The organism is Terrabacter sp. Soil810 (assembly GCF_001429645.1).
Lineage (GTDB): Bacteria > Actinomycetota > Actinomycetes > Actinomycetales > Dermatophilaceae > Terrabacter.
The window spans coordinates 1,855,289-1,912,598 of the sequence record NZ_LMSW01000011.1 but is presented as its reverse complement, the minus strand read 5'-3'; the positions used below and the strand labels follow the sequence as shown (position 1 = coordinate 1,912,598).

The 57,310-nt window shown below is 71.8% G+C and carries 53 protein-coding genes (2 of these 53 cut by a window edge); 47 read left to right on the top strand and 6 right to left on the bottom strand.

Annotated elements, in window-relative coordinates; genetic code table 11:
- Window positions 1-843, bottom strand: partial view of an EamA family transporter gene (locus ASG96_RS14765; protein WP_057588320.1) — the 5' portion only. 159 nt of this gene lie to the left of the window's left edge; the window shows 843 of its 1,002 coding nt (coding positions 1-843); it begins with the start codon at window positions 841-843; its stop codon lies off the left edge, out of view.
- 73 nt (window positions 844-916) lie between these two features.
- On the opposite strand from ASG96_RS14765, the gene ASG96_RS14760 reads away from it, so the two are divergent.
- Window positions 917-1,831 (top strand): LysR family transcriptional regulator, encoded by a 915-nt coding sequence (locus ASG96_RS14760; RefSeq protein ID WP_057588319.1) that lies wholly within the window; start codon window positions 917-919, stop codon window positions 1,829-1,831.
- A 44-nt stretch (window positions 1,832-1,875) separates the two neighbouring features.
- On the opposite strand, the gene ASG96_RS14755 is transcribed toward ASG96_RS14760, so the two are convergent.
- Window positions 1,876-2,583 carry a TetR/AcrR family transcriptional regulator gene (locus tag ASG96_RS14755; RefSeq protein ID WP_082591784.1) on the bottom strand — a complete coding sequence of 236 codons (708 nt, stop codon included), beginning with the start codon at window positions 2,581-2,583 and terminating at the stop codon, window positions 1,876-1,878.
- A 112-nt stretch (window positions 2,584-2,695) separates the two neighbouring features.
- Between ASG96_RS14755 and ASG96_RS14750 the strand changes: the two genes are divergently transcribed.
- Window positions 2,696-4,222, top strand: a complete 1,527-nt coding sequence (locus ASG96_RS14750) for an MFS transporter (protein ID WP_057588318.1) — start codon at window positions 2,696-2,698, stop codon at window positions 4,220-4,222.
- A gap of 45 nt (window positions 4,223-4,267) precedes the next feature.
- Here the strand turns inward: ASG96_RS14750 and ASG96_RS14745 are convergent, their stop codons facing one another.
- Window positions 4,268-5,362, bottom strand: coding sequence for an acyltransferase (locus ASG96_RS14745; protein ID WP_056757549.1), 1,095 nt, complete (start codon window positions 5,360-5,362; stop codon window positions 4,268-4,270).
- Window positions 5,363-5,500: 138 nt separating this feature from the next.
- On the opposite strand from ASG96_RS14745, the gene aspS reads away from it, so the two are divergent.
- The 4 genes from aspS to ASG96_RS14725 all read left to right on the top strand — a co-directional run bounded on the left by aspS (window position 5,501) and on the right by ASG96_RS14725 (window position 10,086).
- The gene (gene aspS, locus ASG96_RS14740) at window positions 5,501-7,330 is read left to right on the top strand and encodes an aspartate--tRNA ligase (protein ID WP_057588317.1); all 1,830 of its coding nucleotides are present in this window, start codon (window positions 5,501-5,503) and stop codon (window positions 7,328-7,330) included.
- A gap of 125 nt (window positions 7,331-7,455) precedes the next feature.
- Complete coding sequence (locus ASG96_RS14735) at window positions 7,456-9,165, top strand: peptide-N4-asparagine amidase (RefSeq protein WP_082591783.1); 1,710 nt, start codon at window positions 7,456-7,458, stop codon at window positions 9,163-9,165.
- A gap of 24 nt (window positions 9,166-9,189) precedes the next feature.
- Complete coding sequence (locus ASG96_RS14730) at window positions 9,190-9,642, top strand: helix-turn-helix domain-containing protein (protein ID WP_056757542.1); 453 nt, start codon at window positions 9,190-9,192, stop codon at window positions 9,640-9,642.
- Between the two features lie 9 nt (window positions 9,643-9,651).
- Window positions 9,652-10,086 (top strand): VOC family protein, encoded by a 435-nt coding sequence (locus tag ASG96_RS14725; RefSeq protein ID WP_056757539.1) that lies wholly within the window; start codon window positions 9,652-9,654, stop codon window positions 10,084-10,086.
- 16 nt (window positions 10,087-10,102) lie between these two features.
- Here the strand turns inward: ASG96_RS14725 and ASG96_RS14720 are convergent, their stop codons facing one another.
- Both ASG96_RS14720 and ASG96_RS14715 read right to left on the bottom strand, forming a co-directional pair.
- Window positions 10,103-10,867, bottom strand: coding sequence for a GNAT family N-acetyltransferase (locus ASG96_RS14720; RefSeq protein ID WP_057588315.1), 765 nt, complete (start codon window positions 10,865-10,867; stop codon window positions 10,103-10,105).
- The gene (locus tag ASG96_RS14715; RefSeq protein ID WP_057588314.1) at window positions 10,864-13,056 is read right to left on the bottom strand and encodes an MMPL family transporter; all 2,193 of its coding nucleotides are present in this window, start codon (window positions 13,054-13,056) and stop codon (window positions 10,864-10,866) included. Before ASG96_RS14715 ends, ASG96_RS14720 begins: the two co-directional genes overlap by 4 nt.
- Window positions 13,057-13,076: 20 nt before the next feature.
- Here ASG96_RS14715 and ASG96_RS14710 point away from each other — a divergent pair, with 20 nt between their 5' ends.
- The 18 genes from ASG96_RS14710 to ASG96_RS14625 all read left to right on the top strand — a co-directional run bounded on the left by ASG96_RS14710 (window position 13,077) and on the right by ASG96_RS14625 (window position 32,586).
- Window positions 13,077-14,477 (top strand): replication-associated recombination protein A, encoded by a 1,401-nt coding sequence (locus ASG96_RS14710; protein ID WP_057588313.1) that lies wholly within the window; start codon window positions 13,077-13,079, stop codon window positions 14,475-14,477.
- Between the two features lie 290 nt (window positions 14,478-14,767).
- Window positions 14,768-15,778 (top strand): ABC transporter permease, encoded by a 1,011-nt coding sequence (locus ASG96_RS14705; protein WP_235509161.1) that lies wholly within the window; start codon window positions 14,768-14,770, stop codon window positions 15,776-15,778.
- A gap of 70 nt (window positions 15,779-15,848) precedes the next feature.
- Window positions 15,849-17,627: an ABC transporter substrate-binding protein gene (locus ASG96_RS14700; protein ID WP_056757524.1), complete on the top strand. Its 1,779-nt coding sequence runs from the start codon at window positions 15,849-15,851 to the stop codon at window positions 17,625-17,627.
- Between the two features lie 113 nt (window positions 17,628-17,740).
- Window positions 17,741-18,727 carry an ABC transporter permease gene (locus ASG96_RS14695; protein ID WP_056757522.1) on the top strand — a complete coding sequence of 329 codons (987 nt, stop codon included), beginning with the start codon at window positions 17,741-17,743 and terminating at the stop codon, window positions 18,725-18,727.
- Complete coding sequence (locus ASG96_RS14690) at window positions 18,724-19,794, top strand: ABC transporter ATP-binding protein (protein ID WP_056757518.1); 1,071 nt, start codon at window positions 18,724-18,726, stop codon at window positions 19,792-19,794. The genes ASG96_RS14695 and ASG96_RS14690 overlap by 4 nt, the downstream gene beginning before the upstream one ends.
- Window positions 19,791-20,843: an ABC transporter ATP-binding protein gene (locus ASG96_RS14685; protein ID WP_056757515.1), complete on the top strand. Its 1,053-nt coding sequence runs from the start codon at window positions 19,791-19,793 to the stop codon at window positions 20,841-20,843. The genes ASG96_RS14690 and ASG96_RS14685 overlap by 4 nt, the downstream gene beginning before the upstream one ends.
- Window positions 20,844-21,183: 340 nt before the next feature.
- On the top strand, window positions 21,184-23,856 hold the full coding sequence (alaS, locus tag ASG96_RS14680) for an alanine--tRNA ligase (RefSeq protein WP_057588312.1): 2,673 nt from the start codon (window positions 21,184-21,186) through the stop codon (window positions 23,854-23,856).
- 1 nt (window position 23,857) lies between these two features.
- Window positions 23,858-24,364, top strand: coding sequence for a Holliday junction resolvase RuvX (gene ruvX, locus ASG96_RS14675; protein ID WP_056757508.1), 507 nt, complete (start codon window positions 23,858-23,860; stop codon window positions 24,362-24,364).
- The gene (gene mltG, locus ASG96_RS14670; protein WP_056757505.1) at window positions 24,361-25,584 is read left to right on the top strand and encodes an endolytic transglycosylase MltG; all 1,224 of its coding nucleotides are present in this window, start codon (window positions 24,361-24,363) and stop codon (window positions 25,582-25,584) included. Before ruvX ends, mltG begins: the two co-directional genes overlap by 4 nt.
- Entirely contained in the window at window positions 25,578-26,441 is an 864-nt protein-coding gene (locus ASG96_RS14665) for a shikimate dehydrogenase (RefSeq protein WP_057588311.1), read from the top strand. Before mltG ends, ASG96_RS14665 begins: the two co-directional genes overlap by 7 nt.
- Window positions 26,442-26,449: 8 nt before the next feature.
- Entirely contained in the window at window positions 26,450-27,151 is a 702-nt protein-coding gene (locus ASG96_RS14660) for an A24 family peptidase (RefSeq protein ID WP_235509160.1), read from the top strand.
- A gap of 106 nt (window positions 27,152-27,257) precedes the next feature.
- On the top strand, window positions 27,258-28,478 hold the full coding sequence (gene aroC, locus ASG96_RS14655; protein ID WP_056757496.1) for a chorismate synthase: 1,221 nt from the start codon (window positions 27,258-27,260) through the stop codon (window positions 28,476-28,478).
- Complete coding sequence (locus ASG96_RS14650; protein ID WP_056757494.1) at window positions 28,472-29,002, top strand: shikimate kinase; 531 nt, start codon at window positions 28,472-28,474, stop codon at window positions 29,000-29,002. The genes aroC and ASG96_RS14650 overlap by 7 nt, the downstream gene beginning before the upstream one ends.
- Entirely contained in the window at window positions 28,999-30,126 is a 1,128-nt protein-coding gene (aroB, locus tag ASG96_RS14645) for a 3-dehydroquinate synthase (RefSeq protein ID WP_056757491.1), read from the top strand. The genes ASG96_RS14650 and aroB overlap by 4 nt, the downstream gene beginning before the upstream one ends.
- A gap of 10 nt (window positions 30,127-30,136) precedes the next feature.
- Window positions 30,137-30,574 carry a type II 3-dehydroquinate dehydratase gene (gene aroQ, locus ASG96_RS14640; RefSeq protein WP_056757488.1) on the top strand — a complete coding sequence of 146 codons (438 nt, stop codon included), beginning with the start codon at window positions 30,137-30,139 and terminating at the stop codon, window positions 30,572-30,574.
- 218 nt (window positions 30,575-30,792) lie between these two features.
- Window positions 30,793-31,182, top strand: coding sequence for a hypothetical protein (locus ASG96_RS14635; protein ID WP_057588309.1), 390 nt, complete (start codon window positions 30,793-30,795; stop codon window positions 31,180-31,182).
- A 146-nt stretch (window positions 31,183-31,328) separates the two neighbouring features.
- Window positions 31,329-32,255, top strand: coding sequence for an intradiol ring-cleavage dioxygenase (locus ASG96_RS14630; protein WP_082591781.1), 927 nt, complete (start codon window positions 31,329-31,331; stop codon window positions 32,253-32,255).
- A gap of 37 nt (window positions 32,256-32,292) precedes the next feature.
- A complete protein-coding gene (locus tag ASG96_RS14625; RefSeq protein ID WP_057588308.1) occupies window positions 32,293-32,586 on the top strand; it encodes a hypothetical protein in 294 nt (97 codons plus the stop codon).
- 7 nt (window positions 32,587-32,593) lie between these two features.
- On the opposite strand, the gene ASG96_RS14620 is transcribed toward ASG96_RS14625, so the two are convergent.
- Window positions 32,594-34,642 (bottom strand): AAA family ATPase, encoded by a 2,049-nt coding sequence (locus ASG96_RS14620; RefSeq protein ID WP_057588307.1) that lies wholly within the window; start codon window positions 34,640-34,642, stop codon window positions 32,594-32,596.
- Between the two features lie 272 nt (window positions 34,643-34,914).
- Here ASG96_RS14620 and efp point away from each other — a divergent pair, with 272 nt between their 5' ends.
- The 23 genes from efp to def form a co-directional block, all read left to right on the top strand.
- Window positions 34,915-35,478, top strand: coding sequence for an elongation factor P (gene efp, locus ASG96_RS14615; protein WP_056757475.1), 564 nt, complete (start codon window positions 34,915-34,917; stop codon window positions 35,476-35,478).
- Between the two features lie 16 nt (window positions 35,479-35,494).
- Window positions 35,495-35,908: a transcription antitermination factor NusB gene (gene nusB, locus ASG96_RS14610; protein WP_056757472.1), complete on the top strand. Its 414-nt coding sequence runs from the start codon at window positions 35,495-35,497 to the stop codon at window positions 35,906-35,908.
- 255 nt (window positions 35,909-36,163) lie between these two features.
- Window positions 36,164-36,712 (top strand): bifunctional pyr operon transcriptional regulator/uracil phosphoribosyltransferase PyrR, encoded by a 549-nt coding sequence (gene pyrR / locus ASG96_RS14605; RefSeq protein ID WP_255358568.1) that lies wholly within the window; start codon window positions 36,164-36,166, stop codon window positions 36,710-36,712.
- Window positions 36,709-37,707, top strand: a complete 999-nt coding sequence (locus ASG96_RS14600) for an aspartate carbamoyltransferase catalytic subunit (RefSeq protein WP_056757464.1) — start codon at window positions 36,709-36,711, stop codon at window positions 37,705-37,707. Before pyrR ends, ASG96_RS14600 begins: the two co-directional genes overlap by 4 nt.
- Window positions 37,704-39,041: a dihydroorotase gene (locus ASG96_RS14595; RefSeq protein ID WP_057588306.1), complete on the top strand. Its 1,338-nt coding sequence runs from the start codon at window positions 37,704-37,706 to the stop codon at window positions 39,039-39,041. Before ASG96_RS14600 ends, ASG96_RS14595 begins: the two co-directional genes overlap by 4 nt.
- On the top strand, window positions 39,038-40,249 hold the full coding sequence (carA, locus tag ASG96_RS14590) for a glutamine-hydrolyzing carbamoyl-phosphate synthase small subunit (protein WP_369813593.1): 1,212 nt from the start codon (window positions 39,038-39,040) through the stop codon (window positions 40,247-40,249). The genes ASG96_RS14595 and carA overlap by 4 nt, the downstream gene beginning before the upstream one ends.
- Window positions 40,249-43,602 carry a carbamoyl-phosphate synthase large subunit gene (gene carB / locus ASG96_RS14585; protein ID WP_056757459.1) on the top strand — a complete coding sequence of 1,118 codons (3,354 nt, stop codon included), beginning with the start codon at window positions 40,249-40,251 and terminating at the stop codon, window positions 43,600-43,602. The genes carA and carB overlap by 1 nt, the downstream gene beginning before the upstream one ends.
- Window positions 43,599-44,489 (top strand): dihydroorotate dehydrogenase electron transfer subunit, encoded by an 891-nt coding sequence (locus ASG96_RS14580; RefSeq protein ID WP_057588305.1) that lies wholly within the window; start codon window positions 43,599-43,601, stop codon window positions 44,487-44,489. The genes carB and ASG96_RS14580 overlap by 4 nt, the downstream gene beginning before the upstream one ends.
- Entirely contained in the window at window positions 44,489-45,439 is a 951-nt protein-coding gene (locus ASG96_RS14575; RefSeq protein WP_057588304.1) for a dihydroorotate dehydrogenase, read from the top strand. Before ASG96_RS14580 ends, ASG96_RS14575 begins: the two co-directional genes overlap by 1 nt.
- A 35-nt stretch (window positions 45,440-45,474) precedes the next feature.
- A complete protein-coding gene (gene pyrF, locus ASG96_RS14570) occupies window positions 45,475-46,317 on the top strand; it encodes an orotidine-5'-phosphate decarboxylase (protein WP_057588303.1) in 843 nt (280 codons plus the stop codon).
- A gap of 49 nt (window positions 46,318-46,366) precedes the next feature.
- Window positions 46,367-46,822 carry a hypothetical protein gene (locus ASG96_RS14565; protein ID WP_157610857.1) on the top strand — a complete coding sequence of 152 codons (456 nt, stop codon included), beginning with the start codon at window positions 46,367-46,369 and terminating at the stop codon, window positions 46,820-46,822.
- A 69-nt stretch (window positions 46,823-46,891) separates the two neighbouring features.
- On the top strand, window positions 46,892-47,278 hold the full coding sequence (locus ASG96_RS14560) for a hypothetical protein (protein WP_157610855.1): 387 nt from the start codon (window positions 46,892-46,894) through the stop codon (window positions 47,276-47,278).
- Window positions 47,279-47,433: 155 nt separating this feature from the next.
- Window positions 47,434-47,751 carry an integration host factor, actinobacterial type gene (gene mihF, locus ASG96_RS14555; protein ID WP_056757440.1) on the top strand — a complete coding sequence of 106 codons (318 nt, stop codon included), beginning with the start codon at window positions 47,434-47,436 and terminating at the stop codon, window positions 47,749-47,751.
- Complete coding sequence (gene gmk / locus ASG96_RS14550; protein ID WP_082591807.1) at window positions 47,751-48,371, top strand: guanylate kinase; 621 nt, start codon at window positions 47,751-47,753, stop codon at window positions 48,369-48,371. The genes mihF and gmk overlap by 1 nt, the downstream gene beginning before the upstream one ends.
- A 101-nt stretch (window positions 48,372-48,472) precedes the next feature.
- Window positions 48,473-48,736, top strand: a complete 264-nt coding sequence (rpoZ, locus tag ASG96_RS14545) for a DNA-directed RNA polymerase subunit omega (protein ID WP_020143994.1) — start codon at window positions 48,473-48,475, stop codon at window positions 48,734-48,736.
- Window positions 48,737-48,761: 25 nt separating this feature from the next.
- Window positions 48,762-50,000 (top strand): bifunctional phosphopantothenoylcysteine decarboxylase/phosphopantothenate--cysteine ligase CoaBC, encoded by a 1,239-nt coding sequence (coaBC, locus tag ASG96_RS14540; protein ID WP_057588302.1) that lies wholly within the window; start codon window positions 48,762-48,764, stop codon window positions 49,998-50,000.
- Between the two features lie 83 nt (window positions 50,001-50,083).
- Window positions 50,084-51,307, top strand: coding sequence for a methionine adenosyltransferase (gene metK / locus ASG96_RS14535; RefSeq protein ID WP_056757434.1), 1,224 nt, complete (start codon window positions 50,084-50,086; stop codon window positions 51,305-51,307).
- Window positions 51,308-51,323: 16 nt separating this feature from the next.
- On the top strand, window positions 51,324-53,360 hold the full coding sequence (locus ASG96_RS14530; protein WP_200962686.1) for a primosomal protein N': 2,037 nt from the start codon (window positions 51,324-51,326) through the stop codon (window positions 53,358-53,360).
- 44 nt (window positions 53,361-53,404) lie between these two features.
- Window positions 53,405-54,709 carry a trans-acting enoyl reductase family protein gene (locus tag ASG96_RS14525; protein WP_057588301.1) on the top strand — a complete coding sequence of 435 codons (1,305 nt, stop codon included), beginning with the start codon at window positions 53,405-53,407 and terminating at the stop codon, window positions 54,707-54,709.
- Window positions 54,710-54,722: 13 nt separating this feature from the next.
- Window positions 54,723-55,265: a dihydrofolate reductase family protein gene (locus ASG96_RS14520; protein WP_057588300.1), complete on the top strand. Its 543-nt coding sequence runs from the start codon at window positions 54,723-54,725 to the stop codon at window positions 55,263-55,265.
- Between the two features lie 81 nt (window positions 55,266-55,346).
- Entirely contained in the window at window positions 55,347-55,886 is a 540-nt protein-coding gene (locus tag ASG96_RS14515) for a helix-turn-helix domain-containing protein (protein ID WP_057588299.1), read from the top strand.
- Window positions 55,883-57,217 carry an MFS transporter gene (locus tag ASG96_RS14510; protein ID WP_057588298.1) on the top strand — a complete coding sequence of 445 codons (1,335 nt, stop codon included), beginning with the start codon at window positions 55,883-55,885 and terminating at the stop codon, window positions 57,215-57,217. Before ASG96_RS14515 ends, ASG96_RS14510 begins: the two co-directional genes overlap by 4 nt.
- A gap of 39 nt (window positions 57,218-57,256) precedes the next feature.
- Window positions 57,257-57,310, top strand: partial view of a peptide deformylase gene (def, locus tag ASG96_RS14505; protein WP_056757419.1) — the start only. The gene runs 492 nt beyond the window's last position; 54 of the gene's 546 nt are visible here — the first part of the coding sequence; the start codon lies at window positions 57,257-57,259; its stop codon lies beyond the right edge, outside the window.

The window sequence follows — 57,310 nt, the reverse complement described above, 5'->3', positions numbered from 1 at the left end:
GGCGACGCCGGCGAGCAGCACGAGCCCGCCGGCCAGCTCGAGGACGTTGGGCCGCTCGTCGAACGCGACCGCCGCGGCGGCCATGCCGAACACCGGCACGAGCATCGCGAACGGCGTCACCTTCGCGACGGGGTGACGGCTGAGCAGCGTGTTCCAGATCCCGTAGCCGACGAGGGAGGAGAGGTAGGCGGTGTAGGCGGTCGAGGCGACGGCCTGCCACTGCAGGTGACCCAGGGCCTCCCCGATGGCCGCCGGTCCCTCGAACGCGAACGAGAGTGCGAGGGCGGGCACCGGCACGACGAGGCCCGACCAGACCGTCACCCCGAGCCCGGCGCCCGGACCCGTCAGCGCCCCCGCACGGCGGGTCAGCACGTTGCCCACGGCCCAGGACACGGCGGCGAGCACGAGCACGACGAGGGGGAGCAGCGGGGCCGAGAGCCCACGACCGACCGCGATCGTCAGGAGTCCGGCTCCTCCCAGGGCGACACCGATGCGCTGGGCCGTCGACGGACGCTCGCGCAGCCAGACGGCGGCGATGACGACGGTGAGGAGCACCTGCGCCTGGAGCACGAGCGACGACAGGCCCGGCGGCATCCCGAGGTGCACCGCGAGGTACATGAGCGCGAACTGGCCGAGACTCGTGAAGAGGCCGATGAGGGCGAGGTCGCGCCACGGCAGCCCCGGCCGTCGGACGAGGAAGACCGCCGGGATGCAGACGACGACGAAGCGCACCGCGAGGAAGAGGAACGGCGGCACCGAGTCGATGCCGGTGCGGATGGCGACGAAGTTCGTGCCCCAGATGAGGGCGACGAGCACGGCGAGGGCGGTGTCACGGCGGCGCATGACCTCATCGTCGGGGCTGCAGACCGTTCACGTCCATCAAACTGTCATGAGGCCCACCATGTAGCATCGCTACATGATCGATCCGGTCGCCCTGCGCTCGCTCGTGGCTGTCGAGGCCCACGGCTCCGTCGGGGCCGCCGCGTCCGCCCTCGACTACACCCCGAGCGCGGTGTCCCAGCAGATCAAGCGCCTCGAGACCCAGACCGGGGTGCAGCTGCTCGAGCGGCAGGGTCGCGGCGTGCTGCTCACCGAGGCGGGCCGGACCCTCTCGGACGCGGCCCGGGCCCTGCTGGCCGACATGGAGCGGCTCGAGTCGCGCCTCCACGGGGCGAGCGGTCAGACGGTCGGCACGGTGCGCCTCGCGACCTTCGCCACGGCCTACCGCGGGATCGTCGTGGGCGCCATCGGCCGCCTTCGCGCGACCGCACCCGACGTCGTCCTCCGGCCCGACGAGATCGACCCCTGGGACGCGGTGGATGCGGTGGCCGCCGGCACGCACGACCTCGCCCTCGTGCACAACTGGGAGCCACTGCCGCTCGCCATCCCGGACCACCTCGAGGTGCGAGACCTCGGACGGGACCGCGCCGACGTCCTCGTTCACGAGGACCATCCGCTCGCCGCCCGTGCCAGCCTCGGGGTCGGTGACGTGCTCGACGAGGCCTGGGCCAGCGTCGCGCCCGGCTCCATCTGCCACCAGTGGCTGCAGAAGATGTATGCCGACGTCGGTCGCGCTCCCCGGATCGCCCATGTCGCCCTCGAGTTCGCCACCCACATCGCCCTCGTCGCCGAGGGGGAGGCCATCGCCCTCGTGCCACGCCTCGGCCGAGGCCCGCTCCCGGGTCGGGTCGTCGCCGTCCCCATCGTCGACCCGGTGTCCGAACGGACGGTCAGCCTCGTCTGGCGGCGCACCATGACCGACCGGCCCGCGCTCGCCGCGGCGGTCGACGCGCTCGCCACCGAGGCCGGCCGGGACCTCCGACCGGTCTGAGCCGCGTGGCGGGGACATCACCCGCCGCGTTCGGAGCTGACCGCTCAGGTCCCGGCCTGCAGGCGCAGCCCGGCGAGGATGAGGTCGAGTCCGGCGCGGAACTGCGCGGCGTCGTCGTGACCCGCGAACTCGTCGACGACGACGTGCACGAACGGGAACGTGGCGGGGTCGAGCTCACGCCACTGCGCGGCATACCTGGCGAGGTACTCGTCGCGTCGGACCGCTCCGGAGAGCACCTCTTCCGGGGGCTGCTGGCCCATGTCGGCCGCCGTGCCGACGACGAAGCCGACGACCGCGGAGACCGCGTGGAAGCTCTGCCGCGGTGTGAGGTCGAGGCGGAGCACCTGTTCGCCGAGACGCTCGTAGATCGCCAGGGCGTTCGGCTGCACCTCCGTGTTGCGCATGAAGTACGCGCCCAGCCAGGGCCGCTCGACGATGGCGTCGAAGATCCTGAGGGCCATGGTCCGGAGGTCGTCGACGGGATCGCCGGTCCCCACGTCCTGGACCGCAGCCAGCACGTCCGCGAGGACGTGGTCGGCGGCGCGGTCGAGCAGCTCGTCCTTGCTCGAGACGTACCAGTAGATGCTCGCGGCGCCCCCACCGAGCCGGCCCGCCAGGGCCCGGAACGTCAGAGCCTGCTCGCCGCTCGTGTCGAGCAGGGCGACCGCCTCCGAGAGCACGGCGTCGAGGGAGTGCGAGGCCCGGCGGCGCCCCCTCGAGGAGCTGGCGTCGCGCTGGCGCTGTGGGCTCATGGCCCCATCCCACCACACCCGGTGCCGTCGTTCTTGCATTACATCGAACACTGTTCTATATTATCGAACTGTGTTCGAGAGTCGAACGCCGTTCGATACTTCAGGAGGTGCCATGACCACGACGATTCCCGGCCCGTCTCGGACCTATGCCTCGCTCCGCGCGGCCTGGGTGCCCATGCTCGCCCTCTGCCTCGCCTTCTTCGTCGAGATGGTGGACAACACCCTCCTGACCATCGCGTTGCCCACCATCGGCCGCGACCTCGGTGGCGCCACGACGGCACTGCAGTGGGTCACCGGTGCCTACTCGCTGACGTTCGGCGGCCTGCTGCTGACCGCGGGCTCGGCCGCCGACCGGCTCGGCCGACGCCGGGTGCTCCTCTGGGGTCTCGCCGGCTTCGGCGTCATCAGCCTCGGAGTGGCCGCCGTGTCCACGACCGGCGAGCTCATCGCGCTCCGAGCGGCCCTCGGTATCGCGGCGGCGGCGATGGCCCCGATCACCAACTCGCTCGTCTTCCGGCTCTTCGACGACCAGGCTCTGCGCATGCGGGCCATGACCGTGATGATCATCGTCGGGATGTCCGGCTTCGTCCTCGGGCCCCTCCTCGGCGGCACGGCGCTCGCCCACGTCCGGTGGGAGTGGCTGCTCCTCGTCAACGCGCCCATCGCCCTGGTCGCGTGGGTCGGAGTCCGGCTCGGGGTGCCCGCCGACCGCCGCGAGGACCTCACCGACGACCGGCTCGACCTGCCCGGCGCCCTGCTGAGCATCGCGGCCATCGGCCTCGGCTGCTACGCCCTGACGAGCGGCGTCGAGCACGGCTGGGTGTCGGCCACCACGGTCGCGGCGGTCCTCGGTGCCGGCCTCGCCCTCTTCGCGTTCGTCCGGCACGAGCGCCGTTCCGCCTCGCCGATGCTCGACCTCTCGCTCTTCTCGCGGGGCACGGTGCGCGGCGCCGCCGTGGCACAGGCCGGGACCTCGATCGCGATGGCCGGGGTCATGTTCGGCCTCATCCTGCACTTCCAGTACGCCTACGGCTGGAGCCCGGTGCGCGCCGGCCTCGCCAACCTGCCGCTCATCATGACGATGATCCTCGCCACTCCGCTCTCGGAATGGCTCGCCCGGCGCTTCGGCCACCGCATCGCGTGCCTTGTCGGTGCGGCCCTTGTCGCGGGCTCGCTCCTGGGCCTCGCGTGGGGCGTCGACCGGGGCTACCCCGCCATCGCTGCCTCCATGGTCGTCATGACGGTCGGCCTGCGCACGGTCATGACGATCTGCGCGGTGGCGCTCGTCGAGGCGATGCCCGCCAACCGGACGTCGATCGGCACCGCTCTCAACGACACGGCCCAGGAGGTCGGCACGAGCGTCGGCACCGCGGTCGTCGGCACCCTCGTGGCCGTCCTCGTGACGACGGTCCTGCCGGCAGGCACCTGGAGCCCCGAGCTCGTCTCGTCCTTCTTCCACGGTGAACGGGTGACGTATGCCGTCCTGGCCGTCCTCGTGGGAGTCGTGACCACCTGGGGGGCGCTCAGCCTCACCGACTCCCGCAACGTCGACGAGCACGCAGAACCGGAAGCAGAACCGGACGCGGGGCCGGACCCGGAGCCCGCAGCCGCGGGAGACCGGGCTCGGACGACGGCGTAGGGGCCCTCCGGCGGCACCGGAGCGGAACCCTCCCGCGTGGGCCGTCTACGCCGTCGGGGCGGCCGGACGCGGGTCCCGCGCGGCCCGGTCGCGGGTCTCGGCGAAGGCCTGCTGCCGGCGCGACGGCTGGTCGAGACGCAGCCGACCGCGCAGCCGGCCCACGGGTCGCTCGACGAGCACCCACGAGAGCCACGACACGAGGACCGCGGCCGCGATGAGCACGAGGTTGCGTGGGGTCGTGTGCTCGCCGAGCAGCCTGCTGTTGATGAACGTCTGGTGCCACAGGTACAGCGCGTAGCTGATCGTCCCGAAGAAGACCATGACGCGGGAGCCCACGACGCGCGAGTGACCCGACACGGCGGCATACACGAGCCACACGCCGAGCACGGCGTAGACGGCACCGAGCGGCCGGAAGAGCGGGTGGTCGACCTCGAGCCCGTGCCCGGGGAAGGCCGACACGGCGACCAGGACGACGAAGGGCACGAGGGGGCTCGTCGACGGCAGCTCCCAGCCACGCGCGCGCACCGCGGCGATCGCGAACGCCAGTGCCACCCCGAGCAGGAGGGCGAACGCGTTCGTCTCGGTCGAGATGTCGAGGCGGATCGCGCTGCCCCTCGTCCACACGGAGTAGAAGGTCGCGAGCGCCGCCAGGCTGAGCACGACCGCGAGGGCGCGGCTGCGCAGCCACGTCATGAGGGCGATGAAGACGGCCGGCCACACGACGTAGAACTGCTCCTCGACCGAGAGCGACCACAGGTGGTTGAGCACCCCCAGGTCGGTGCCCCCGATGCGCACCCAGTTGCCGACGTAGAAGAGCGAGGCGAGGGCCGCGGTCGGGTAGGTCGAGAGCCGGTCGTCGCCCGTCGCCCAGAGCAGCAGGGGAGCGAGCACGATCAGGAGCGCGAGCGCGGGCAGCAGGCGCAGGGCCCGTCGTCCCCAGAAGCGCCACAGGCTGACCGACCCCCAGCGGTCCCACTCGCGGACGAGCAGGCTCGTGATGAGGTAGCCGGACAGCACGAAGAAGAGCGTCACGCCCGACAGGCCGCCCCAGCGCACCGGCAGCCCGGAGTGGGCCGCCACGACGAGGAGGATGGCGAGACCTCGGACGCCGTCGAGGTCTCGGTTGCGGGAGTGCTGCACGGCGAAGAGCCTAGGCGCAGGCGGTCTAGGATTGGTCCTCGGTGCCCACGGCCGACCAGCCGCGGGCGCCCCAGCGCACTCCCTGCTCAGCCCCGGCGGCCGTCGTGCCGCCCGAACCACGTCCCGGAAGGACCCTCCGTGCTCCGCACTCACGAGGCCGGCACTCTCCGTGCCGACCACGCAGGCCAGACCGTCACCCTCACCGGCTGGGTGGCGCGGCGTCGAGACCACGGCGGGGTCGCCTTTCTCGACCTGCGTGACGCCTCGGGCGTCGCCCAGGTCGTCGCGCGTGACGAGGTGCTCGCCCAGGGCGGCGCCCACGACGTGCGCAACGAGTTCTGCGTCAAGGTCACCGGCGAGGTGCGCGAGCGCCCCGAGGGCAACGCCAACCCCGACCTGCCCACCGGCGACATCGAGGTCATCGTCAGCGAGCTCCAGGTGCTCAACCCGGCTGCGCCGCTGCCGTTCCAGATCGACGAGCGCGTCACGGTCGGCGAGGAGGCCCGCCTCAAGCACCGCTACCTCGACCTGCGCCGCCCCGGCGCCAGCTCGGCCGGCGCCGCGATCCGCCTGCGCTCGAAGGTCAACGCCGCAGCGCGCGCCGTCCTCGGTGCCCGCGACTTCGTCGAGATCGAGACCCCGACCCTGACCCGGTCGACGCCCGAGGGTGCCCGTGACTTCCTCGTGCCCGCGCGCCTCGCGCCCGGCTCGTGGTACGCACTGCCGCAGAGCCCGCAGCTGTTCAAACAGCTGCTCATGGTCGCCGGTATGGAGCGCTACTACCAGATCGCGCGCTGCTACCGCGACGAGGACTTCCGCGCCGATCGCCAGCCGGAGTTCACCCAGCTCGACATCGAGATGAGCTTCGTCGAGCAGGACGACATCATCGAGCTCGGCGAGTCGATCGTGCAGGCGCTCTGGCGCCTGATCGGCGTCGAGCTCGACGCCCCGTTCCAGCGGATGACCTACACCGACGCGATGGCCCGCTACGGCTCCGACAAGCCCGACCTGCGCTTCGGCAACGAGCTCGTCGAGTGCACCGGATACTTCGCCGACACGACCTTCCGTGTCTTCCAGGCGGACTACGTCGGCGCGGTCGTCATGCCAGGCGGTGCCGGCCAGCCGCGCAAGCAGCTCGACGCCTGGCAGGAGTGGGCCAAGCAGCGCGGCGCCCGCGGTCTCGCGTACGTCCTCGTCCAGGAGGACGGCGAGCTCGGTGGCCCGGTCGCCAAGAACCTCACCGACGCCGAGCGTGGCGGCCTGGCCGCGCACGTCGGCGCGAAGCCGGGTGACTGCATCTTCTTCGCCGCCGGCGCGGCCAAGCCCTCGCGGGCCCTGCTCGGTGCCGCCCGACTCGAGATCGGACGTCGCTGCGAGCTCATCGACGAGGACGCGTGGAGCTTCCTCTGGGTCGTCGACGCCCCGCTCTTCGAGCCGGCCGCCGACGCCGTCGCCTCAGGCGACGTCGCCGTCGGTGCCGGTGCGTGGACGGCCGTCCACCACGCCTTCACCTCGCCCAAGCCCGAGTTCCTCGAGACCTTCGACATCGACCCGGGGCCGGCGCTCGCCTACGCCTACGACATCGTCTGCAACGGCAACGAGATCGGCGGCGGCTCGATCCGTATCCATCGCCGCGACGTGCAGGAGCGCGTCTTCGCGGTCATGGGCCTGTCGGAGGAGGACGCCCAGGAGAAGTTCGGCTTCCTCCTCGAGGCCTTCGCCTTCGGTGCCCCGCCGCACGGCGGCATCGCCTTCGGCTGGGACCGCATCGTCTCGCTGCTCGCGCACACCGACTCGATCCGCGACGTCATCGCCTTCCCGAAGTCCGGCGGTGGCTACGACCCGCTGACCGCGGCCCCGGCGCCGATCACGTCCGCGCAGCGCAAGGAGGCCGGCGTCGACGCGAAGCCCGCGGCCTCCGCCCCCGCAGCCCAGGGCGCCCCCGAGGTCGGCCCCAAGCAGAGCTGACCTCCAGCACCCGCTCCATGGAGGGGTTGTCGTCACCGCGGTGACGACAACCCCTTCTTGACGTATGCCGTCACCTGCCACGCGCTTTGCCCATCCTTGACCCGAGCGGTCCTACGGTCGGAACCATGCGCACACCACGTCGCCGTCCCGTCACAGCGGTGCTCCTGGGCACGGTCCTCGCCCTGACCGGCGCGAGCGCGGCCTCTGGCCTGCCCTCGACCGGTCCCGCCGCCGTCCCTTCGACCGCGCCCGCCGCTGCCCCGCCACCGGAGTTCGGCACCGACTGGGACGACCCGCGCACCCCGGAGCCACCCGTCGCCGTGCCACCCACCCGTCACTGCACCGTGCGGATCGTCGACGACGCGTTCGACGACTTCGACGTCCACACGCGGGCCTACACCCCGCCCGTCGGGTGCGCAGGTCCGTGGTCCACGGTCGTGATGCGGCTCGAGGGTTCGGTGGCCGGGCGGCAGTTCGACCGCATCGGCTACGTCGACGTCGGTGGCGTGCGCATGCTGACGCTCTCGACGCCCGAACCGAGCGTCGACGGGATCCGTTGGCACGTCGAGAAGGACGTCACCGACCTCGCGCCGCTGCTCGCGGACCCGCAGCAGGTGCAGGCCTTCATCGGCAACGTCGTCGACTCCACGTACACCGGAGTCATCCACGTCACGGTCGACCTCGACTTCTACACCACGGGACGCGGCACCCCGGCGGCCCGGACGTCCGACGCCGTCCTTCCGCTCTCCGACACCTCCCGCGACGGCACCGACCTCGTCGGCTCGCTGACCGTGCCCCGCAACTCGACCCGGTTGCTCGCGGACGTCTTCGCGACCGGTTCCGGCGGTGGCTGCGAGGAGTTCTGGGACACGAGCGCCCCCGCGAGCACGGGCTACTCGTGTCCGGACGGCCTGCCCTACCGCGAGGTCGACGTGCGCATCGACGGGCAGCTCGCCGGGATCGCGGCGCCGTACCCCGTCGTCTACACCGGAGGCTGGAGCAACCCGTTCCTCTGGTACACCATCCCGTCACCGAAGGCCTTCGACATCCCGCCGCTCGGCTACGACCTGACGCCGTTCCTGGGCCGCCTCAACGACGGCAGACCGCACGACGTGCGCCTCTCGGTCGTGGGTTTGCCGTCCGGTCAGGGCGGCTGGACGATCTCGCCACGTTTCCGGATCTGGCGCGACGCGGGCCGCAGCGTCGTCGCAGGGACGACCGGGACGGCATACGCAGGCGACCCCGTCGTGGAGAGCGCCGTGTCGGGGGCGGGGGACCAGGCGGGCCACGTCGATCTCGACGCGCGACGTCAGCTCCGCGTCACGGGAACGCTGTCCACCTCGCGCGGGCCGGTGACGACCACGGTCACGCGCCGGCTCGAGAACACGTCGCGGCACGTGTGGACCGACGACGAGGCCGACGACACGCTCACGGCGTCGTGGACCGACACCCAGGTGGTGGCGACCGGGCTCGCGAACGGGACCCCGACCGTCGAACGCACCGGACACCGCTGGGACAAGGACGGTGTCCTCGGCTTCCATCCGCGCGGCGACATCGCCGGCGCGTACGACGTCACGGGCGACATCGCCATCACGTGGTCGCGCGACGACTCGCTGACGCGCGGCGCGGCGCGCCTGTCGAGCCGGTCGGAGACCTCGTCCTACGACGGGCAGGCGAGCTGGATCTACGGGGTGCCGCGGGACCAGCGGCACGCGACCGCCGACACCAGTGCCCGGGCCACGCTCAGCGAGAAGGTCCTCGGCCGGCCCGCGACGTCCTGGGACCACCGGCTCCGCGCTGTCAACGGCACGTTCGTCACGGATGCCGTCGGCTGAGGCGCGGAGGGCGAGAATGAGCGGGTGACCACGACGGAGCGACGCGCGCCCGATGACGTGCTGGTCCACCTGCGCCGCGCCCGCGACCACGCCGACCGGCACTACGCCGAGCCGCTCGACCTCGACGCGCTCGCCGCCGAGGCGCGCCTGTCGAAGTACCACTTCCTCCGGCTCTTCCGCACGACGTACGGCGTGACACCAACCGAGTACGTCTCGCGTCGGCGCATCGAGCGGGCCCAGGACCTGCTCCGGGCCACCAACCTCACGGTCACCGAGGTGTGCCACGCGGTCGGCTTCTCGAGCCTGGGCTCCTTCAGCAGCCGGTTCCGGGCCGTCGTGGGGGAGAGCCCGAGCGAGTTCCAGGCGAGGTATGCCGCCACGGGTGCGCCGCACATCCCGGGCTGCCTCATGTTCATGTGGGGTCTCGTCGAAGGCTCCGCAACCCAGGAGAAGCGCGGGCCGTCCGGGCCGTCCTAGCGTGGACCCATGATCACCAACATCTCCATCGTCAGCGTCTTCGTGAAGGACATCGACGAGTCCAAGCGCTTCTACGTCGACGTCCTCGGGTTCGAGGAGAAGGACGACATCACCCTCGGCGACGGCTACCGCTGGTGCACCGTCGTGCACCCGAGCCAGCCGGAGCTGCAGGTCAGCCTCGCGATCCCCGGACCCCCCTTCTCCGACGAGCTCGTCACGGCGATGAAGCGGGCCCTCGACGCCGGCGGCCTCAACGGGCTCGGCCTCTCGGTCGACGACTGCGAGAAGACCTACGCCGACCTGACGGCGAAGGGCGTCGAGTTCCTCCAGCCTCCGTCGGCCCGGCCCTACGGCACCGAGGCCGTGTGCCGCGACAACTCGGGCAACTGGATCGTCCTCGTACAGGAGGCCGACCGGAAGGTCGTGGCCGCCGACTTCGCCTGAGGCCGAGGCCGCCCGGTCAGTGGTCGATGACGACCGGGCGGCTCGACCAGGCGCAGAGCCGGTCGTAGCCGAGGGACGCGTAGAGCCCACGCGCGACCGCGTTGTGCGAGTACATCCCGAGGGTGCAGACACCCGTCTCGGCGACGGCCAGTCGGGTGATCGCGCCGACGATGGTGCGGCCGAGGCCCTGACCGCGCAGCCGCGCGTCGACGGCCACGGACGACAGGTGCGGCGCCCCGCCACGCGTCGTGCCCCAGGCGGCGACCGCGCGGAGCGTACCGTCGCCGTCCTCGACCGCGAACCAACGGTCGCCCCCGCCGGGCTCGGTGTCGGCCGTGGGGGAGTGCGCCTCGAGGAAAGCGCGCACCTCGTCGCCCCGCGCGACGTCGTCGAGGACGACCACCTGTTCGTGCGACGGATGCTCCTCCGGGGCGGTGGTCGTGTGGAACCACTCCCAGTCACCTCCGTCCATGACGCGGTAGCGCTCGCGCAGCCGTGGCTCGAGGTGCTGCGGCACGGTGACCGAGAAGGCGCGACGTCCGGGGGAGACCGTCTGCGCGATCTCCGGCAGGTGGTCGAGCAGCGCCGTGACCCCGTCGTCGCCACCGAGGACGTTCACGGTGCGGCGCACGGCCTTGCGGGTGCGCTGGAAGGCGACGGCGTCGGCCGAGCTCCACCAGGTCGTGGCCAGGTCGTCGGTGACCTCCCACCTGACGAAGGGGTGGCGACCGGTCGCGTCAAGCAGGTCGTCGAGACCGTGCGCGCTGACGACGGCGGTCACTCCGTGATCCCGAACCGGTCGTGGAGGCGGCGCAGTGGCCCGGGGGCCCACCAGTTCCATCGGCCGAGCACCGTCATCGTCGCGGGGACGAGCAGCATGCGCACCAGCGTCGCGTCGATGGCGACGGCCGCGACGAGCGCCACGCCCATCTCCTTGATGATGAGGATGTCGCCGGCGACGAAGCCGCCGAAGACGATGACGATGAGCAGCGCCGCCGACGTGATGATGCGGCCCGTTCGCTGGAGGCCGAGCGAGACGGCGCGGTCGTTGCCGGCGCCGTGCCGGTGGAACTCGACGATCCGGGAGAGCAGGAACACCTCGTAGTCCATCGACAGGCCGAACCCGAAGGCGAGCACGAGGAACGGCACCATCGACTCGATCGCGCCGACCGAGGTGAACCCGAGGAGGCCCTCGAGGTGGCCCTCCTGGAAGATCCACACGACGACGCCGAGCGCGGCGCCGAGCGAGATGACGTTGAGCAGCAGTGCCTTGACCGGCAGGACGACCGACCCTGTCATGAGGAAGAGCAGGACGAACGTGCCGAGCACGACGAGAGCCACGGCGTACGGAGCGCGGGCGGACATCGAGTCGAGGAAGTCGATCTGTCCCGCGGCCTGCCCCGTCGTCAACGTCTCGAAGGGTGCGCTCGTCCCGCGGATCGTCGTCACGAGGTCCTGGGCCTCGTCGGACGTCGGACGCCCGGCGACGCGGATGTCGACGCGCTGGTCGGTGCTCCCGAGCGGACGGACGACGACGGCCTCCACACCCGGACTGCTGCGGAACTGCTGGGCCCACGCCGTGACGGCGGCGGTGTCGGCCGTCCGGGCGACGACGGTCACCTCCGGGGCGGAGAGTGCGGGGTAGTCCCGGTCGAGCTGCTCGAAGAAGACCCGCTGGGGCGCGTCCTTCGGGAGCAGCTCGGTGCCCGACGAGGTGAGCTTCATCGACAAGGTGGGCAGCGCCAGCGTCACCAGGACGACGACGACCCCGAGGATGACGATCACGGGTCGGCGCTGCACCCCGACGGCCAGCCGGGAGAAGAAGCCGACGTCGGACGTCGGCTCGACGGCCTTGCGGGACAGGCGTTTTGCGCCCACGACGCAGAGTGCGGGCACGAGCGTGATGGCGACGACCATCGCGACGAGGACGACGCTGACCCCGGCCACCCCGATGGCGCGCATGATCGACGCCTCGAAGACGAGCAGGCCGGCGAGGGCGATCGCCACGGTCAGGCCGGAGAAGAGGACGGTGCGGCCCGCCGTCGCCACGGTCCGCTCGGCCGCGTGCGCGACCTCCTCGCGCGTCGGCACCTCGTGCTCGCGGTGGGCGAGCTCCTCGCGGAAGCGGCTCACCGTCAGGAGGCCGTAGTCGATGGAGAGGCCGAGGCCGAGCAGGGTGACGATGTTGACGACCGTGGCGTCGAGCTCGACCACGTGGGAGAAGACGAAGAGCGAGAGCAGGGCCCCGCCGATCGAGACGACGGCACCGACGACCGGCATGCCAGCGGCGACGAAGCCGCCGAAGACGAAGAACATGACGATGAAGGTGAGCGGCAGGGCGATGCCCTCGCCCCGGAGCAGGTCGCGCTCGACGGTCGTTGTGATGGCCTCGATCACCTTGCTCGTGCTTCCCACGGACCCTTGGGCGTCCATGCTCGTCGCGACGGCCAGCAGCCGCGTCTCGGCCTGCGTCTCGGCCGCGTCCTGGGCTGCCTTGTCGAGGCCGGGCTCGAAGTCGACGACGGTGACGAAACCGCCCGCGGCCGGGGTCCCGCCCTTGAGCAACGGCGCCACGGAGGGGTCGGTGACGCCGCCCGGTGCGAGCAGCGGAGACCGCACGGTCTTGACACCCGGGACCTGTGCGACCTCACGGGTCGCGGACGCGCCGGCCTGCACCGTCGCCACGTCGGTGAGGTCGGCCCCGGTCACCTGCATCGTCAGGGTCTCGAGCGCCGGCTGGCTCTCGGCGATGACGTCCTGGGCCCGGGAGGACTCGGACTCGACGGTCGGGGCACCGGAGTGCAGCCGCTCGAAGAGCGACTCCCCGGTCACGCCACCGACCGCGACGGCGAAGCACGCGATCGCGATGACGGCCCAGGCCGCCACCCAGGTGCGCGGGTGCCGCGCGATGAGTCCGCCGAGACGGGCCAGCCGGGTGCGCGGCGGGCCCGCGGGTGAGGGGTTCTGCACGCGGATAGCCTTCCACAGTGATGTCGAACAGCACGGAGGACCTCTTCGGTGCGGCCTCCGCCGCCGAGCGCGGCGAGCAGCCCGCATCGGCCGGCGTCGCCCCGCTCGCCGTCCGGATGCGCCCGCGCACCCTCGACGAGGTCCGGGGCCAGGCGAAGGTGCTGCGTCCGGGCAGCCCGCTGCGCCGGCTCATCGAGGGCTCCGGCGGGGCCGCGGGTCCGTTGTCGGCGATCCTCTGGGGGCCGCCGGGCACGGGCAAGACGACGCTCGCCCACCTCGTCGCGACAGCCGCCGAACGCCGCTTCGTCGAGCTCTCGGCCGTCACGGCCGGTGTCAAGGACGTCCGCTCGGTCATGGAGTCGGCCGTCCGGGAGCGTGACCTCTACGCCCGCCAGACCGTGCTCTTCCTCGACGAGATCCACCGCTTCACCAAGGCCCAGCAGGACGCGCTGCTCCCGGGCGTCGAGAACCGCACCGTCATCCTCGTCGCGGCGACGACCGAGAACCCGTCGTTCAGCATCATCGCGCCCCTGCTGTCGCGGTCGGTGCTCGTCACGCTCGAGTCGCTGTCCGACGAGGAGATCGCCGAGCTCCTCGCAGCCGCGCTCACCGACGAGCGCGGGTTCGACGGCGCGCACACCCTCGCCGCCGACGCCACCGACCACCTCGTGCGGATCGCCGGCGGCGACGCGCGTCGGGCGCTGACCTCCCTCGAGGCCGCCGCCGGCGTCGCGCTCGACGCCCAGCCTGCGGGCCGGACGTCCGACGACCCCGTCGGGATCACCCTGGCCGACGTCGAGCAGGCCGTCGCCCAGGCGGCCGTCCGCTACGACCGCGCCGGCGACCAGCACTACGACGTCGCGAGCGCGCTCATCAAGTCGATGCGGGGGAGTGACGTCGACGCCGCCCTGCACTACCTCGCGCGGATGCTCGAGGCGGGGGAGGACCCCCGCTTCATCGCCCGCCGCATCGTCATCTCCGCCAGCGAGGACGTCGGCATGGGCGACCCCACCGCCCTGCAGACCGCCGTGGCGGCGATGCACGCGGTGGCCCAGATCGGCATGCCCGAGGCGCGGATCATCCTCGCCCAGGCGGTCGTGCACAACGCCATGGCACCCAAGTCCAACGCGGCATACCTCGGGATCAACGAGGCGATCGCGGACGTGCGCGCGGGCCGTGGCGGCGCCGTCCCCCCGCACCTGCGGGGGAGCGGCTACGCGGGCGCCGAGCGGCTCGGTCACGGCAAGGGGTACGTCTACGCGCACGACGAGCCCGACGGGGTCGCCGCGCAGCAGTACCTCCCCGACGACCTGCACGACGCCGTCAGCTACTACCGGCCCACGGACCGCGGGTTCGAGGAGCGCCTCCGGACGCGCTGGGAATGGCTCTCGGGACGTCTGGGGCGCACGCGCGGGGAGTGACCGGAGGGGCCGCTCACGCCTGCGTCGTCGGGCAATGTTTCGGGTCCGCAGGGCGTGGACGAACAATGTGTGGCCGGACGTGGTGCTCGGTAACGATTTGTCATCCATGCACGTCTCGATGCTTGGACAGCGCGAAACTGTGTGGCAGGCTCACGACGTCCCGGCGGGGGTGGCATCCGGATCATCTGGTGTGCCTCCGAGGGCGGTCCGGGTGACGAAACCCCGGCCGGATGTGATCCCACAAGGATGGAGACAACGCGTTGAACGCAATGCCGGAGCCCTCAGCGGCCATGCTGACCGAGGAATCCGAGGAGACGGCTTCGACGACGGCCCCCGAGACCCAGGACGTCCGCACGGGCCGTTCTCCCGGTCAGGTGGCCTGGGCCCGGCTCAAGCGGGACAAGGTCGCGGTCGTCTGCGCCGTCATCATCCTGCTGTTCCTCCTCATCGCGATCTTCGCCCCGTTCCTCGTCTCCCTCGAGGCCGTCGACCCCATCACCGGGGCCAAGGCCGACCCGAGCACGGTGCACACGGAGCTCGTCGACTTCAACGGCCTGCCGACCGTCGGGGCCAGCTCGGCCCACTGGCTCGGCGTCGAGCCGCGACTCGGTCGTGACCTCTTCGCCCGCTGGGCCTACGGCGCGCGCCCCTCGCTCATCATCGGCTTCGTCGCGGCGTTCGCCTCGACGATCATCGGCGTGACCCTCGGGCTCGTCGGCGGCTACCTCGGTGGCGCCTCCGACAAGGTCATCTCCTGGATCATCGACTTCTTCCTGTCGCTGCCGATCCTGCTGCTCGTGCTCGCCATCATCCCGATCATGCAGAAGCGCATCGCGGCCGGCAGCGACCTGACTCCCGAGGAGACCTCGGCGATCCGCTTCTGGGTCCTCATCGTCATCCTCGTGGTCTTCGGGTGGATGGGGCTGGCTCGCCTCGTGCGCGGCGAGGTCAAGAGCCTGCGCGAGCGCGAGTTCGTCCAGGCCGCACGCGCCATCGGCGTGCCGACCCGCTCGATCCTCTTCCGCGAGATCCTGCCCAACCTCGTCGGTCCGATCATCGTCTCCGCCTCGATCGCCGTCCCGGCCTACATCACCTACGAAGCGACGCTGAGCTACCTCGGCGCCGGTCTCGTCGAGCCCACCGCGTCGTGGGGCCGCACCATCGCCGACGCGCAGAACCTCTTCGCCACGTACCCCCTGTGGCTCTGGCCCTCGGTCATCGGCCTGTCGCTGCTCGTGCTCGCCCTGAGCCTGCTCGGCGACTCGATCCGCGACGCCTTCGACCCCACCAGCCGCCGCTGACCCCACCGGGTCACGGTCACCAGATGTTCTCGGCAAAACGCCGGGACAAGCACAAAGGGAGCAAACAACAATGCGCTGGACCAAAGTCCTGACCGTGGGAGCCGCGGCTTCCCTCGGCTTCGTCGCGGCCTGCGGCGCGCCTGCCGCCAACAACGGCGGTGCCGGCAACGGCACCAACGGTGGAAACGCGCCGGTCGACCAGGCGGGTGCCGCCCTCGACCCCAACGCCAAGGGCCCCGCCCCGGAGATCCCCGGTGCCAAGAAGGGCGGCATCCTCACGGTGCCCTACTCCACGGTGCCCGCCAACATGGACCCGAGCGACCAGTTCTACCAGGACACGGCCGTCATCTTCTCGCTCACGCACCGCGCCCTGACGACCTACGTCAGCCGCGACGGCAAGCAGGTGCTGGTGCCGGACCTCGCCACCGACCTCGGCAAGGCGTCCGAGGACGGCCTGACGTGGACCTTCACGCTCAAGGACGGCATCAAGTACGAAGACGGCACCCCCGTCAAGGCTGCCGACATCGTCTTCGCCGCGAAGCGCTCGTTCGACCCCGACCTCGCGGCCAACGGCCCGACGTACCAGCGCGAGTTCTTCAAGGGTGGCGCCGACTACCAGGGCCCCTACAAGGGTGACAAGAGCTGGAAGGGCGTCGAGGCCCCCGACGACAAGACCGTCGTCTTCCACCTCGAGAAGCGCTTCGAGACGCTGCCCTACTTCGTCTCCTTCAACCAGTTCACGCCGATCCCCGAGGCGAAGGACAAGAAGGCCGACTACCAGCTGCACCCGCTCGCCACCGGCCCGTACATGTTCGACAAGTACACCCCGGGCACCGAGCTGGTCCTCAAGCGCAACCCCAACTGGGACCCGGCCACGGACCCGGCGCGCAACGACTACCCCGACGGCTTCCACTTCAAGTGGGGCGTCGACACCATCAAGACGCAGACGGCCATCCTTGCCTCCAACGGTGACGACGCCACGAGCCTCAACTGGGACGCCATCGACTCCTCGCTCATCCCGCAGATCGAGGGCGACAAGAAGGCCCAGTTCGAGGAGGGCCCGTCCTCCTGCGTGCTCATGGTCAACATGGACGCCCGCAAGATCCCGCTCGAGATCCGCAAGGCGATCGCCGTGGCGTGGCCTTTCGACTCGATCCACAAGGCCGGAGGCGAGACGACGCACTCGTTCTCGCCGGCCAGCACGATCATCCCGCCGCAGATCCCCGGTCACCTCGACTACGAGGCCGAGGCTGCCCCGGGCGTCAAGATGAACGGTCAGGGCGACGGCAACCCGACGATGGCCAAGGACATGCTCGCCAAGGCCGGCTACGGCCCCGACAAGCCGTTCGAGCTCATCTACTACTACACGAACGACGACGACATCGCGCAGAAGGTCAACCAGGTCCGCAAGCAGAAGCTCGAGGCCGCCGGCTTCAAGGTTCAGGACATCGGTGTCCCCGGAGCCGAGCGTCGCAAGATCGTCGGCGACCCCAAGGGCAAGTACAACATGCTCCAGTCGCCGCGTGGATGGTGCTTCGACTGGCCGTCCGCCGACTCGATCATCCCGCCCACCATCGGCACGATCGCCCTCTCGCAGGGTGGTACGACGTTCGGTAACTTCTCCGACGCCAAGATCGACGCCGAGATCAAGCGCATCCAGAACCTCTCCATCACGGAGCAGGGCCCGGAGTGGGGCAAGATGGACAAGTGGCTGACGGAGAACTACCTCCTGGCCATCCCGGACAACAACGACAAGGGCAACTCGGTCTTCGGCACGAAGGTCAAGAACGTCCACAACAACCCGAACAAGGGCATGCCGGACCTCACTGACGTGTGGCTCGACCAGTAAGTCGTCAGTGACAGCGCCCCGCAAGGGGAGCAAGATCTGAACTGAAGCCGTGGTGGGGGTCCGGGTTTCCCGGGCCCCCACCACCGGCGCCCACCTCGTTTGGAAGGCAAAACGTGCTCACGTACATCCTCAGGCGGTCGGCTCTCGCCCTGAGCGTCATCATGGCCACCCTGGTCTCGGCGTTCCTGCTGTTCTTCGCGGGCCCGTCCGACCCGGCCCAGGCCATGTGCCCCGAGACCAAGTGCAACCCCGCACGGCTCGAGGCCATCACCAAGAGCATCGGGCTGGACAAGCCCCTCATCGAGCAGTTCCTCACCTACTTCAAGGGTCTCTTCGTCGGTCGCGACTTCGTCTACGCGGGCGACACCGTGCACTGCGGCGCCCCGTGCCTGGGCTTCTCGTTCGTGACGCGTCGTTCCGTCAACGAGGAGCTCTTCACCCGCTTCCCGAACACCGTCGTGCTGGCTCTGATGGCCGCAGTCGTGTTCGTGACGGTCGGCGTGACCTTCGGCATCCTCGCGGCAGTGCGCCGCGGTTCCGCGTCCGACCGCGGGCTCGTCGGCGGCTCGCAGGTGCTCGGCTCGATCCCGTACTACGTCCTCGCGCTGCTCGTTGCGCTCTACCCGGTCATCCTGTGGAACATCCTTCCGCAGTACTCCTCGATATCCGCGGGAGTCGGGCCCTACTTCATGGGCATGCTCGCACCCGCGTTGATCCTCGGACTCGTCACCTCCGCGTCGTATGTGCGCTACACCCGCAACTCGATGATCGAGACGCTGTCGATGGACTACATCCGCACCGCCCGGTCGAAGGGCATCAACGAGCGCACCGTGCTGTTCAAGCACGGCTTCCGGGCCGCGATGAGCCCGATCGCCACGATCCTGGGCCTCGACATCGCGGCCCTGCTGACCGGCACTCTCATCACGGAGCAGATCTTCGGCGTCGACGGCATCGGCCGCCGCGGCCTGGCCGCGCTCCGGTCCTTCGACCTGCCGGTCATCATGGGGACGGTGCTCATCGGAGCCGTCGTCGTCGTGGTCATGAACCTCCTCGTCGACATCGCGTACTCCTTCATCGACCCGCGAGTGAGGCTCTCGTGACCACGACCGTCAACACCATCTCGACCCAGACCGCAGAGGCCCGCAACGCCGGCGACGTCGTCCTCGACGTCAACGACCTCTCGGTGGCCTTCCCGACGGAGGAGGGCGTGGTCAAGGCCGTCTCCAACCTCACGTACCAGGCTCGCCTCGGGCGGACGCTCGCCATCGTCGGCGAGTCCGGCTCGGGCAAGTCGGTGAGCAGCATGGCGGTGCTCGGACTGCACAACCCCAAGCGCACCCAGATCACGGGCAGCATCAAGCTCGACGGCATCGAGCTCGTCGGCGCGCCGAGCTCGACCTTCCAGAAGATCCGCAGCACGAAGGCGGCCATGGTCTTCCAGGACCCGCAGAGCTCGCTGCACCCGTTCCACAAGGTGGGCAAGCAGATCGCCGAGGCCTACCAGGCGCACAACAAGGTGAGCAAGCAGGTCGCCCTCAAGCGTGCGGTCGAGATGCTCGACCTCGTGGGCATCCCCAACCCGCAGCGTCGCGCCAACTCCTACCCGCACGAGTTCTCGGGCGGCATGCGCCAGCGCGCCATGATCGCCCTCGGCCTGGTCAACAACCCCAAGCTGCTCATCGCCGACGAGCCGACGACCGCGCTCGACGTCACCGTGCAGGCCCAGATCCTCGACCTCGTCAACGACCTCCAGAAGGAGTTCGGCTCGGCGGTCATCCTCATCACCCACGACCTCGCGGTCGTGGCCGAGACGGCCGACGACATCCTCGTGATGTACGCCGGCCGTGGCGTCGAGAAGGGCAGCGCCAAGGAGGTGCTGGCCCAGCCGTCGCACCCGTACACCTACGGCCTGCTCCAGTCGCTGCCCTCGCACTCGGAGGACCTCGAGGAGCTCAAGGCGATCAAGGGCACGCCGCCCAGCCTGCTCAACCTGCCGTCGGGCTGCTCCTTCCACCCGCGCTGCGAGTTCAAGACGCAGGTCGAGGGGGATGCCTGCTGGACCGTGCTGCCGGAGTGGCGGCCGACGCCGGGCCTGTCCAACCGTGAGATCCGCTGCCACCTGGCCGACCCCGTGGCCACGCTGCAGAACGACGAGGGAGTCCGATGAGCGACAAGACGCTGCTCAGGGTCACCGACCTCCAGCGCTACTTCCCGTTCCGCGAGGTCCAGGGACTGCGCATGGTCAAGGCGACGGTCAAGGCCGTCGACGGCATCAGCTTCACGGTCAACGAGGGCCAGACCCTCGGACTCGTGGGCGAGTCCGGCTGCGGCAAGTCGACGACGTCGCGGCTCGTGACGCGGCTCGACGAGCCCACCGGCGGCACCGTCGAGTTCGAGGGGCGTGACATCACGCACCTCAAGGAGCACGAGCTGCGCGACATCCGCCGCAACGTGCAGATGATCTTCCAGGACCCGTACTCCTCGCTGAACCCGAGGCAGACGGTCGGGGCGATTCTCAGCACGCCGCTGCGCGTGCACGGCCTGCACAAGGGCAAGGAGAAGGCCCGCGTGCAGGAGCTGCTCCAGCTCGTCGGCCTCAACCCGGAGCACATCAACCGCTACCCCTCGGAGTTCTCCGGAGGCCAGCGCCAGCGCATCGGCATCGCCCGCGCCCTCGCGGTCGAGCCGAAGCTGATCATCGCCGACGAGCCGGTCTCGGCTCTCGACGTGTCGATCCAGGCGCAGGTGATGAACCTGCTCGCCAAGCTGCGCAACGAGCTCGACCTCGCGTTCATCTTCGTCGCCCACGACCTCGGCGTCGTGCGCCACTTCTGCGACCAGGTCGCGGTGATGTACCTCGGCAAGATCGTCGAGTACGGCGACAAGAAGAAGATCTACGAGGCCCCCGAGCACCCGTACACCCAGGCCCTGCTCTCGGCGGCGCCCGACATCAACGTCGCCCGCGGCATCGCCCCCAAGGAGCGCATCCGCCTGGTCGGCGACGTGCCGAGCCCGATCGACCCGCCGAGCGGCTGCCGTTTCCGCACGCGCTGCTGGAAGGCGCAGGACATCTGCGCCCAGCAGGAGCCTCCGCTCGTCTCGGCCACGGCCGACCTGGCGACGCGCACCTTCCGCGAGGGCGGCGTGCACCTGCAGGCCTGCCACTTCCCGGAGGTCAAGACCGACCTCGTCGCCGAGGTCGAGCACTCGGCCTGAGTGCCGGGGGCGAGGACGCACGACGTATGCCGCTGGGCCGGTTCCCGCACGGGGGAGCCGGCCCAGCGGCATACCCGGTCAACGGTGGTGGGACGAGTCTCACGCGGTCCGTTAGGGTTGAACCACCTCGGCGTGAGCGTGCGCCGACGACCGAAGGACGATGAACGTGGCCCACCAGGGACCCAGGCACACCCGGTGCGGTGGCCTGCAGCCGGCGAGGCGAGCCCCCCGGGGGTCAGCCGCGCGCCAGTGAGGCGCCGGGCTGACCCCGCCCCGCCTGCCCGTCACCACCTGCGACGGGCCTCCCGCAGACCACACGTGTCGACCCCAAGGACTCATCATGGAAACCGCTGAGATCAGGCGTCGCTGGCTCTCGTACTTCGGCAGCCGCGGCCACACCGTCGTGCCGAGCGCCCCGCTCGTGCACGAGGACCCGAACCTGCTGTTCGTCAACGCCGGCATGGTCCCGTTCAAGCCGTACTTCCTCGGTCAGGAGACCCCGCAGTTCTCGCGCGCGACGAGCGTGCAGAAGTGCGTGCGCACCCTCGACATCGAGGAGGTCGGCAAGACGACCCGCCACGGCACGTTCTTCCAGATGAACGGCAACTTCAGCTTCGGCGACTACTTCAAGGAAGGCGCCATCGAGCTCGCGTGGGAGCTCATCACGCGCAGCCAGGCCGAGGGTGGCCTGGGCTTCGAGGAGAAGGACCTCTACGCGTCCGTCTACCACGAGGACGCCGAGGCGACCTCGCTCTGGAAGAAGATCGCGGGCCTGTCCGACGACCGCATCGTGCGCCTCGGGCGCAAGGACAACTACTGGAACATGGGCGTGGCCGGTCCCGGCGGTCCCTGCTCGGAGATCCTGCTCGACCGAGGCCGCGAGTTCGGCGCCGACGGCGACTGGGAGGCGGGCGACCGCTACCTCGAGTTCTGGAACCTCGTCTTCATGCAGTACGAGCTCGAGAACGTCCGGTCGAAGGAGGACTTCGACATCGCGGGCGAGCTGCCCAAGCGCAACATCGACACCGGCATGGGCCTCGAGCGCGTCGCCTTCCTGCTCCAGGGCGTCGACAACATCTACGAGACCGACGAGGTCTTCCCTGTCATCGCGGCGGCGGAGGACCTGACAGGTCGCCGCTACGGCTCCGACCACGAGGACGACGTGCGCTTCCGCGTCGTCGCCGACCACGTGCGCAGCTCGCTCATGCTCATCGGAGACGGCGTCACCCCGGGCAACGAGGGCCGCGGCTACGTGCTGCGCCGCCTCCTGCGGCGCGCGGTGCGCTCGATGCGTCTGCTCGGCGTCGACGCACCGACGCTCGAGCAGCTGCTCCCGGTCAGCATGGAGCGGATGAAGACCTCCTACCCGGAGCTCGAGACCGACTTCCACCGGATCAGCCAGGTCGCGTACGCCGAGGAGGACGCCTTCCGACGCACGCTGAGCTCGGGCACGACGATCCTCGACACGGCGGTGGCGCGGGCCAAGTCCTCGGGTGCCACGACCCTCGGCGGCGCCGAGGCGTTCGCGCTGCACGACACGTACGGCTTCCCGATCGACCTGACGCTCGAGATGGCCGCCGAGCAGGGTCTGCAGGTCGACGAGCCCGGCTTCCGCCGGCTCATGGGCGAGCAGCGGGACCGCGCGAAGGCCGACGCCAGGGCCAAGAAGTCGGCGCACGGAGACACGAGCGTCTACCGGCAGCTGTCCGACACCCTCGGCCGCGACGTCGAGTTCACCGGCTACGACCAGACCCAGACCGACACGCGTATCCGGGGCCTGATCCGCGACGGCGTCGTCGTCGACCGCATCGGTCCCGGTGACGAGGTCGAGATCGTGCTCGACCGCACGCCGCTCTACGCGGAGTCCGGTGGCCAGCAGGCCGACCACGGCCACATCCGCCTCACGAGCGGGGCCCTCATCGAGGTCACCGACGTCCAGCGCCCCATCACCGGTCTCGTCGTGCACCGCGCGACGGTGCTCGAGGGCGAGGCGCGCGTCGGCGAGGACGCCGAGGCCGAGGTCGACGTCGTGCGCCGCCGGTCGATCTCCCGCGCGCACACCGCGACCCACATGGTCCACCAGGCGCTGCGCGACGAGCTCGGCGACACGGCCACGCAGGCGGGCTCCGAGAACTCCCCGGGTCGGCTGCGCTTCGACTTCAAGTCGCTCCAGGCCGTCCCCGCCGCGGCCATGGGCGAGATCGAGTCGCGGATCAACGCCGTGCTGCTCGACGACCTGCCCGTCACGGCGGACGTCATGGCCATCGACGCCGCGAAGAAGCTCGGCGCCATGGCGCTCTTCGGCGAGAAGTACGGCGAGCGGGTCCGCGTCGTGTCGATCGGCGAGTGGTCGCGTGAGCTGTGCGTCGGCACGCACACGCCGCGCGTCGGCCAGATCGGGGTCGTCAAGCTGCTCGGCGAGAGCTCGATCGGGTCGGGCGTGAGGCGCGTCGAGGCGCTCGTGGGTGCCGACGCGTACTCCCACCTCGCCCGAGAGGCGACGATCGTCAGCCAGCTGACCGACACGCTCGGGGTGCGGCGCGACGAGCTGCCTGACCGCATCGCGACCATCCTCGGCCGGCTGCGCGACGCCGAGAAGGAGATCGCGGCGGTGCGTCAGAGCCAGGTGCTCGGGGCGGCGTCCGGGCTCGTCCAGTCGGCGCGCGACATCTCCGGCGTCACGTTCGTCAGCCACGACGCGGGCGACGGCGTCACCGGCGACGACCTGCGCAAGCTCGTCACCGACGTGCGCGGCCGCCTCGGCAACGACCGTCCCGTGCTCGTGTCGATGGCCTCCGTGGCCGCCGGCCGCCCGGTCGTCATCGTCGCGACGAACGAACGCGCCCGCGAGATCGGACTCAAGGCCGGCGCCTTCGTCAAGGTCGCCGCGCAGGCGCTCGGCGGCGGTGGCGGCGGCAAGGACGACCTCGCCCAGGGCGGCGGCACCGACGCGTCGCGCGTCTCGGTGGCCCTCGGCTCCGTCGAGGACCAGCTCCGCAACCGAGGCGACTGACTTGTCGGATCCCCGCGCCCGTCCAGGGGCCCGCGTCGGCGTCGACGTGGGCAATGCCCGCGTCGGCGTCGCGGCGTCGGACGCCTCCGGGGTGCTCGCCCATCCGGTGCGCACCCTGGCGCGGGATGCCGAGACCGACAGCGACGTCGACGCCATCGTGGCCCTGACGAAGGAGCTCGAGGCGATCGAGGTCGTCGTCGGGCTGCCGCGCCTGCTGTCGGGCCAGGAGGGCGAGGCGGCGCGCATCGCGCGCGACTATGCCGGTCGGCTCGCGGCCCGTCTGGGTACGGTGGAGGTGCGGATGGTCGATGAACGCTTGACCACCGTGGACGCGCACCGCAGACTACGCGACAGCGGCGTCCCGGGTCGGGGTCAACGGGCCGTCGTCGACCAGGCTGCTGCGGTGCTCATCCTGCAGTCGGCCCTCGACACCGAGGCGCTGTCGGGCAGGCCGCCCGGGGAGACCGTCACGCCGGGGGGCAAACGGAAGAAGGAACGTCGTCGATGAAGGACCATCTCGAGTCATCCATCTTCGGCGACCACGAAGAGACCCTCGAGCACGTCGAGGAGACGCACGCGGCGCCGCCGATGAGCCGACGCGAGCTGCGCGAGCAGGAGCTCGCGGCCCGCAAGCGCGGCAACCGCCGGGCCGGCAAGGGCGCGTCAGGTGGTGCGCCGAAGGGCAAGCCGTCGGTCTTCCGCCGCCTCGTCGTGATCGTGCTCGCGCTCGCCGTCATCGGCGGCGGCGTCGCCGTCGCCTACAAGGCCCTCAAGCCGGTCGTCGAGGGCTTCCTCGAGTCCAACGACTACCCGGGCCCGGGTACGGGCGAGATCCGGGTGACCGTCGACCAGGGTGCGGGCGGCAGCGCGATCGCCAAGACCCTGGCCGACCAGGACGTCGTCAAGTCGAGCAAGGCCTTCATCGAGGCCGCCAACAACGACCCGAAGAGCGCCGGCATCCAGCCGGGCGTCTACGAGATGAAGAAGCAGATGAAGGCGTCCGACGCCCTCGCGATCCTCGTCGACCCCAAGAACCGTATGATCACCCGCGTCACCATCCCCGAGGGTCTCTGGGCGAGCGAGATCTACGCCAAGCTGTCGAAGTCGTCGGGCATCCCGGTGGCGCAGTACGTCGCGGCCGCCAAGAAGGTCGACGAGCTCGGCCTGCCCCCGTCGGCCAAGGGCAACCTCGAGGGCTACCTCTTCCCGGCGAGCTACGAGTTCGGGCCCACGGCGACCGCGCTCGACCAGCTCAAGCAGATGGTCGCGGAGTCGACCAAGCGCCTCGACGCCCTCGGCATCACGCCCGACCGGATGGAGCGCGTCGTCACGGTGGCGAGCCTCGTCGAGGGCGAGGCCAAGAACCAGGCGGACCGGTCCAAGGTCGCCCGCGTCGTCGAGAACCGGCTCGCGGCCAAGATGTCGCTCGGGTTCGACTCGACGGTCAACTACATCTTCAAGAAGCGCGGTGTCCCCACGCAGGAGATGCTCGACAGCGACAACCCCTACAACACGCGACGCTTCACCGGTCTGCCGCCCGGCCCGATCTCCAACCCGGGAGAGAGCGCCCTCGAGGCCGCCGCCGGACCCGTGGCCGGGCCGTGGCTCTACTTCGTGACGGTCGACCTCGACACGGGGGAGACGAAGTTCGCCGCCACCTACGAGGAGCACCAGCGCAACGTGGCGCAGTTCCAGAAGTGGTGCACCGACAACAAGGGCAAGTGCTGAACGAGGGGCGCGACGTCGCCCGGCACTGCGCGGTGTGGGGCAGCCCGATCGGGCACTCGCTCTCGCCCGTGCTGCACCGGGCGGCGTACGCGGCGCTGGGCCTGCACGACTGGTCCTACGACCGCCGGGAGGTCGACGAGGCAGGCTTCGCCGCCGCCCTGGCCGGACTCGACGCGACGTGGGTCGGTCTGTCCCTGACGATGCCCCTCAAGGAGGTGGCGTTCCGGTCGGCCACCACGGTGACGACGCTCGCCGCGGTGACGGGCGCGGCCAACACCCTCGTCCGCGACCCCGACGGGTCGCAGGGCTGGACCGCGCACAACACCGACGTTCACGGCATCACGATGGCGCTGCGCGTCGCCGGGTGCACCGACCCGTCGAGCGTGCTCGTCGTCGGTTCGGGTGCCACCGCACGCGCTGCGATCGCTGCCGTGTCGGCGCCCCGCGGGCGGGTCGTGTTCATGGTGCGCGACCGGGTCCGCCCCGAGACCCTCGCGCAGGCCCGGCAGGCCGGGCTGGCCGTCGAGGTCGTCCACCTGGGGGAGTGGGCCACGGCGGCCGACGTCGACGCCGTCGTCAGCACCGTGCCACCAGCGTCGGTGCCGGGCCTCGGCTCCTTCCCCGAGGCGTCGGAGGGCTCGAGACGTCCCGTGGTCCTCGACGTCGTCTACGGCTCGGGCGAGACCGCCCTGCAGCGCGCCGCGCGTGACCGCGGCTGGGCCGTCGCCGCGGGCACGGACATGCTCCTGCACCAGGCCACCGAGCAGGTCCGTCTCATGACCGGTCGCCCGGCTCCGCTCGCCGAGATGTCGCACGCCCTCCGACTCGCGTTGCGCGACCGGCGCGAGGACCCATGATCCCGCCGATGACGTGGGCGACGGCCCCGGGCACGCCGTGGTGGTTCGTCGTCGCGCTGGCCGTGGCCGGTGGGCTCGTCGGCGAGGTGCTGCGACGCCGGCTCGCGACCGGTGGCTACCGCCTCGACGACGAGGCCGGGCCCCCGCCGCGCGTCTCGCCGGTCGTCGTGCCGGTCGCGCTCGCCCTCCTGTGGGGGCTGCTCGCCTGGCGCTTCGGACCCCTGTCGGAGTGGGCGCTGACGCCAGCCTACCTCGGGTTCGCCTTCGTCGCCGTCGGCCTCGCGTGGATCGACGCGGACGTGCATCGCCTGCCGCGCGGACTGACGCGGCCGGCATACCCACTCCTCGTGGCGCAGCTCGCGCTCGCGTCCCTCGCCTCGGGGGACTGGGAGGCGTTGCGCCGGGCGGCGATCGCCGGCGCCGTGCTCTGGACGATCTACTTCGTGCTCGCGCTCGTGGCGGCGTTGCTCGGCAGCGGCTTCGGCTACGGCGACGTGACGCTCGCCGGGCTCGTGGGGCTCGCGACCGGCTACGTCAGCGTGTCGACGACGCTCGTGGCGTCGTATGCCGCCTTCATCCTCGCGGGGGTCTACGGGCTCGTGCGGCTCGTCCTGCGCCGCGGCACCCGCAAGGACGACATCGCGTTCGGTCCCTGGATGCTGCTCGGTCTGCTCATCTCCCTCGTCGTCCAGGTGAGCCCGCTCGTCTGAGCGCCTGCTCTCCCGACCGCCTGCCCTCCCGAGCGCAGCCCGCGAGCCCGGTCCCGCGGAGCGGGCGGGTCGGGGGCGGTGGCGGACCCCGTGGGAGGATCGGGGCATGTTGCGTTGGTTGACGGCCGGTGAGTCGCACGGTCCCGCACTCGTCGCCATGATGGAGGGGCTGCCCGCCGGCGTCGAGGTCGGGGCGAAGGACCTGCAGGCCGCCCTGTCCCGTCGTCGCCTCGGCTACGGCCGCGGTGCGCGGATGACGTTCGAGCAGGACGAGGTCGAGTTCCTCGGTGGCCTGCGCCACGGCCTGACGCTCGGCTCGCCCATCGCGGTGCGCATCGGCAACAGCGAGTGGCCGAAGTGGACCACCGTGATGAGCCCCGAGGCCGTCAGCGACGAGGCGTATGCCGCCTCCGACGACGTGAACGCCGAGAAGGAGGTCGCGCGCAACAAGCCGCTGACCCGCCCTCGTCCGGGGCACGCCGACCTCGTCGGCATGCAGAAGTACGGTCACGAGGACGCCCGCCCCGTGCTCGAGCGTGCCTCGGCCCGCGAGACCGCGGCCCGGGTCGCGCTCGGCGAGATCGCCGCCCGCTTCCTCGAGCAGTCCTACGGCATCCGCCTCGTGTCGCACACCGTCTCGATCGGGACGGCAGGTGTGGCCGCCGGCGCCGCCCTGCCGACCCCCGACGACGTCGAGCGCCTCGACGCCGACCCCGTGCGCGCCTTCGATCCTCAGGGGTCGGCTGCCATGGTCGCCGCGGTCGACGCGGCCAAGAAGGACGGCGACACCCTCGGCGGCGTCGTCGAGGTCCTCGCCTACGGCGTGCCCCCGGGTCTCGGCTCGCACGTGCACTGGGACCGCAAGCTCGACGGGCAGCTCGCGCAGGCCCTCATGAGCATCCAGGCGATCAAGGGCGTCGAGGTCGGCGACGGCTTCGAGACGGCCCGGCGTCGCGGCTCCGAGGCGCACGACGAGATGGAGCTCGTCGACGGCGTCATCACCCGCCGCACCGGCCGGGCCGGCGGCACCGAGGGCGGCATGTCGACCGGCCAGGTGCTCCGCGTCCGCGCGGCGATGAAGCCGATCAGCACCGTGCCGCGGGCGCTGTCCACGGTCGACGTCGCCACGGGGGAGGCCGCGACGGCCATCCACCAGCGTTCGGACGTCTGCGCCGTGCCTGCCGCGGGCGTGGTCGCCGAGGCGATGGTCGCGCTGGTCCTCGCCGCGTCGTGCCTCGAGAAGTTCGGGGGCGACTCGGTCACCGAGACGTCACGCAACCACACGGCATACCTCGACGGCATCCGGCAGGGGCTGCGCACATGGTGAACGAGCCCGTGAGCCGCCCCGTGGCCGTCGTCGTCGGGCCTCCCGGCGCCGGCAAGACCACCGTCGGGCAGGCGCTGGCGTCGCGCCTGGGCGTCGCCTTCCACGACGTCGACGCTGCCATCGAGGCCGCGCAGGGCCGGTCGATCTCCGACATCTTCGTCGACGACGGCGAGTCCGTCTTCCGCGACCTCGAGCGCGCCGAGGTCGCCCGGGCGCTGGCGGAGGAGCCGGGCGTCGTCTCGCTCGGCGGGGGAGCGGTCATGGACCCGCTGACCGAGGCGGCCATCGCCGGGCACGCCGTCGTCTTCCTCGACGTCGCCATCGCCGACGCGAGCAAGCGGATCGGCTTCGACCGGTCGCGACCGCTCCTGTCGGTCAACCCCCGCGCGTCGTGGGTCGCGATGATGAACCAGCGGCGCCCGACCTACGAGCGCATCGCGACCGTCCGCGTGGACACCGCCGGCCGCACGCCCGACGAGGTCGTCGACGTCGTCGTCGCCGAGCTCCAGGCGGCCCGGGCGTGAGCGCTCCGGCCGAGCCGACGACGATCGCCGTCGGCGGCGACTACGACGTCGTCATCGGGTCCGGTGTGCTCGACCGCGTCGGTGACCTCCTCGGCCCCGACGTCGAACGCGTCCTCGTCGTCCACCCCCCGACGCTCCCCGGGCTCACGTCCCGGGTGACAGCAGCACTCGAGGGTCGGGGGTATGCCGTCCACGCCGCCGAGGTGCCCGACGCAGAGGCGGCCAAGACCGCCGAGGTCGCTGCGGCCCTCTGGGCGCAGCTCGGCCGCGCCGGCTTCACCCGCACCGATGCCGTCGTCGGGGTCGGCGGCGGCACGGTCACCGACCTCGCCGGCTTCGTCGCGGCGTCGTGGCTGCGCGGGGTGCGCGTCGTCCAGGTGCCGACGACGCTACTCGGCATGGTCGACGCTGCCCTCGGTGGCAAGACCGGGATCAACACCCCGGAGGGCAAGAACCTCGTCGGCGCCTTCCACCCGCCGGCCGGGGTGCTCTGCGACGTGGACGTCCTCGCGACCCTGCCCGTGGCCGACCTCGCCGCGGGTCTCGCCGAGGTCGTCAAGTGCGGCTTCATCGCCGACCCCGTCATCCTCGACCTCGTCGAGTCGGCCACCGCGGATGACGCCGACCGGGCCCGAAGTGCCGCCAACCCGCACCTGCGCGAGCTCATCGAGCGCGCCGTCCGGGTCAAGGCCAACGTCGTCGCCGCCGACCTGCGCGAGAGCTCGCTCCGCGAGATCCTCAACTACGGCCACACCTTCGGCCACGCCATCGAGCAGGTCGAGCACTACTCGTGGCGGCACGGCGAGGCGGTGGGGGTCGGCATGGTCTACGTCGCCGAGCTCGCCCGCCTCACCGGTCACCTGAGCGGTCCCGAGGGCGACGCGCTCGTGGCCAGGCACCGCTCGGTCCTCACCTCGCTCGGCCTGCCGACGACGTATGCCGCGGGCCGGTGGGACGAGCTGCTGACCGCGATGCGACGCGACAAGAAGTCCCGCGGTTCGACGCTGCGGTTCGTCGTGCTCGACGGTCTGGCCGAGCCCACCCGTCTGGCCGGGCCTGACGACGCGCTGCTCCAAGCGGCATACGGCCTCGTGTCGCGCCGCGCCGACGCGGCCGCTCAGTAGACTCGCGGGCATGACGGCACCCACGGTCTTCGTCCTGTCGGGCCCCAACCTGGGCCGTCTCGGCACCCGAGAGCCGGAGGTCTACGGCTCGGACACGCTCGACGACGTGCACGCCGCGGTGCAGCGCGAGGCGCGCGACCTGGGCCTCGTCGCCGACTGTCGCCAGACCAACCACGAGGGCGAGCTCATCGACTGGCTGCACGAGGCCGTCGACGTGGGGGCTGACGTCGTGCTCAACCCGGGCGCCTTCACGCACTACTCGTATGCCGTCCGCGACGCCTGCGCCATCGTGACCACGAGCGGACGCAGCCTCGTCGAGGTGCACCTGAGCAACCCGGCTGCCCGCGAGGAGTTCCGGCACACCAGCGTCGTCGCGGGGGTCGCGACCGGCACGGTCTCGGGCTTCGGCCTGCAGTCCTACCTGTTGGCCCTGCGCGCCCTGGTCTGACGGCAGCGGGCCCGTCACGATGTGATGACGGAGCCCGACGCTGCCCATCCGGCTCACCTCCGCGCGCCGTACGTTGCTGTCGTGACCCACGCAGAGCGGCTCGCAGTCGGCGGCGCGGTGCTCGTCGCGCGGCCGCTCTGTCGGGGTGCGTGCAGCCGGTCCGGCATCCAGCCTCGGCCCCGGAACCGACGACCGTGGCGGTGCCCGGCTGCCCGCCGGTGTCGGTCACGCCGGTGCGGCGGGCGATCGTCGACTTCACGGACCTCGTGGTGCACGACGGCGTCACGTACAGCTCGCGACCTGATCGGCCGCAGGCACTCGCACCGGCCCAGCTCGGACCGGAGGTGTTCCGGGTCTCCTGCACGTACTCGAGCCTGAACGAGCTCACGCAGTCGGAGCTGCCGGAGGTGACCGAGCACTCGGCCGGCTTCATCCCGGCCCGGTCACCGGTGTACGAGCTGAAGGGCTGGCCGAGAGCATGCCGTCTCGCGGCCCAGCACGACGGCAGCTGGTTCGTCTACCTCGCCACGGTCGACACGGGCGACGCCTCGAGGGTCAAGGAGTGCGCGCTCGACCTCGTTCGCTCGACGGAAGCCGCTCGCTCCTGACACCACGGACCGGGAAGAGGCGTCCGATCCAGCCCCGAGCCGCAGTCTCACAGCGATTGCACAGACCGAGCAACGGGTCGCCACGGATGAGACTCTCAGAGTCTTCTCAGGAGGGACTACCGGGTCCCGCGACGAAAGGTCGGCCCATGGCACCGCGCACTCCCTCGGCCCCTGAGCACGAGTGGCTCGACGAGCACGGCAACGAGATCGAGGACCACGACCGGGGACTTGTCTACGACCTCCAGACCCTCGTCGACCGGCGCCGGGCGCTGACCCTCTTCGGCGGTCTCGGTGTCGCGGGAGCGCTCGCAGCGTGCAGCTCCGGCACCGCGTCGGTCACGACGAGCAGCGCGACGAGTAGCTCGTCGAGCGCCACGTCCTCGGCCACCGCGACGAGCGCCGCCACCTCGACGGCGGCGGCCACCTCCGCTGCCACGACCGATGCCGATCTCGTCGAAGCGCCGGACGAGACGGCCGGGCCCTTCCCGGGCGACGGGTCCAACGGCCAGAACGCCCTCGACGACTCCGGCATCCTGCGCCAGGACATCCGCAGCAGCTTCGGCTCCTCCACCACGACGGCCCAGGGTGTGCCCCTGACCATCAAGCTGACGGTGAAGGATCTCGCGACGAGCTCTGCGCTCGTCGGCGCGGCCGTCTACGTCTGGCACTGCGACCGCGACGGCAGCTACTCGATGTACAGCCAGGGCGCGGCCGACGAGAACTACCTGCGCGGCGTGCAGGCCACCGACGAGTCGGGCACGGCAACCTTCACGTCGATCTTTCCCGCCTGCTACTCGGGACGTTGGCCGCACATCCACTTCGAGGTCTACTCGAAGGTGAGCGATGCGACGTCGAGCGGCCCGATCGTCAAGACCTCGCAGATCGCCCTGCCCCAGACCACCTGCGAGACGGTCTACGCCATGAGCGGCTACGAGCAGAGCGTCGGCAACCTCTCGCAGGTCAGTCTCCAGCGCGACAACGTCTTCGGTGACGACGGTGGCATCCACCAGCTCGCGACGATGTCGGGCAGCGCCACGTCTGGTTACACGGCTGCGTTGACGATCGGCGTCTGACCCGCCACAGGGCCCGGGCACGTGGGAGCCTGCTCCCATGAGTGAGGACGAGGACCTCGTCGTCAGCGCGATGGCGATCAACGTGACCATCCCTGAGGCGCTGCGCTGGAACGACAGTCGCCGGGGACAGGAGTTCCGGCTCGACACGCTCAACGTCCGGATGCTCCCGGACGGCCATCTCGCGGCCAAGGCGTACGGCCGACCCGTCCAGGGCGGTCGTGGCGCCTACGTGTCGTTCACCGTGCCCGACCGCGCCGAGCTCGCAGCACTCATCGCGGCAGCCGCGGACCGGGCCGCGGACCGGTGGGGGGCCCACCAGGGGCTTCAGTGAGCGGACGTCAGCCTGCGCCGAGAGCCTCGGGCAGCGGCTCGGTGTGCACGATCGTCAGCTCGGAGACGGCGCGGGTCAGCACGACGTAGAGGCGCCGCAGGCCGGTGCGCTCGTCGGGCTCGGCTGCAGCGATCGCCGCCGGCTCGACGACGACGGTGCGGTCGAACTCGAGACCCTTGGCGACGCTCGCCGGCACGACCTCGACCTGATGGTCCTCGTCGTCGCCGTGGTCGCGGTCGAGCCGTCCGTGCGGCACGCCGGCGGCAGCGAGCGCGGCCGAGACCCGCTCGACGTCGGCGTCCGGCGTGATGACGCCGACCGACCCCGCCGCGCTCGAGGCCCGCGCGACGGCCCGCACGACCTCGGCGTCGAGGCCGCCCGGAGCCGCGGGCACGATGTCCAGCCGCCCCGGGTTGTCGCGCACCGACACCGGTGCGCCGAGACCCGGCGCCATGACGGGCAGGAGCCGGGCGGCGTACTCGATCACGACGGCCGGGACCCGGAAACCGCGGTCGAGCACGACGAGGTCGTGGTCGTCCTTGCCGAGGTGACGCATCGCCTCGTCCCAGGATGCCGTCGCCCACGGGGTCGTGCCCTGGGCGATGTCGCCGAGCACCGTGACCGACCCCGTCGAGCACCGCCGCCCGACCGCGCGCAGCTGCATGGGCGACAGGTCCTGCGCCTCGTCGAGCACGACGTGGCCGAGGCTGGGCACCCGTCGCAGCAGGTCGTCGAGCTCGTCGAGCAGCGCCATGTCGGCGCGCGACCAGCGGGCGGCACCCTTGGTGCGGGCGGGCTTGTCCCACAAGAGCATCGACTGCTCGTCGTCGGTGAGGTCGTCACCGGCGGCAGCTCGCAGCGCGTCGGCGTCGGACCACAGACGGTGCAGCACCCCCTGTGGGTCGAGGGCGGGCCACACGGACGAGACGTACGTCTTGACCGCGGCCGACCTGGCGACCGCGTCCTGCACCCGGTCGTCCGGCGCGTCGCCCGCCCGCTCCATCTCCAGGAGCACGTGGTGGGCGAGGCGCTGGGGGAACAGGTCACGCGCGGCGGAGTAGCGCACGCCGCGGGCGGCCAGCTCGTCGACGATGTCGGCGACCTCGTAGGCCGGGACGCGCCACTTGCGCACGCCGCGCGGCACCACGACCGCTTCGGTGGGACGGACGAGGCTCGACCACACGGCGCGGCGCAGCACCGACGCGAGGCGGGCGTCGCCCTTGAGGGTCGCCACCTCGGCCGGCTCGTCCGTGCGCACCCGGCCGTGCTCGAGCAGCGACTCGATGGTCGCGTGCCCGACGCGCACCTCGCCGAGCGAGGGCAGCACCGCTCCGATGTGGTCGAGGAAGGCGCGGTTGGGGCCGACGACGAGCACGCCCGAGCGGTCGAGGCGCTCGCGGAAGGAGTAGAGCAGCCAGGCGGCGCGGTGCAGCCCGACGGCGGTCTTCCCGGTGCCGGGCGCCCCCTGCACGCAGACGCTCACGGCGACGTCGCTCCGGACGATTGCGTCCTGCTCCGGCTGGATCGTCGAGACGATGTCACGCATCGGGCCCGTGCGCGGGCGCTCGATCTCGGCGGCGAGGAGCGAGCCGGCCGTCGACCCTGACTGCTCCGGCTCGCGCAGGTGCTCGTCCTCGAGAGCCGTCAGGTGTCCACGGTCGACGCCGAAGCGGCGCCGCAGCACGACGTCCATCGGCTCGACCGACGAGGCACGGTAGAAGGCCGTCGAGATCGGGGCCCGCCAGTCGACGACGACCGGGTCGCCCGCCTCGTCCGACACGTGCCGTCGGCCGATGTGGAACTGCTCGGCGGGTCCGCCGGGCGAGTCGACGTCGATGCGGCCGAAGAAGAGGGTCGTGCGCGGGTCGTCCTGGAGCGAGGCGATGCGCCGCGCCAGCACCCAGCCGAGGACCTCTCCCGAGACCGCGTCGCTCGCCTTCGACGCGTCGAGGGACTCGGCGAGCCGACGCATCCGCGCGAGCTGCTCGCGCGCGTCGTCGAGATAGGCCTGCTCCCGGGCGAGTTCGGCGTCGAGTCCGTGGTCGGGCGAGGGCACGCGAGGACCTTTCGTCAGCGGAACACACCGAGGAGATGGCAACCCGCCGGGATCGGACGCCGGTGGGTCGTGACCTGCTCGGTGTGTTGCGGGGCGGGGGAACGGGTCAGCGTACACCGGCGGGGCCCCTGGGACGCGTGCGCGATTCCGCGATCCGGTGGGCGCACGGCTAGACTCGTGCGGCAACTCCCCAAGTCAAAGAACGTCCGGGGCTCCCGCGTGCCCAGAGGCACCCGACCGGGCCGGCCGGCATACGAAAGTGGTTTGTGACGATGGCTTCGACCAACGACCTGAAGAACGGCATGGTGCTCAACATCGAGGGACAGCTCTGGTCCGTCGTCGAGTTCCAGCACGTGAAGCCCGGCAAGGGCCCCGCGTTCGTGCGCACCAAGCTCAAGGCCGTCCTCTCCGGCAAGGTCGTCGACAAGACGTTCAACGCCGGCACCAAGGTCGAGACGAGCAACGTCGACAAGCGCACGATGCAGTACCTCTACAAGGACGGCACCGACTTCGTCTTCATGGACACCGACACGTACGACCAGCTCAACGTGTCCGAGGCCGTCGTCGGCGACGCCGCCAACTACCTCCTCGAGAACCAGAACGCGCTCGTGGCCACCAACGAGGGCCTGCCGCTCTACGTCGAGCTGCCCGCGTCGGTCGTCCTCGAGATCACGCACACCGAGCCGGGCCTGCAGGGCGACCGCTCGACCGGCGGCACCAAGCCGGCCACGCTCGAGACCGGTGCACAGATCAACGTGCCGCTCTTCCTCGAGTCCGGCACCCGCGTCAAGGTCGACACCCGCGACGGGTCGTACCTCGGCCGAGTCAACGACTGAGCGGACGCGAATTCCCTTGGCAGCACGCAGCAAGGCCCGAACGCGGGCCCTCGACATCCTCTTCGAGGCAGACCAGCGCGGTCTCAACGCCGAGACGCTCCTCGACGAGCGCCTCGCCGACCGCGAGTCGCGGGCGGCGAACAACCCCTACACCGCAGACCTCGTGCGCGGTGTCGTCGGGCGCTGGAACGACATCAATGCGGCGCTGACCGACTACAGCCAGGGCTGGACCCTCGAGCGGATGCCCGCCGTCGACCGCGCGATCCTGCGGCTCGGCGCCTGGGAGGTGCTCTGGAACGACGAGATCCCCGACGGCGTCGCGATCTCCGAGGCCGTGGCGCTCGCGACCGACCTGTCGACCGACGAGTCGCCGGCGTTCGTCAACGGCCTGCTCGCGCGGCTCGCCGAGGTCAAGGCGACCATCGTCTGACGCCCACGCACCCGGCACCATGCGACGAAGCCACCCGCGCGCGGGTGGCTTCGTCGTTCCCGGCCACGCCACGGGCCGTCCTCGGGGCGACGTGCCGAGGGGCGGACCGGTGTCGGCCCGTGGGCGGGCCCGCGTTAGACTCCCTCGCGAAGACATCCTTTAACCACCGTCCTGTGAGGCGGGGAAGGAGGTCCAGCGGCTGTGACCTGCCCTGACCTGAGTGCACCCCACCAGCCATCGAACGACCGTTCGAGCATCCCCGATGACGCGAGAGACGTCATGAGCGAGGGTGACATCTCCCGGGCGCTACGGCGCATCGGTCACGAGATCCTCGAACGCAACAAGGGCAGCGAGGGGCTCCTCCTCCTGGGCATCCCCTCGCGCGGCGTCCCGCTCGCGCGCCGTCTCGCGGCGTGCATCGAGGAGGTCGAGGGGACGGCGATCCCCGTCGGCGAGCTCGACATCACGCTCCACCGCGACGACCTGCGCCGCAACCCGGTGCGCACGGCCCACCGCTCGCGCATCCCCGCCGGTGGCATCGACGACCAGGTCGTCGTCCTCGTCGACGACGTGCTCTACTCGGGTCGCACGATCCGCGCCGCCCTCGACGCGCTCTCCGAGCTCGGGCGGCCCCGCGCCGTGCGGCTCGCCGTGCTCGTCGACCGCGGCCACCGCGAGCTGCCGATCCGCGCCGACCACGTCGGCAAGAACCTCCCCACGTCGCGCGACGAGCGCGTGCACGTCCGGGTCGCCGAGGTCGACGGCCTCGACGTCGTGCGGATCAGCGGTGGTGAGTCGCGATGACCAAGCACCTCATCTCCTCGGCCGACCTGAGCCGCACCGAGGTCGAGGACATCCTCGAGACCGCCGCCTCGATGCACGACCTCCAGCGCCGCGAGGTCAAGAAGGTCCCGACCCTGCGCGGGCGCACCGTCATCAACTTCTTCTTCGAGGACTCGACGCGCACCCGCAGCTCCTTCGAGATCGCCGGCAAGTGGATGTCGGCCGACACCATCAACCTCTCGGCGAAGGGCTCCTCGACGAGCAAGGGCGAGAGCCTGCGCGACACGGCGATGACCGTCGACGCGATGGCGGTCGACGCCCTCGTCATCCGACACAACGCCTCGGGCGCCTGCCACCAGGTGGCTCAGTGGGTGCGGTGCAGCGTCATCAACGCGGGGGACGGCACCCACGAGCACCCGACCCAGGCGCTGCTCGACGCCTACACGCTCCGGACGCGCCTCGGTGACCTCGACGGCAAGCACGTCGTCATCGTCGGCGACCTCACCCACTCGCGCGTCTTCCGCAGCAACGTCATCACCCTGGGGACCCTCGGCGCCCACGTCACGGTCGTCGCCCCGCCGACGCTCATGCCGAGCGGCATCGGTGCGTGGAGCCAGGCCGACGGCTTCGCGACGAGCTGGGACCTCGACCCCGTCCTCGACGGCGAGGGCGAGCACGGCCCGGTCGACGCCGTCATGATGCTCCGCGTCCAGCGCGAGCGGATGAGCGGCGGCTACTTCCCGACGGCGCGCGAGTACACCGTCGGCTACGGCCTGACCCGCGACCGGCTCGAGCGGCTCGTCGCGCGCAACGACGACGTCCTCGTGCTGCACCCCGGCCCGATGAACCGTGGGCTCGAGATCGCGCCCGAGGCGGCCGACTCGCCGCAGTCGGTCGTCCTCGACCAGGTGTCGGCGGGCGTCGCGGTCCGGATGGCCGTGCTCTACCACCTGCTCGCCGGCGAGGACACCCCGGCGCCCCTGCCCGCCAGCGCCCCCGAAGGAGCCGTCCGATGACCCGCCTCGTGATCCGCGGCGCCCGCCTGCTCGGCGCCGAGTCGGCCGACCTGCTCGTCGAGGACGGCGTCATCACCGAGGTCGGCTCGGTCTCGGCACCTGCCGGCACCGAGGTGCTCGACGCCGACGGCCTCGTCGCGCTGCCCGGCCTCGTCGACCTCCACGTGCACCTGCGCGAGCCGGGACGCGAGGACGCCGAGACCATCGCCACCGGCTCGGCGGCCGCTGCCGCAGGCGGCTTCACCGCCGTCTTCGCCATGGCCAACACGAGCCCGGTCACCGACACGGCCGAGGCAGCCGAACGCGTGCTCGACCTCGGGCGCGCCTGCGGGCTCACCGAGGTGGTCCCGGTCGGGGCCGTGACCAAGGGCCTCGAGGGCGCCGAGCTCGCCGAGCTCGGCCTGATGGCCCGCTCGCGCGCGAAGGTGCGCGTCTTCAGCGACGACGGCTACTGCGTCCACGACGCGCGGATCATGCGCCGCGCGCTCGAGTACATCAAGCCGTTCGGCGGGGTCGTCAGCCAGCACGCCCAGGACCCCCGGCTCGCCGGGCGCGAGGCGTGCTGCCACGAGGGCGAGGTCTCCGGTCGTCTCGGGCTGCCGGGGTGGCCCGGCATCGCCGAGGAGTCGATCGTCGCGCGCGACGTCATGCTCGCCCGCCACACCGGCTCCCGCGTCCACGTCGCCCACGTCTCGACCGCGGGCACCGTCGAGGTGATCCGCTGGGCCAAGGCACAGGGCATCGACGTCACCGCCGAGGTCACGCCGCACCACCTGGCCCTGACGACCGACCTGCTGCTCGGCTACGACCCCGTCTACAAGGTCAACCCGCCGCTGCGCCCGACCGAGGACGTCGAGGCGCTGCGCGCAGGCCTCGCCGACGGCACCATCGACGCCGTCGCCACCGACCACGCGCCGCACGCCCGTCACGACAAGGAGCACGCCTTCGTCGACGCGGCCTTCGGCATGCTCGGCCTCGAGACGGCACTCTCGGTCGTCAGCGACGTGCTCGTGCACCCCGGCCTGCTCGACTGGGCCGACGTGGCCCGCGTCATGTCGACCGCCCCTGCCCGGATCGGCGGACTCGCCCACCAGGGAAGGGCGCTCGACGTCGGCAGCCCCGCCCACATCACCCTCGTCGACCCCGACCGCGAGGTCACGGTCGACGCTGCCGCGAGCCGCAGCCGCTCGCGCAACAACCCGTGGCACGGGCGCACCCTGCGCGGAGCCGTCCTCGCGACGGTCCACGCGGGGCGCGTCACCCACGACGTCCGCAACGGCGCGGGCACCCGACGAGAACTGACGAACGCGACGACCTCGGGAGCAGACCTGTGACCACCCAGACACCGTTGACCGTGCCGAGCCGTGACGGGAGGTCCGCGCCCGCCCGCGTCGCAGCGACCCTCGTGCTCGAGGACGGCCGCACCTTCCGTGGGTCGTCCTACGGCGCGGTCGGCGAGACCGTCGGTGAGGCGGTCTTCTCCACCGGCATGACCGGCTACCAGGAGACGCTGACGGACCCGAGCTACCACCGGCAGGTCATCGTCATGACCGCGCCGCACGTCGGCAACACCGGCGTCAACACCGAGGACGACGAGAGCACCCGCATCTGGGTCGCCGGCTACGTCGTGCGCGACCCCGCGATCCGGTCGTCCAGCTGGCGCGCCACGCGCGAGCTCGAGGACGAGCTCGTCGACCAGCGCGTCGTCGGCATCTGCGACATCGACACCCGCGCCCTGACGCGCCACCTGCGCGAGCGCGGCGCCATGCGCGTCGGCATCTTCAGCGGTGACGCCGCCGACCGTCCCGAGGCCGACCTGCTCGACGCGGTCCGCACGAGCCCGCAGATGGCGGGCGCCGCGCTCGCCGCGGAGGTCACCACCGCCGAGCCGTATGCCGTCCCGGCCGTGGGCGACAAGCGCTTCACCGTCGCCGCCGTCGACCTCGGCATCAAGGCGATGACCCCGGCGCTCATGGCGCAGCGCGGGATCGAGGTGCACGTGCTGCCGGCCTCCGCGACGATCGACGACGTGCTCGCGGTGGGGGAGTCCGGCCCCGACGGGGTCTTCTTCTCCAACGGTCCCGGTGACCCGGCGTCCGCGGAGCGCGAGGTCGCGCTGCTGCGCGAGGTGCTCGACCGCGACATCCCGTTCTTCGGCATCTGCTTCGGCAACCAGCTCCTCGGTCGGGCGCTCGGCTTCGGCACGTACAAGCTGAAGTACGGCCACCGCGGCATCAACCAGCCGGTCATGGACCGCACGACCGGCAAGGTCGAGGTGACCGCCCACAACCACGGCTTCGCGGTCGACGCGCCCCTCGACGAGGACAGCGACACGGCATACGGCCGCGTCCGCGTGTCGCACGTGTGCCTCAACGACGACGTCGTCGAGGGCCTCGAGTGCCTCGACCGGCCGGCGTACTCCGTGCAGTACCACCCGGAGGCGGCCGCCGGCCCGCACGACGCCGCCTACCTCTTCGACCGCTTCGTGGAGCTCATGAGCACCAGACAGACAGCCCACCAGACCACGGAGGTCAACGCCTGATGCCCAAGCGCGACGACATCAAGAGCGTCCTCGTCATCGGGTCCGGACCGATCGTCATCGGGCAGGCGTGCGAGTTCGACTACTCCGGCACGCAGGCGTGCCGCGTGCTGCGCGAGGAGGGCATCCGCGTCATCCTCGTCAACAGCAACCCGGCCACGATCATGACTGACCCCGAGTTCGCCGACGCCACCTACGTCGAGCCGATCACTCCCGAGGTCGTCGAGGCGATCATCGCCAAGGAGCGCCCCGACGCGGTGCTCGCCACGCTCGGTGGCCAGACCGCCCTCAACTGCGCGATCTCCTTGCACGACAACGGAGTCCTCGAGAAGTACGGCTGCCCGCTCATCGGGGCCAACGTCGAGGCGATCCAGCTCGGCGAGGACCGCGAGAAGTTCAAGGGTGTCGTCGAGCGGTGCGGCGCGGAGTCCGCGAAGTCCCTCATCTGCCACTCGATGGACGAGCTCCTCGCGGCCGCGGACGAGCTCGGCTACCCGGTCGTCGTGCGCCCCTCGTTCACGATGGGTGGACTCGGGTCGGGCTTCGCCTACGACGAGGCCGACCTGCGCCTCCTCGGCGGTGCCGGCCTGCAGTACTCCCCGACGACCGAGGTGCTCCTCGAGGAGTCGATCCTCGGCTGGAAGGAGTACGAGCTCGAGGTCATGCGCGACCACGCCGACAACGTCGTCGTCGTCTGCTCCATCGAGAACCTCGACCCGATGGGCGTGCACACCGGCGACTCGATCACCGTCGCGCCGGCCCTGACCCTGACCGACCGCGAGTACCAGCGACTGCGCGACATCGGCATCGCCGTCATCCGCGAGGTCGGCGTCGACACCGGCGGCTGCAACATCCAGTTCGCCGTCAACCCCGACGACGGACGCATCATCGTCATCGAGATGAACCCGCGCGTCTCGCGATCGAGCGCCCTGGCCTCCAAGGCGACCGGCTTCCCGATCGCCAAGATCGCGGCGAAGATGGCCATCGGCTACACACTCGACGAGGTGCCCAACGACATCACGCGCGAGACGCCGGCGAGCTTCGAGCCGTCGCTCGACTACGTCGTCGTCAAGGTGCCGCGCTTCGCCTTCGAGAAGTTCCCTGCGGCCGACCCGACGCTGACGACGACGATGAAGTCGGTCGGCGAGGCGATGGCGATCGGGCGCAACTTCACCGAGGCCCTCCAGAAGGCACTGCGCTCGCTCGAGAAGAAGGGCGCGAGCTTCCACTGGGACGGCGAGATCAGCAAGGTCTCCGCCGAGCGGGCGCTCGAGGAGGCCAGGGTCCCGACCGACGGCCGCATCGTGCTCGTGCAGCAGGCGCTGCGCGGCGGCTGCACCGTCGAGGAGGTCCACGACGCCACCGGCATCGACCCGTGGTTCCTCGACCAGATCGCGCTGATCAACGACGTCGCGACGATGCTCGCCGACGCGCCACAGCTGACGCCGGAGCTGCTCCGCCTCGTCAAGCGGCACGGCTTCAGCGACGCGCAGGTGGCCTCCGTCCGGCGTATGCCGGAGGCCGTGGTCCGCGGGGTGCGCCACGCCCTCGGGGTGCGCCCGGTCTACAAGACCGTCGACACGTGCGCGGCCGAGTTCGCAGCCACGACGCCCTACCACTACAGCTCCTACGACGAGGAGACCGAGGTCGCGCCGCGCGAGCGCCCGGCCGTCATCATCCTCGGCTCGGGTCCCAACCGCATCGGGCAGGGTGTCGAGTTCGACTACTCCTGCGTTCACGCGTCGTTCTCCCTGCGCGACAAGGGATTCGACACGGTCATGATCAACTGCAACCCCGAGACGGTCTCGACCGACTACGACACGAGCAGCCGTCTCTACTTCGAGCCGCTGACGCTCGAGGACGTCCTCGAGGTCATCCACGCCGAGAGCCAGGCCGGCCCGATCGCGGGCGTCATCGTGCAGCTCGGCGGTCAGACGCCCCTCGGTCTCGCGCAGGCGCTCGAGGACGAGGGCGTGCCGATCGTCGGCACGTCGCCGAGCGCGATCCACCTCGCCGAGGACCGCGGCGCCTTCGGTCAGGTCCTCGCCAGGGCGGGTCTCATCGCGCCGAAGCACGGCACGGCGTACAGCTCGGACGAGGCCCTCGTCGTCGCGCGCGAGATCGGCTACCCCGTCCTCGTGCGGCCGTCCTACGTCCTCGGCGGCCGCGGCATGGTCATCGTCTACGACGACGACTCCCTCGTCACCTACGTCGAGAAGGCGACCGAGGCCTCGCCCGACCACCCGATCCTCATCGACCGCTTCCTCGACGACGCGATCGAGATCGACGTCGACGCGCTCTTCGACGGCGAGGACATGTACCTCGGCGGCATCATGGAGCACGTCGAGGAGGCCGGCATCCACTCGGGCGACAGCTCGTGCACGCTGCCACCGGCCACGCTCGGTGACGGGGAGCTCGAGCGAGTGCGCGTCGCCACGCGCAAGCTCGCCGAGGGGATCGGCGTCCGCGGCCTCATGAACGTCCAGTTCGCTCTCGCCCAGGACATCCTCTACGTCATCGAGGCCAACCCCCGCGCATCGCGCACGGTGCCGTTCGTCGCCAAGGCGACAGGCGTGCCGATCGCGAGCGCGGCGGCCCGCGTCATGCTGGGCTCCACGATCAAGGAGCTGCGCGAGGAGGGCATGCTGCCCCCGACCGGGGACGGCGGCCGGATGCCCGACCACGCGCCGGTCTCGTGCAAGGAGGCGGTCCTGCCCTTCAAGCGCTTCCGCACCAAGGAGGGTGTCGCGGTCGACTCGCTCCTCGGGCCCGAGATGCGCTCGACGGGCGAGGTCATGGGCATCGACGTCGACTTCGGCTCGGCCTTCTCCAAGGCCCAGCAGGGTGGCGGGTCGGCGCTGCCGCGCTCCGGTGCGATCTTCGTGTCCGTGGCCAACCGCGACAAGCGCGCCATGCTCTTCCCGGTCAAGCGTCTCGTCGACCTCGGCTTCACCATCCTCGCGACGAGCGGCACGGCCGCAGTGCTCAAGCGCAACGGGATCCCCGCCACGCTCGTCCGCAAGATCACCGAGCGCGACGACGACGCGCCGGGGGAGAAGTCGATCGTCGACCTCATCCGCGAGGGCACCGTGCAGATGGTCGTCAACACGCCGTCGGGCCAGGACGCGCGCGCCGACGGCTACGCCATCCGCGCCGCGACGACGAGTGCCGACAAGCCCATCATCACGACGATCGCGACCCTCGCCGCGGCCGTCCTCGGCATCGAGGCCGGGCTGACCGAGGAGATCCGGGTCAAGTCGCTGCAGGACCACGCGCGCGACCTCGACCTCTACGGCCGCCGGGCCGCCGCGACAGCCGCCGCGACAGCCGCCGCGACGGCGGGGGCGACGGCATGAGCGAGCGCCAGCTGCGGGCCCGCGTCACGCAGGAGGTCGCGGAGGTCATCGCGACCCGTCGGGTCGGCGCCTACCAGCACCTCACCCTCGTCGCCCCCGGCGTCGCCGAGCTCGCCCGACCGGGCCAGTTCGTCGCTCTCGCGGTCGGCGGCGAGACGTCCGGGACGTTGCTGCGGCGGTCCTTCTCGATCCACAAGGTGAGCCCGAGCGGCACCTACGGTGGCACCGTCGAGATCGTCGTGTCGGCCGTGGGCACCGGCACCCGGTGGATCGTCGAGCGTGCCCCGCACGACACCATCGACGTCGTCGGACCGCTCGGCAAGGCGTTCCCGCTGCCGACCGACCCCGTCGCCTGCGTCCTCGTCGGCGGCGGTTACGGCAGCGCTCCGCTCTTCTGGCTCGCCGGTGAGCTGCGCGAGCGCGGCTGCCACGTCGAGATGGTCCTGGGAGCGGCGAGCGAGGACCGCCTCTTCGGCGTGGTCGAGGCCCGGCGCAGCTGCGACGGCGTCACGGTCACGACCGACGACGGCTCCGCCGGGCAGAAGGGCTGGGTCAGCGACCCGCTGCCGGGGATCATCGAGCGCACCGGGGCCGGGGTCGTCTACGGCTGCGGTCCCATGGGGATGCTCGAGTCGATCACCCGGGTCGCGCAGGCCCACGACGCGGTGGCCCAGGTGGCCGTCGAGGAGTCGATGGCCTGCGGCGTCGGCGTCTGCATGACCTGCGTCATGCCGGTCGTCGGGTCCGACGGGAGGACGCGGATGGTGCGCTCGTGCGTCGAGGGACCCGTCTTCCGCGGTGACCGAGTCCGCTGGGACGCCTTCGACGGAGGGCATGCCCGCGTGCCGGACGACGCCGTCGGCGCCCCGAAGGTGGGTGGCCACTGATGGTGGACCTCTCCGTCGACCTCGGGGGCGGCCACCGGCTGCCCAACCCGCTGATGACCGCCTCGGGCTGCGCGGCGAACGGCAGGGAGCTGCACCGCTTCTTCGACGTCGCCGACCTCGGCGCGTTCGTCACCAAGTCCGTCATGGCCGACCCACGGTCCGGCCGCGGCACACCCCGCATGGCCGAGACGCCCTCCGGGATGCTCAACTCGATCGGCCTGCAGGGTCCCGGCATCGAGGCGTTCGTCGACGAGGACCTGCCCTGGCTCAAGTCCGTCGGGGCCCGCGTGCTGCCCTCGATCGCCGGCAGCTCGAGCACCGAGTACGCCCACGTCGCGGCGACCCTCCGAGCAAGCCGGGCGTTCGATGCCGTGGTCGGGGTCGAGGTCAACATCTCGTGCCCCAACGTCGCCAACCGCGGCCTCGTGTTCGCCTGCGACCCGATGGCCTCGGCCAAGGTCATCGCGCTCGTGCGCGAGCAGCTCCCGCGCGACATCCCGGTCTTCGCCAAGCTCAGCCCGGACGTCACCGACATCACCGCCATCGCGGCCGCCTGCGTCAAGGCCGGCGCCGACGGCCTGACGATGATCAACACGCTGCTCGGCATGGTCATCGACACCGACCGGATGCGTCCGCAGCTCGGCGGGGTCACCGGTGGCCTGTCGGGTCCGGGCATCCGACCGGTCGCGGTGCGGGCCATCTGGCAGGTGCGCCAGGCGATGTTCGAGGGGCGGATCCGCACCGTGCCGATCATCGGCGTCGGGGGAGTGCGCACGGGGCGGGACGCCCTCGAGCTCGTCGCTGCCGGAGCGAGCGCGATCCAGGTCGGGACGGCGGTGTTCAACGACCCCTCGGCACCGGTCCGGGTCCTGCGCGAGCTGTGCGAGCTGCTCGACGCCAAGGGCTTCGAGCGCTTCACCGATGCCGTCGCCGTGGCCCACGGCCGCTGAGCGACCCACCGCACACCCGTGAACGGAGACCGACGATGAGCAAGGCCTTCGGAGCCCGCCTCCAGGACGCCATGCAGGCCCACGGGCCGCTCTGCGCGGGCATCGACCCGCACCGGGGGCTGGTCGAGTCGTGGGGCCTGTCCTACGACGTCGCCGGGCTCGAGCGTTTCGCGCTCACCTGTGTCGAGGCGTTCGCCGGGCGGGTCGCCGCGGTCAAGCCGCAGTCCGCCTTCTTCGAGGTCTTCGGCAGCCGTGGCCTGGCCGTGCTCGAGAGGGTGCTCACCGAGCTGCGCGCGTCGGGGACGCTGACGATCCTCGACGCGAAGCGTGGCGACATCGGGTCGACCATGAGCGCGTACGCCGAGGCCTACCTCGGTCCGGACGCCGTCGCCCCGCCGGACGCCCTCACCGTGAGCCCCTACCTCGGCTACGAGTCGCTGCGCCCCGCGATCGACCTCGCCGAGGAGAACGGTCGCGGGCTCTTCGTCCTGGCCCTGACCTCCAACCCGGAGGGCGCCGAGGTCCAGCACGCGGTGCGGGACGGCCGGTCGGTCGCCGCGTCCGTCGTCGAGGGCGCAGCCGGCGACAACGCTGCTGCGCTGTCCCGCGGCGAGCTCGGGAGCGTCGGGCTCGTCATCGGCGCCACCGTGGGCACCGCCGTGCGCGACCTCGGGCTCGACCTCGTGGCGGCAGCGACGCCCGTGCTCGCGCCCGGCTTCGGGGCGCAGGGCGGCACCGTCGATACCCTCGCGGCGACGTTCGGCGCGGCCCGCCACCAGGTCCTCGCCGCGTCGAGTCGCGAGATCCTCGCGGCCGGCCCCGACCCGAGCAGACTGGCGAGCCGGGCGGCGCAGGTCGCCGAGTCGCTCCTGCGCTGACGCTCCCCGGTTTGTCACAGGCAACTCCCAGCCGGGTATGCCGTGTGGCATGACTCACACTCGACCGGTTCGCCGACTGCTCGCCACCGTCGCCGTCGTGGCGACGATCCCGCTCGCCGCCGCGTGCGGCTCCAGCACCCAGCCCCCCGCGAGCGGCGGCGGCAGCGCTGCCGCCTCCTCGTCGTCGGCACCGAGCGCGACGACCAGCGCGCAGGGCGACGCCGCCTACTGCGCGGCACTTGAGTCCGGCCAGAAGGAGCTCGAGTCCATGTCCTCGAAGCTCAGCGACACGGCTGCCCTCGCGCAGGGCAAGGCCGTGCTCGAGAAGATCGAGGCCGCCGCGCCCGCAGAGGTCAAGCAGGAGTGGGGTGACCTCATCGCCTTCGTCGACGCCGCAGCCTCCGGCGACAAGAGCGCCCTCACGGCCGCGACGGCGAAGATGGACGCCTCGAGCACGACCATCGAGAAGCACGCCAAGACGACGTGCAACCTCGACATCTCCTGAGCCCCCTGGGACCGGCGCGCTTCGGGGGACTCGCGCGACGGCGCCCACCACACGGCATACGGTGTGGGGATGCGAACGACCGCCATGCGCAGGGGGCCGTCGGTGGCCCTCGTGCTGCTCCTGTCGGCGACGTCCCTCGGCGCCTGCTCGGCGGGGTCCGCCGGCTCCTACTGTGACGCCCTGAAGACGGCAGAAGCCGACTGGAAGGACGCCGGCGCGACCCTCAAGGACCCGGCCGCCGCGGCCCGTTTCGTCGCGACCATCACCCAGATCGAGGCGAGCGCACCCGAGGAGGTCAAGGCCGACTGGGCGTCGCTGCGGGTCCTCGTCGCGAAGTTCACGGTGGCCAAGCCGGACCTCGCCGCACTGACGAAGCAGATGCAGGGCTTCGAGGCCTCGGCCAAGCGCATCGAGACCCACGCCAAGGAGACCTGCGGGGTCGACCTCGGCAGCTGAGCGGCGCCGGGGCGTGCCGTGAGGCGTTTCCGGCAGGCCCCGCGTTGCGGCGCGCAGGGCCGGATCGCTAGGTTCGGCGGAGACAGACACGCGAGACGTGAAGAACGGCAGGGGGCGCAGGGCGCTCCCCGCAGGCAGCGAGGAGACCGAAGACCGTGGCGCTTCCACCGCTCACCCCTGAGCAACGGGCCGCAGCACTCGAGAAGGCTGCAGCCGCACGTAGGGAGCGAGCAGCGGTCAAGAACCGGCTCAAGTACTCCAGCGGCTCGCTCGCGGAGGTCCTCGAGGACGGCAAGGTCGACCCCGTCATCGGCAAGATGAAGGTCACCGAGCTGCTCGAGTCGATGCCCGGCGTCGGCCGCGTGCGGGCCAAGGCGATCATGTCCGAGGTCGGCATCGCCGAGTCCCGCCGGGTCCGGGGGCTCGGGGCCAACCAGGTCGCGGCCCTGCTGCACCGCTTCGAGAAGCCGTGATGTCGGCTGACCCGACGTCGACCGCGGAGCCCCAGCACGACGCAGCCGCACCCCGGCGTGGCCGGCTCACGGTGCTCGCCGGCCCGACCGCCGTCGGGAAGGGCACCATCGCGGCCTACGTGCGCACCCACTTCCCGGGCGTGTGGTTCTCCGTCTCCATGACGACCCGGCGCCCGCGGCCGGGCGAGGTCGACGGCGTGCACTACCACTTCGTCGACGACCACGAGTTCGACCGTCTCGTCGAGGCGGGGGAGTTCCTCGAGTACGCCGTCGTGCACGGCGCCGCGAAGTACGGCACCCCGCGCGGGCCGGTCGAGCGCGTCATCCGCGAGGGGCGCGACGCCCTGCTCGAGATCGACCTGCAGGGGGCCCGCCAGGTGCGCGACACGTGGCCCGAGGCGCTCTTCGTCTTCCTCGCGCCGCCGAGCTGGGACGAGCTGGTGCGCCGGCTCGTCGGACGGGGCACCGAGGACGAGGCCGAGCGCGAGCGCCGCCTGTCCACCGCACGGGCCGAGCTGGCCGCCCAGAGCGAGTTCGACGAGGTCATCGTCAACGACGATGTTCGTCGGGCGAGCGAAGAACTCGTATCATTGATGAGATCGGGACGCACCGACCGGTGAGTCCCGACGTGATGTGTGCCAGCCGACGGCAGACGACCGCACCGCCGTCGACGTCGCAGCACGCACCTCAAGCCCGCTGAAACCAACGAAACGAGATCACTGTGTCCGGTACCCAGGCTGCTCCCATCGGCATCACCAACCCGCCGATCGACGACCTCCTGACCGCCGCCGACTCGAAGTACGCGCTCGTCATCTACTCCGCCAAGCGCGCCCGTCAGATCAACGCCTACTACTCCCAGCTGCAGGAGGGCCTGCTCGACTACGTCGGTCCGCTCGTGGAGACCGAGGTCCACGAGAAGCCGCTGTCGATCGCGCTGCGCGAGATCAACGAGGGCCTGCTGACCTCGACGCCCACCGAGGCCTGAGCACCCGACGGGTCGGGAGCAGCCGATGCGCGTCGTCCTCGGGGTGAGTGGCGGCATCGCCGCCTACAAGGCCTGCTCGCTGCTCCGGCTCTTCACCGAGCACGGGCACGACGTCACCGTCGTGCCCACCGCGGCGGCGCTCCACTTCGTGGGAGCGCCGACGTGGTCGGCCCTCTCGGGCAAGCCCGTCAGCACGGAGGTGTGGACGTCGGTCCACGAGGTCCCGCACGTGCGCATCGGCCAGTCCGCCGACCTGGTGGTCGTCGCCCCGGCCACCGCAGACCTCCTCGCGAAGGCCGCGCACGGCCTCGCCGACGACCTGCTGACCAACACCCTCCTCACCGCTCGGTGCCCGGTCGCGTTCGCGCCGGCCATGCACACCGAGATGTGGGAGCACCCGGCCACGCAGGCCAACGTCGCCACGCTCCGCGCGCGCGGAGCCCACGTCATCGACCCCGCGGTGGGACGCCTGACCGGCAAGGACACCGGTGCCGGCCGCCTCCCCGAGCCCGAGGCGTTGTATGCCGCGTGCCTCGCGATCGTGTCGGGTGACGGCGCCGCCGTGGCGGGGGAGCCCCGGCGCGACCTCGAGGGCCGGCGCGTGGTCGTGTCCGCCGGGGGCACGCGCGAGCCGCTCGACCCCGTGCGCTACCTCGGCAACCGCTCGTCCGGCAAGCAGGGCGTGGCCATCGCGCGCGCCGCTGCCGACCGTGGCGCGAAGGTCACCCTCGTGGCCGCCAACGTCGCGCTCCCGGTGCCCGAGGGCATCGACGTCGTGCCCGTCGAGACGACCCTCGAGCTGCAGCGTGCGGTGGAGGAGGCGGCGTCCGACGCCGACGTCGTCGTCATGGCTGCGGCGCCGGCCGACTTCCGCCCGGCGGCCGTGAGCGAGAGCAAGATCAAGAAGTCCGCCGACCCCGACGCCGGCCTTCGGGTCGAGCTCGTCGAGAACCCCGACATCGTCCGCGGCCTCGTCGCAGCCCGCGAGAGCCGCGGGACGGGCACGCCGTTCATCGTCAGCTTCGCCGCCGAGACGGGCGACGCCCACGGCAGCGTCATGGACCACGCGCGGGCCAAGTTCGCCCGCAAGGGCAGCGACCTGCAGGTCGTCAACGAGGTGGGCACCGACCTGACGTTCGGCAAGGACGACACGACGGTGCACCTGTTGCGGCGGGACAGCGACGAGGCGACCATGGTCGGCCCGGCCTCCAAGGACGCCGTGGCCGACGTGCTGTGGGACACCATCTCGACGCTGCTCGACTGAGCACTAGACTCTCGCCCCACACGCGTACGCGCCGTCACCGCGCGCCCGAGCACACCACCACGCACCCGACCGAGGGAGAGCAAGTGTCCGCACGTCTGTTCACGTCCGAGTCCGTCACCGAGGGACACCCGGACAAGATCTGCGACCAGATCAGCGACTCGATCCTCGACGCGCTGCTCACCGACGACCCGCAGGCCCGCGTCGCCGTCGAGACGATGGTCACGACCGGACTGGTCCACGTCGCCGGCGAGGTGTCGACGACCGCCTACGTCGAGATCCCGAGGATCGTGCGCGAGACGATCCTCGAGGTCGGCTACGACGGCTCGCAGAAGGGTTTCGACGGGCGCACCTGCGGGGTGTCGATCTCCATCGGCGCGCAGTCGCCCGACATCGCCCAGGGCGTCGACACGGCCCACGAGCACCGGACGGGTGACGTCGGCGACCTGCTCGACAAGCAGGGCGCCGGCGACCAAGGCCTGATGTTCGGCTACGCCTGCGACGACACGGCCGAGCTCATGCCGCTGCCGATCCACCTCGCGCACCGCCTCTCGGAGCGCCTGACGCAGGTGCGCAAGAGCGACGAGCTCGCCTACCTGCGCCCGGACGGCAAGACGCAGGTCACCATCGCCTACGAGGGCGACAAGGCCGTCGCGCTCGACACCGTGGTGCTCTCGACCCAGCACGCCCCCGACGTGTCCCTCGAGGGCATGCTCGAGCCGGACATCCGCGCGCACGTCATCGAGCCGGTCCTCGCGGAGCTGCGCGAGAGCGGCACCGACCTCGACGTCTCCAGCTACCGGGCCCTGATCAACCCGACCGGCCGCTTCGAGATCGGTGGCCCGATGGGCGACGCCGGTCTGACCGGGCGCAAGATCATCGTCGACACCTACGGCGGCATGGCCCGCCACGGTGGCGGCGCCTTCTCGGGCAAGGACCCGAGCAAGGTCGACCGCTCGGCCGCCTACGCGATGCGCTGGGTCGCCAAGAACGTCGTCGCCGCGGGCCTGGCCCGTCGTTGCGAGGTCCAGGTCGCCTACGCCATCGGCAAGGCGCAGCCGGTCGGTCTCTACATCGAGACCTTCGGCACCGAGACCGTGCCGGTCGACAAGATCCAGCAGGCCATCGGCGACGTCTTCGACCTGCGCCCCGCCGCGATCGTCGACGCCCTCGACCTGCTGCGCCCGATCTACCGCCCGACGGCCGCCTACGGCCACTTCGGCCGCACCAAGGCCGACGGCGTCGAGAACCCCTTCACGTGGGAGCGCACCGACCGCGTCGAGGCCCTGCGCACCGCCGTCTCCGGCTGAGGCTAGATTCGCCCCCGTGGGCGACGACGAGACGAAGCAGCGACCGGCCGGACGGCCGGTCGCTGCCGTCGTCGTGGAGACCCCGCTCGCGCACCTCGACCGGGTCTTCGAGTACGCCGTCCCCGACGAGCTCGACGCCGACGCGGTGCCCGGCGCCCGGGTCCGCGTGCGCTTCTCCGGGCGCGAGCTCGACGGCTTCGTCGTCGAGCGGCGTGACCGGGCGCAGCACGACGGCCGGCTGACGCCGCTGCGTCGGGTCGTCAGCCCCGAGCCGGTGCTGACCCCCGAGGTCCTCGCACTCTGCCGCGCCGTCGCCGACCGGTACGCCGGCACGCTGAGCGACGTCCTGCGCCTGGCGGTGCCCAAGCGCCACGCGACGGCCGAGCGCAACCTCGCGATGGAGTGCCCGCCCCAGGACGAGCTCGCGGCACCGGACCCCGGTCCGTGGGCGGCCTACCCCGCCGGTCCGGCCTGGCTGCGTCGGGTGGCCTCGGGGGAGGGCCCGGCGGCGGCATGGGCGGCGCTGCCCGGACGCACCGGCGACGCGGACTGGCCGGCCGCCCTGGCCGTCGCCGTGGCCACGGCGACGGCTGCCGGGCGGGGCGCGCTCGTCGTCGTGCCCGACCACCGCGACGTCGACCGCCTCGATGCCGCCCTGACCGCGGTCCTCGGCAAGGGCCGGCACGTGCGGCTCACGTCCGACCAGGGGCCGCAGGCGCGCTACACCGCCTGGCTCAAGGTGCTCCGCGGCCACGTCCGGGTCGTCATCGGCACGCGGGCGGCAGCCTTCGCCCCCGTCCACGACCTCGGCCTCGTCGCCTGGTGGGACGACGGTGACGACCTGCTCGCCGAGCCGCGGGCTCCCTACCACCACGTCGGCGTCGTGCTCGGACTGCGGGCCGCCGCGACCGGCGCCGCCCTGCTCGCCGGAGGGTTCGGGCGCAGCCTGCGCGTGCAGGTGGCGGTCGAGACGGGGGCGCTCGTGCCCGTCGAGGCCGACCCGGCAACCGTCCGCGGCGCCGCCCCCCGGGTCACCGTCGCGGGTGAGGGTGTCGACGAGGAGCGCGACGGGCCGGCCGCCCGGGCGCACCTGCCGTCCCGGGCCTGGCGCGTCGCCAAGGACGCCCTGGTCGACGGGCCCGTGCTCGTCCAGGTGCCGCGGCGCGGCTACCTCCCCTCGCTGAGCTGTGCCGAGTGCCGCACGCCGGTGCGGTGCGCCCGCTGCCAGGGGCCGGTCGCCCTGGGCGCGTCCGGCACGGCCCCGGCCTGCCGGTGGTGCGGCCTCGCCCTCGCCGGCCACGGGTTCGAGTGCGGTCACTGCGGCTCGCGGCGGCTGCGCTCGTCGATCACGGGCGCGCGGCGCACGGCTGAGGAGATCGGCCGCGCCTTCCCCGGCTTCCCGGTGCTCACGTCAGGCTCCGGCGAGGTGCTCGCCACCGTCGGTCGCGAGCCGTCCCTCGTCATCGCGACACCGGGTGCCGAGCCCGTCGCCGACGGCGGCTACACCGCGGTGCTGCTGCTCGACGCGTGGGCGAGCCTCGACCTGCCCGTGCTCGACGCCCCGCTCGAGGCGGTACGCCGGTGGATGGCCGCGGCCGCTCTGGCCCGCGAGGGACGTGCCGTCGTGCTGAGCGGCGCCCCGGAGGCGGTCGCACTGCCTGCCGTCGAGGCGCTCGTGCGGTGGGACCCCGCGTGGCTCGCGGCCCGCGAGCTGGCGGAGCGGCGGGAGCTCGGTCTGCCGCCGGCCGTGCGTGTGGCCCAGCTGACCGGTGGTCGGCGCGCGCTCGAGGAGGCCCTCGAGCAGGCCGACCTGCCGATCGCCGCCCAGGTGCTCGGCCCGGTCCGTCTCTCGCACGCCGGTGCCCCGCCACGTCGGCCCCCGGTCGAGGGCGAGCCCGAGCGTGCCGCCGCCGACCACCACGTGCTCGTCCGGGTGCCCGCCGCCGAGACCGAGTCGCTGACCCGGGCCCTGCTGGCGCTCAAGGCGTTCCGTTCGGCGCGCAAGGAGACCGACGTCGTGGCGGTGCGCGTCGACCCGCTCGACACCTTCTGACCGGCCGACGCCTCGGCGCCGGTGCGCCGTGGCAGAGTGACGGCATGCCCGAACGCGAGCTCGACATCGTCCTCTACGGCGCCACCGGCTTCGTCGGGGCCCTGACCGCCGCCCACCTGGCGCGGCATGCGGGCCCCGACGTGCGGATCGCCCTGGCGGGCCGGTCCCGCCCCAAGCTCGAGGCCCTGCGCATCGAGCTCGGTCGAGATGCTGCCGCGTGGGAGCTGGTCGCCGTCGACGCGACCGACGCACCCGCCCTCCGCGCGCTCGCCGGCCGCACCCGCGTGCTCGCCACCACGGTCGGCCCGTACGCGACGTACGGCAAGGAGGTGGCTCGCGCCTGCGCGGAGTCGGGGACGCACTACGCCGACCTCACAGGTGAGGTGCTCTTCGTCCGGTGGTCCCTCGACGAGCTCGACGCCCGGGCGCGGGAGACCGGCGCGGCCATCGTGCACGCCTGCGGCTTCGACTCCATCCCCTCCGACCTCGGCGTGCTCGCGACGGCCCGGCGCGCGGCCGCCGACGGTGAGGGCACGCTCGCGGAGACGACCCTGCTCGTCCGGTCGCTCAAGGGCGGCTTCTCCGGCGGCACCGTCGACTCGGCCCGCCAGCAGGCCATCACGGCCCGTGCCGACGGGAGTGCCCGCCGCGTGCTGGGCGACCCGTACGCGTTGAGTCCCCGACGCACGGAGGAGCCGTCCTCCGGTCGGCGCCCGGCCACCGGCGTCCTGGACCGGCTGCGCCGGCTCGTGCAGGTCGACCGTGACCCGTCGACCGGTCACTGGACCGGGCCCTTCGTCATGGCGTCGTTCAACACCCGCATCGTGCGCCTGTCGAACACCCTGACGGACTGGTCCTACGGTCGCGACCTGCGCTACCGCGAGGCGACCGACTTCGGCTCCGGGCCGATGTCGCCGGTGCTGGCCGGCGGCATGGCCGTCGGGCTCGGAGGGGTGGTGGCGGGCATGGCGTTCCGTCCGACCCGGGCCGTCATCGACCGCTTCCTGCCGAAGCAAGGCGAGGGCCCGAGCCCAGAGGCGCAGGCTGCCGGGCGCTTCCGGCTCGAGATCCGCTCCACGACGACGACCGGCGCGCGCTACCGCACCCGTGTCGGCGCCGACTACGACCCGGGCTACGGCGGCACGGCCGTCATGCTCGGCCAGACGGCCCTGGCACTGGCGCTCGACGACGGACTGCCGCGCCGGTCCGGCGTCTGCACGCCCGCGACGGCCCTCGGCGAGGCGCTCGTCGAGCGGCTGCGATCGCAGGGCTTCACCTTCGACGTCGAACGCGACGACCGACCCGACCACCCGGCCGCAGACCCGGCCCACTACCTGTCCGAGAGCTGACGGAGGCACTGACATGGGACGCATCGAGATCCACGAGTTCATCTCGCTCGACGGGGTGTACGAGAACCCGAGCTGGACGGCCGAGTTCCCCTTCGACCCGCGGATGGGCGAGGCCATCGCGCGTCTCACCGGCCCCGGGTCCGAGCTGCTGCTCGGCCGGCGCACGTACGAGATGTTCGCGCCCGCCTGGTCGGCCCGCACCGACGACGACGACCCCGGCGCGTCCTTCTTCAACGGCGCCCGCAAGAACGTCGTCTCCTCGACGCTGAAGGACCCGGAGTGGAACAACTCCCGGGTCCTCGGGCGCTACGACGCGGACGCCGTCCGCCGCCTCCGCGACGAGGTCGAGGGCTCGCTCTACGTCAGCGGCAGCGGCACGCTCGTGCGGGCCCTGCTGCGCGACGGGCTCGTCGACGGCCTCCACCTCTTCGTCTTCCCCGTCGTCCTCGGCGCGGGGGAGCGGCTCTTCACCGACGAGGCCGTCTCTGGGCTGCGCCTCGCCGAGACCGAGGCGTACGACAGCGGCGTCGTGCACCTCGCCTACAGCCAGGGCTGAGGGTCCGGGCGGACGCGGCGGGAGGACAACCTCCAAAGGAATGCTTGACGGTCGATCCCACCGGACGGCATACTCCCAAACATGTCTTTGGAGGAAGAGCGGATCAGCGAGCTCCGCGCCACGGCCCACCCCCTGCGTCTCCAGATGCTCTCGCTGCTGACGGGCGCCGAGCTGAGCGCTGCCGAGGTCGCGCGCGAGCTCGGCGTCACGCAGGCCAACGCCAGCTACCACCTGCGCCTGCTGCACGCCGCGGGTCTGCTCGAGGTCGCGGGGGAGGAGACCGTGCGGGGCGGCAAGGCCAAGAAGTACCGGCACCCGTGGGACGCCCCGCGTCCGTCGGGCGCCCGCCCGGCGAGCGAGGCGGACAAGCTGGCCTATGCGCGCGTCCTCGCCGACGCCATCCCGCGCCGGTTCGCCGAGCGCGCGCCGGGTGAGAGGTCCCAGTTCACCGACGCCGAGCTGTGGGTGGCGCCGGCGGTGTGGGAGCGCGTCTTCGACCTCGTCACCGAGGCGAGCACCCTGCTGCACGCCTCGGCGCAGCCGCCGCGCACCGAGGGCACCGTCCGGGCCGCCCTGTCCGTCGCCGCCTTCCGCCTCCAGGGCGGGGAGGTGACGTCGTGAAGGTCCAGGCGTCGCTCGGCGTGCTGTCCGACCGGCGGTTCGCGTGGTACTTCGCGGCCCGCACGGTCTCGACGGCCGGCTCGGTCATGGTGCCCGTCTCGCTCGCCTTCGCCGTGCTGCACATCGACCAGTCCGCGAGCGCCCTCGCGCAGGTGCTCGGCGTGCGCACCCTCACGATGGTCGTCTTCCTCCTCGTCGGCGGCGTCGTCGCCGACCGCTTCTCGCGGATCGTCGTGCTCCAGGTCTCGCACGTCCTGACGTGCCTCACCCAGGCGCTCGCGGCGTACCTCATCATCAGTGGCGACGCGACCCTGACCCAGCTGACCGTCCTCGAGGGCGTCAACGGCGCGGTGTCGGCCTTCACGATGCCCGCGATGATGGGCATCGTCCCCCTGGTCGTCGACCGCTCGCGGCTCCAGCAGGCCAACGCGCTGTTGTCGTTCAGCCGGAGCGGCCTGTCCATCATCGGACCCGCGGTCGCCGGCCTGCTCGTCGTCGGCGTCGGACCGGGGTGGGCGCTCGCCGTCGACGCCCTGACGTATGCCGTCGCGATCGTCTGCCTGACACGCGTCGGGCTGCCGCGCCGGTCCCAGGAGGCGGGCAGGCCGCACCACTCGATGGTGCGGGAGCTGCGCGAGGGGTGGAGCGAGTTCACCCGGCGCGAGTGGCTCTGGGTCATCGTGCTCGCCTTCGGGCTGACGAACGCCATCCACGCCGGCGTCATCGGCGTGCTCGGCCCGCTCATCGCGAGCTCGACCGCCTCCATCGGCGAAGCGGGCTGGGGCCTCGTGCTCAGCGCCGAGGCCGTCGGCACCGTCCTGATGACGCTCGTCATGCTGCGGCTGCAGCTGCAGCGACCCCTTCGTGCCGGGATGATCGCCATCTGCGTGCTTGCCGTGCCCATGGTGCTGCTCGGGGTCGCGCCGGCGATCGTCCCCGTCGCCATCGGCTTCTTCCTGGCGGGTGCGGCCGTCGAGGTCTTCGGCGTCGGGTGGAGCACGGCCCTGCACGAGCACGTGCCCGTGCAGGTGCTCTCGCGGGTCTCGAGCTACGACGCGCTGGGGTCGTTCGTCGCCATCCCCATCGGCACCTTCCTCTACGGCTGGCTCGCGACGACGGTCGACACGGAGGTGCTGATGCTCGTCAGCGCCGGCGTCTACGTCGTCATCTCGCTCTCCGCGCTCCTCTCGCGGTCGGTGCGCGAGCTGGGACGCAGCAGCGAGGACCCGTCGGTGGCCGAGGAACCGGGAGGCACGCCGACCGGCACGCCGACCGGCACCCCGACGGGCACCCCGAACGGCGCCGAGGCCGGCGAGGCGTCACGGTCCTAGACTGGCGGCGCCCCACGCATTCCCGACCCCTGGAGACCCGTGTCGATCAAGGACATCCGACTCTTCGGCGATCCGGTCCTACGGACCGCCGCT

What these genes read in the sequence shown, in the direction of transcription:
- ASG96_RS14625 (WP_057588308.1), top strand. Translation starts at nt 32,293, where the DNA reads ATGAGTGAGGACGAGGACCTCGTCGTCAGCGCGATGGCGATCAACGTG.
- ASG96_RS14760 (WP_057588319.1), top strand. Translation starts at nt 917, where the DNA reads ATGATCGATCCGGTCGCCCTGCGCTCGCTCGTGGCTGTCGAGGCCCAC.
- ASG96_RS14520 (WP_057588300.1), top strand. Translation starts at nt 54,723, where the DNA reads ATGGGACGCATCGAGATCCACGAGTTCATCTCGCTCGACGGGGTGTAC.
- ASG96_RS14755 (WP_082591784.1), bottom strand. Translation starts at nt 2,583, where the DNA reads ATGAGCCCACAGCGCCAGCGCGACGCCAGCTCCTCGAGGGGGCGCCGC.
- ASG96_RS14685 (WP_056757515.1), top strand. Translation starts at nt 19,791, where the DNA reads ATGAGCGACAAGACGCTGCTCAGGGTCACCGACCTCCAGCGCTACTTC.
- efp (WP_056757475.1), top strand. Translation starts at nt 34,915, where the DNA reads ATGGCTTCGACCAACGACCTGAAGAACGGCATGGTGCTCAACATCGAG.
- ASG96_RS14750 (WP_057588318.1), top strand. Translation starts at nt 2,696, where the DNA reads ATGACCACGACGATTCCCGGCCCGTCTCGGACCTATGCCTCGCTCCGC.
- ASG96_RS14565 (WP_157610857.1), top strand. Translation starts at nt 46,367, where the DNA reads ATGACTCACACTCGACCGGTTCGCCGACTGCTCGCCACCGTCGCCGTC.
- ASG96_RS14595 (WP_057588306.1), top strand. Translation starts at nt 37,704, where the DNA reads ATGACCCGCCTCGTGATCCGCGGCGCCCGCCTGCTCGGCGCCGAGTCG.
- gmk (WP_082591807.1), top strand. Translation starts at nt 47,751, where the DNA reads ATGTCGGCTGACCCGACGTCGACCGCGGAGCCCCAGCACGACGCAGCC.
- ASG96_RS14650 (WP_056757494.1), top strand. Translation starts at nt 28,472, where the DNA reads ATGGTGAACGAGCCCGTGAGCCGCCCCGTGGCCGTCGTCGTCGGGCCT.
- alaS (WP_057588312.1), top strand. Translation starts at nt 21,184, where the DNA reads ATGGAAACCGCTGAGATCAGGCGTCGCTGGCTCTCGTACTTCGGCAGC.
- ASG96_RS14660 (WP_235509160.1), top strand. Translation starts at nt 26,450, where the DNA reads ATGACGTGGGCGACGGCCCCGGGCACGCCGTGGTGGTTCGTCGTCGCG.
- pyrF (WP_057588303.1), top strand. Translation starts at nt 45,475, where the DNA reads ATGAGCAAGGCCTTCGGAGCCCGCCTCCAGGACGCCATGCAGGCCCAC.
- ASG96_RS14700 (WP_056757524.1), top strand. Translation starts at nt 15,849, where the DNA reads ATGCGCTGGACCAAAGTCCTGACCGTGGGAGCCGCGGCTTCCCTCGGC.
- ASG96_RS14735 (WP_082591783.1), top strand. Translation starts at nt 7,456, where the DNA reads ATGCGCACACCACGTCGCCGTCCCGTCACAGCGGTGCTCCTGGGCACG.
- aroQ (WP_056757488.1), top strand. Translation starts at nt 30,137, where the DNA reads ATGACGGCACCCACGGTCTTCGTCCTGTCGGGCCCCAACCTGGGCCGT.
- carB (WP_056757459.1), top strand. Translation starts at nt 40,249, where the DNA reads ATGCCCAAGCGCGACGACATCAAGAGCGTCCTCGTCATCGGGTCCGGA.
- coaBC (WP_057588302.1), top strand. Translation starts at nt 48,762, where the DNA reads ATGCGCGTCGTCCTCGGGGTGAGTGGCGGCATCGCCGCCTACAAGGCC.
- ASG96_RS14710 (WP_057588313.1), top strand. Translation starts at nt 13,077, where the DNA reads ATGTCGAACAGCACGGAGGACCTCTTCGGTGCGGCCTCCGCCGCCGAG.
- ASG96_RS14630 (WP_082591781.1), top strand. Translation starts at nt 31,329, where the DNA reads ATGGCACCGCGCACTCCCTCGGCCCCTGAGCACGAGTGGCTCGACGAG.
- aroC (WP_056757496.1), top strand. Translation starts at nt 27,258, where the DNA reads ATGTTGCGTTGGTTGACGGCCGGTGAGTCGCACGGTCCCGCACTCGTC.
- ASG96_RS14600 (WP_056757464.1), top strand. Translation starts at nt 36,709, where the DNA reads ATGACCAAGCACCTCATCTCCTCGGCCGACCTGAGCCGCACCGAGGTC.
- ASG96_RS14560 (WP_157610855.1), top strand. Translation starts at nt 46,892, where the DNA reads ATGCGAACGACCGCCATGCGCAGGGGGCCGTCGGTGGCCCTCGTGCTG.
- ASG96_RS14725 (WP_056757539.1), top strand. Translation starts at nt 9,652, where the DNA reads ATGATCACCAACATCTCCATCGTCAGCGTCTTCGTGAAGGACATCGAC.
- mltG (WP_056757505.1), top strand. Translation starts at nt 24,361, where the DNA reads ATGAAGGACCATCTCGAGTCATCCATCTTCGGCGACCACGAAGAGACC.
- ASG96_RS14575 (WP_057588304.1), top strand. Translation starts at nt 44,489, where the DNA reads ATGGTGGACCTCTCCGTCGACCTCGGGGGCGGCCACCGGCTGCCCAAC.
- ASG96_RS14515 (WP_057588299.1), top strand. Translation starts at nt 55,347, where the DNA reads ATGTCTTTGGAGGAAGAGCGGATCAGCGAGCTCCGCGCCACGGCCCAC.
- ASG96_RS14705 (WP_235509161.1), top strand. Translation starts at nt 14,768, where the DNA reads ATGCTGACCGAGGAATCCGAGGAGACGGCTTCGACGACGGCCCCCGAG.
- ASG96_RS14525 (WP_057588301.1), top strand. Translation starts at nt 53,405, where the DNA reads ATGCCCGAACGCGAGCTCGACATCGTCCTCTACGGCGCCACCGGCTTC.
- ASG96_RS14580 (WP_057588305.1), top strand. Translation starts at nt 43,599, where the DNA reads ATGAGCGAGCGCCAGCTGCGGGCCCGCGTCACGCAGGAGGTCGCGGAG.